Genomic DNA, 57671 nt, shown 5'->3' with positions numbered 1-57671 from the left:
TATGATTTAACAGAAGCTTTTTCTGAAGAAACAGCAGTCGAGTTTGGACGGTTGTATAAAAAAGAGGCAGCTTGGAGATTTCAGGCCGTAGGACAAGGATATAAAGCAGGGTTGCAGAGTTTTGTTGACAAGTATCATTCAGAGATTCAACAGCCAGAAAAACCTGCACAACGTACAGTAGAACTGCCTAGATTACCAGTTATTGAAGATAGCCACAAAAGTCAGAAAGCTATAGCATTAGACAAAAAGCTTCAGGAGAAAGCGCCGCACATTTTCAATCTCGCTAAGAAAGCAGATATCTCGCTCAAGAAAGCAAATCTAACAAATCACAATGCTCAAGTAGCGCTTTGCCTTGATATTTCTGGTTCCATGTCTTCGCTATACAGTTCAGGAAAAATTCAGCGTTTGGCAGAGAAGATTTTGGCTTTGGGATGTCGGTTTGATGACAACGCAGCGATCGACATATTTCTGTTTGGAGTCAACCCCCACAATCCCGGTGAAATGTCGATCGACAATTTCTCAAACTTCATCGACCATATACTGCAACAGTATCCTTTAGAAGGAGGTACTTACTACGGTAAAGTGATGAAGGAAATTAGAAACTTCTATTTTCCTGACGGTAGGGGTAGCAGGCGCAACGCAGGTATTAAAGCCGATCGACCTGTCTACGTGATGTTTGTGACTGATGGAGCCACTGCGGACGAATCGGAAACCAAGCAGCAGCTACAATGGTCGTCCTATGAGCCGATATTTTGGCAGTTTATGGCGATCGGTAAGTCGCAGAAAGATGTCAAAAGTAAGGGAGTTCGCGGGTGGTTAGCAAGAGCAGTAGCGAGCGATTTTAGCTTTTTAGAGCAGCTTGACCAAATGGGCGATCGCTACCTAGACAACGCCGATTTCTTCAGTTTAGAAGACCCGGAACATATTGCCGATGAGGAATTATACGATTTGTTGACAGCAGAATATCCGAATTGGGTAAAATCAGCACGAATCAAAAATCTCTTACCCTAGAAACAGCTTTTGCCGACAAACAAAATGCTAGCTTAGGGCAATCATTCAACTTCACCATAAACCTTACAAAATCACAAAACTATGGCTATCAACTTAACAAAAGGACAATCAATAGTTCTCAGCAAAAGCGAATACGACTTGTCCAGACTGACAATGGGTTTGGGCTGGGATGTGGCACAAACTAAAAAAGGTCTTTTCGGCCGAAGCAGCGGTGCAAATTTTGACTTAGATTCCTACGCTATGCTGTTGGGAGAAAATGGCAAAATAAAGAACTACAAAGAGGATGTAATTTATTACTCTCATTTGGAGTCAAAGGACAAAACAGTTGTTCACTCAGGCGACAATCTCACGGGCGAGGGAGAGGGAGACGACGAACAAATAGTGGTGAAACTGAGTTCTTTGCCAGGAGAATATCACAAAATTATTTTGGGCGTAAATATTTACGATGGAAAAGAGAGAAAACAGCATTTCGGCCTGGTAGAAAATGCTTTCGTGAGAGCTGTAGATGCCGCAGGCAAAGAAATCGCTCGCTATCGCTTGTCAAATGACCCATCTTATGAAGGAAAATTAAATATGTTGATGGGAGAAGTCTATCGAGAAGGCGGCGAGTGGAAGTTTAAGGCTTTGGGAAATCCTTTGGCTGAAGATATGAACGGTGTTGTCGGTTCGTTTATGCGGTGATATCAAATCTGTTAAATTCAGGCTTGTAGGGGCGGGTTCACCCAAAATACCTGTCAATAATTGACAATCTATATAAACCCGCCCCCTCCCAGCCCGCCATCAAAATGCACATTTTCCGTAGAATTGTAGGGGCGGGTTAACCAACAATATTAGCCAATAATTGACGATATAAATAAACCCGCCCCCCTCCAACGGTAAATCGCAATGCACATTTTCTGCATAATTGTAGGGGCGGGTTAACCAACAATATTAGCCAATAATTGACGATATAAATAAACCCGCCCCCCTCCAACGGTAAATCGCAATGCACATTTTCTGCATAATTGTAGGGGCGGGTTTCACCAAAATATTAGCCAATAATTGACGATATAAATAAACCCGCCCCCCTCCAACGGTAAATCGCAATGCACATTTTTAGTATTTGATCGAAGTCAAGGTTGATGTAGGTTATTTGTCGGGTGGGGGCGGGTTTATATAGATTGTTTGTGGGAATTAAATGTTATTCGTGAACCCGCCCCTACAAAAAATTACGAATCAATCTTTGACCGGCCGCATTGTCGGGAACATCACCGCATCGCGGATGCTTTGAGTATTAGTTAAAAGCATCACCAATCTGTCTACACCGATACCCATTCCCGCACAATTAGGCATTCCCAAAGATAAAGCTTGAATAAAGTCTTCATCCATTGGATGCGCTTCATCATCGCCCGCATTTTTCTGTGCTAACTGTTCCTCAAACCGCTTTCTTTGCTCTTTCGGATCGTTCAATTCTGAGAAGCCGTTCGAGTATTCTGTACCGTTGATAAATAGCTCGAAACGTTCTACAAATCCGGGCTTGCTGCGATGTCCTTTTGCTAAGGGACTGACTTCAACAGGGTAGTCGATAATGAATGTAGGTTGAATGAGTTTGGGAACAACTAATTTATCAAAAACTGCATACAGCACGTAGCCTAAACTCTGTTGTTCTAACTTAGACAGGTGCAATTCTAACTTGGTTGCAGAGTCGATCGCACTTTCCAAGTCCAAACTGTCAAAATCCAGCCCAAACTCGTCTCTGACAGCTTCTACCATCGTTTTCACTTGCCAGTGTTTGCCCTTGAAACCGGGATATTTTTCGCTGTAGTCGAACTTGCGTTCTAAACTAATCGTTTCCCCCTGATTTTCAATTTCCTTGACATCCCCAAATACCGCCGCCGCTGCGAAACATATCACGTCTTCGACTACTCCTAAAATGTCGAAAACATCAGCATAAGCTTGGTAAACTTCTAAAGAGGTAAACTCAGGATTGTGGGTGCTGTCAATGCCCTCATTCCTAAATGCTTTCCCTAGTTCAAAGACTCGCTCGAAACCGCCGCAAATTGCTCTTTTTAAGAATAATTCTGGAGCGACTCGCAAATACAAATCTACCTCTAAAGCATTGTGGTGAGTGATGAATGGCTTAGCAGCAGCACCGCCGTAAATAGCTTGCAGTGTTGGCGTTTCTATTTCGTAAAAATTGGCTTGCCAGAGATAGGAACGGATGCTTTGAACGATGCGGCTTCGCAGCATAAAACGGTTGAGCGCATCTTGGTTGCTTGCCAAATCCATTTCGCGGTGACGGCGGCAAACTTCGGGGTCGTTAATTCCATAATAAGAATCGGGAAATTGAATGGTAGCTTTTGATAAAAGCTTGAATTCCCTCACTAAAATAGAAAGTTCTCCCCTGGGGGTGCGGCAGCCGATACCTTCGACACCGACAAAATCGCCGACATCGAGCAATTTTTTAATTTGTTCAAAGCTCAAACCGACTTCGCCGGTGACGATTGCTTTCTCGATTTTGAGTTGAATTTTGTCTGTGGCGTCTTTTAAATCGATGAAACCAATTTTGCCGCTGTCTCGCTTGGAAGTGATGCGGCCAGCTAATCGCAGGGAAATTTCTTCGGGGTCACTTTGTCCGTTTTCGAGTTCTTTTCCCGGCTGACTAAATATTTCGCGAACTTGCTTGGCTGTGTGCGATCGCGCGTAGGATTCACTGGGATACGGTTCTATGCCTTGCGATCGCAGTTCGTCTACTTTTTGACTGCGGACTTCGGCTTCACTGAGAGTCATTAGTTATTGCCTGATTAAAATTACAAATATCTGACATCTTGCACTATTCTGGCGATCGTGCGATCGAGCGTTGCTCAAATCAACGCCCCACACGAAAATTCCTCTTTGTGGAACAGGCATCTTGCCTGTTCGCGATCGAGCTGCAAAATGTCAGAAACACCAAACTCTATCATAACTGGGTGGCTTTGAGAGCCAATTTGCCAAATAAATAAGTTACACCCTCTCGTACCCCGATCTCACAGATCCGCACTCGCCCCAGAAATATCTCCGATAAAAATTTACAATCGACTGCACAAAGCGACCGAAACATTAAAAAATTAAGTTGTCTGTCGATCGCAACAGGTGAGATGATATGTAGTGCAGCCTCACGGCAGTTCCACAGAAACTGAACAGCAGAAACGCGAGCGATCGAACTCGGCTCATCGCACCTCTGTCAGAATCGACCACACACACTCTCTCTTAACATATAAAAACCAGAATTATGGCTGTTGCAACCCAATCACTCGAAGAACTCTGCATCAACTCTATCCGCTTTTTGGCCATCGATGCGGTAGAAAAAGCAAAATCAGGACACCCGGGACTGCCGATGGGCGCTGCCCCTATGGCCTTCGTGCTGTGGGATCGGTTCATGCGGTTCAACCCCAAAAACCCCAAATGGTTTAACCGCGATCGCTTCGTCCTCTCCGCCGGCCACGGCTGTATGCTACAGTACGCCCTCATGTACTTGACCGGCTACGATAGCGTCACCCTCGACGACATCAAGCAATTTCGTCAGTGGGAATCCAAAACCCCCGGACACCCCGAAAACTTCGTCACCGAAGGCGTAGAAGTTACCACTGGCCCCCTGGGACAAGGAATTGCTAATGCCGTCGGTTTGGCAATGGCAGAAGCTCACCTCGCTGCTAAGTTTAACAAGCCCGACCATAAAATTGTTGACCACTACACCTATGTCATCATGGGTGACGGCTGCCACATGGAAGGCATTTCTGGCGAAGCTTGTTCTTTGGCCGGACACCTCGGACTCGGCAAATTAATTGCTTTGTACGATGACAATCACATTTCTATTGAAGGCGACACAAGCTTGGCCTTTACTGAAGATGTGGGCAAGCGTTTTGAAGCTTACAATTGGCACGTTATTACAGTAGACAATACCGCTCTAGACGAAGATACTAACCTAGAAGCAGTTCACAAAGCTATTGAAGAAGCCAAAAAAGTCACGGACAAACCGTCCATGATTAAAGTCCGCACAGTTATTGGTTACGGTTCTCCTAACAAGCGCAATTCTTACAGTTCTCACGGTGCTGCTTTGGGTACCGATGAAGTGAAAGCAACTCGTGATTTCTTGAAGTGGGAACACGCACCGTTTGAGATTCCTGATGATGCTTTGTCACACTTCCGCAAAGCAGTCGATCGCGGTGCTCAAGCTGAGCAAGAATGGCAGAAAGCTTTTGATGCTTATAAAGCAGCATATCCTGCAGAAGCAGCAGAATATGAGCGCACAGTGGCCGGCAAACTTCCTGAAGGTTGGGATAAAGTTTTGCCGACATACAAGGCAGAAGATAAAGCCGATTCGACTCGGAATCATTCTGGAAAATGTTTGAATGCTTTGGCAGGTGTGTTACCTGAATTGATCGGCGGTTCCGCTGACTTGGCATCTTCTAACATGACTTTGCTTAAGGGTGAAAAAGACTTCCAAAAAGGTCAGTACGAAGGACGTAACCTGCGCTTTGGTGTGCGGGAACACGGCATGGGTGCGATCGCCAACGGTATGCTTTTGCACGGCGGTTTAATTCCTTACTGCGCCACTTTCTTGGTATTTGCTGACTATATGCGGGGAGCAATTCGCCTCTCTGCACTCTCGGAAGCTGGAGTTATTTACGTAATGACTCACGACTCCGTAGCCTTGGGCGAAGACGGCCCAACTCACCAACCCGTGGAAACCATCGCTTCTCTGCGCGTAATTCCCGATTTGTTGGTAATGCGCCCTGCGGATGGTAACGAAACATCCGGCGCTTACAAAGTGGCCGTTGAAAGCCGCACTCGCCCAACTTTAATGGCTTTGTCGCGCCAAAATCTGCCCAACTTGGCCGGAAGTTCGATCGAAGGAACAGCCAAAGGCGCTTACATTTTGTCCGACGACGGCGGCACTCCCGACATCATTTTAATCGGCACCGGCGGCGAAACCTACCTCTGCGTTGATGCCGCTGAAAAATTGCGCGCCGCAGGTAATAAAGTGCGCGTAGTTTCGATGCCTTGCTGGGAATTGTTCGACTTACAAGATGCCGCTTACCGCGAATCTGTACTGCCGAAAGCTGTTACTAAGCGGTTGGCCGTTGAAGCAGGTTCTAGCTTCGGCTGGGGACGTTATTTGGGTTCTGAAGGCGATAGCCTCAGTATTGACAGATTCGGTGCTTCTGCACCGGGCCCGGTTGCTTTAGAAAAGTTTGGCTACACCGTTGATAATGTGGTAGCTAAGGCTCAGGCGCTGTTGGGCTAATAGCAGCAGCATAATTTTTGGTGGGGCGGGCTTCGGGCTCGCCCCATTTTTTATAGCAGAAGGAAGAAGTTCGGCAACGGATTCGCTTCCTTCCGATGTAACGGATGGATGGAAGAAGGCTTTAGTTATTTAGAAGATAAGGAAGAAGGAAGGAAAAGCTAAAATCTAAAATCTAAAATCGGCATCTAGGGTTTCACTTCGTCATACCTCACATCTTGCACCATTGTCAGGAACAGGCTTTTCTGCCTGTTCCACAAGAAAATTCATCTCTTGTGGAACAGGCAGAAAAGCCTGTTCATAAAAGGATTGAGAATGGTGCAACATATGAGTTATACCCAACCTAGAGCTCGCTACAGCTCGCGAATCATTGAGAATTGCTATATTAAGACTTACGGAAGAAAAACCAGTTTCTACCACTATATTCGGTTTGGCAACGAGATTTTTATGAAGAAACCGGGTTTTTAGCCCCCCGTGCCTCCATAACTGTATATTTCAGAGAGTTAAGATAAGTTATAAGTTATTGCCTTAAATTACTCCTTCCCCATTTGCCATTCCGTTTATGATTTGGAATTTTTTAAATCACCTGTTATTCACGGGAAATTATATTCCTCAAGGCTACTGTTACCTTTGGCCGCCAGAGCTAGTCGCACTCCACATAGTGTCAGACTCTATCATTGCCCTGGCTTACTATTCAATACCCCTCTCGCTAATTTATTATTTTATCTTTCAGCGAAAAGACTTGCCCTTTCGCAATATCTTTTGGCTGTTTGCAGCCTTTATTATCTCCGGCGGCACTACTCATGTGATGGAAGTTTGGACGCTTTGGCATCCTGTTTATTGGGTTTCTGGGATTCTAAAAATTATTACCGCCGCGATTTCTGGTTACACCGCTTTTGCATTAATTCCTTTCGTTCCCCAAGCCTTAACTCTCCTGAGTCCAACTCAATTAGGGATGATCGATTCAATACTGCAAAAAGAAATAATTGAACGCCGAGAAACGGAAGCTCGCTATCAAACTTTAACTGAAGCTTCGCCGGTGGGAATATTTTATGCAGATGCTGGAGGAGACTGCTTGTATGTCAACGAACGCTGGTGTCAAATTTCGGGAATAACTTGTGATGAAGCTTTGGGCAAAGGGTGGTTGCAAGGCATTCATCCAGACGATCGCGATCGGGTTTGTTCTGAATGGTATAGCGCCGCGCAGGAGAAATTGCCGTTTAAATCTGAGTACCGCTTTCAAGGCATTAATCACCCTCAAATCAGTTGGGTATTCGGTCAATCTGTCGGTCAAATCGGAGAAAATGGGGAGGTTAAAAGTTATGTGTGTACTATTACTGATATTACAGAACGCAAGCAGATAGAAGAGGAAAATCGACGGCTCAATGAAACTCTGGAGCATCGAGTTTCTGAGCGCACTGCTCAAATCGAAATTTCTAACCACCAATTGCAAAAAGAAATAGCTTACCGCGAAAAAATTGCTCTCACTTTGTTGGAATTGACGCAACTGCAAAATGCTATTCTTAATAGCGCTAACTACACAATTATTTCTACCGATTCCGACGGTACAATTAAAACATTTAATCGGGCGGCAGAGCAACTTTTAGGTTATTCGCTAGAAGAAGTAGTGGGGAAAGTCACCATAGCAATAATTCACGAGCCTCTGGAGGTCGCTCAAAGAGCTGAAGTTCTTTCTCAAGAATTGGGAGTTAAAATAGAGCCGGGAATTCAAGTATTATTTACCTTGCCGTGCCGGGAAATCGCGGACGAAAATGAGTGGACTTATATTCGCAAAGATGGTTCGCGGTTTCCGGTACTGCTGTCGGTGACGGCCTTATTTGATAGTAGCGGAAATATTAACGGTTTTTTGGGTATTGGTCAGGATATTAGCGATCGCAAACAAGCAGAAAAAGAGCTGCGTGACCTCACAAATGCCATGCAAAATACCGTGGAAGGCATTTCGCTGCTTGATATTGAGGGACGCTACGTGAAGGTTAACCGAGCTTACGCTCATAAATGCGGTTACGAACCGGAACAAATGCTTGGCATGGAATGGCAGCTTACCGTACATCCGGGCGATGTTGAGATGATGCTCTCAGCTTATCAGGAAATGTTAATTTCTGGGAAAGTAGAAGTTGAAGCTAGAGGAGTCCGAAAAAATCGCTCGTTTTTTTATAAGCAATTAACGATGGTAAAATCTTGCGACGCACAAGGGATATTTAACGGCCACCACTGTTTTATGAAAGATATCACTGAGCGCAAACTAACTGAAACAGCTTTGCAGGAAAGCGAATTTAAGTACAGGCAAATAGTTGAATTAGCAGAAGAAGGTATTTGGGTAATTGACAGAAATGGTCTCACGAATTACGTAAACCACGCAATGGCGCGTATGCTAGGTTATAGTGAATTAGAAATGTTCGGTCGCCCACTTTTTGAGTTCATGGACAAATCGGAAAAAGAAAAAGCTCTCGATCATATCGAGCGACGGAAGCAAGGTATTGGCGATCAACACGAATTTAAATTCAAAAGCAAGGACGGCAAAGATATTTGGACTCATATGTCTACCAGTCCAGTCATGGACTCCCAGGATAATCTGCTGTCTTGTTGCGCCTTGGTTTACAACATTACAAGCCGCAAAGAAGCAGAGCAGCAAATGCTGCAACTGACAGAAGATTTGAAGCGTTCCAACGAGGAATTAGAACAATTTGCTTATGTGGCTTCCCACGATTTGCAAGAACCGCTCCGAGCCGTTACCAGTTACACTCAATTGCTTGCCCAGCGCTATCAAGGAAATTTGGACGATCGCGCAGATAAGTATATTCATTATATTGTCGATGGCGCCACCAGAATGCAGCAGTTAATTAACGATTTGTTGGCGTATTCGCGCCTGGGAACGAGGGGTCAGGAGTTTGAGCAGGCGGACTGCAACGCTGTGGTTAAGCAAACTATGTGCAATTTGCAAATTGCGATCGCCGAAACAAAAGCTGTAATCACCTGCGACGCGATGCCAACCGTGATGGCGGATGAATTTCAACTGGTGCAATTATTCCAAAATTTGGTCGCCAACAGCATCAAATTTTGTCGCCAAGATATCCCGTTGATTCATATCGCTGCCTGCAGGCAAGAGAGTGAATGGGTGTTCAGTGTCCGCGATAACGGCATTGGCATCGATCCGCAGTATGCCGATCGCATTTTCATCATTTTTCAACGCCTGCACGGACGCCGCCAATATTCCGGTACTGGTATAGGTTTGGCGATGTGCAAGCGCATTGTTGAACGCCACGGCGGTCGCATCTGGGTGGAATCCCAAGAGGGAAAAGGAGCGACTTTTTACTTCACTATTCCTATAATTAGTACCTGAAGCCTCAAAATTCAATTTTGTTTTTATACTTTAAAGGATACGCCAGTTATGAGCGATCGAAGCACTGTTAGACCTATAGAAATTCTGCTGATTGAGGATTCTCCCAGCGATGCGGATTTGGCAAGAGAAGTCCTCAGTCAGGGTAAAATATTGAATAACTTGCATTTTGTGGAGGATGGAGTCGAAGCAATCAAGTTTTTGCGCCAAAAAGAGCCCTATCTCAGGGTACCTCGTCCTGATTTGATTTTGCTCGATTTGCATCTGCCGAAAAAAAGCGGTATTGAAGTGCTAGAAGAAATTAAAACTGACCCCAACTTAAAATTAATTCCTGTAGTAATTCTCAGCACTTCAGCAGCGCCGGAAGATATTTTTAAGTCATACTCCCTCCACGCCAACTGTTACATAACAAAACCGGTAGACTTCATAGAATTTACTAAAGTAGTCAGGTTAATTGAGGAATTCTGGCTGGCCGTCGTCAAACTTCCTCTAAATTAAACGAACAGATGCTTCGCTTATGAGCGCTCTAATTTTTTTTAACCTATGGAAATTATGCTGGTGGATGATTTGCTCAGCGAGGCTGAATGGGGTTTATAAAAGCTGGCTACCAGCCAATTTTTAACAATTTGCCTAAGAGTAGGAAATATGGTATTAGCAATAAAATTTTTGAATAAAGAAGGCTTTTCTGTTCGGGTTTGCGTCCCGATTTAATTCTGCTGGACTTAATTTTGTATAAAAAAACGGTTGGTAAATATTGATATAAATTAATTCAGCACTCAAGTTAAAAATGATTCCGGTGGTAATTATGACAAAATCCATAGCCGATGAAGAGATTCTCAAGTCTTATGCCCTGTCAGCCCGGTGCTACATCACTAAGCCTATCGATTTTAGTCAAGTCGCTAAGCTGGTGAGATGGATTGAGGATTGGTGGCTGGTGGTGGTGACAGTTCCCAAATAATAATTTTCAAGTTGAAAATGGCAAGGGAAAGCAAAAAAGTTTAACCTAAGATTGGTAGAGTAAAAATTTTACAGTCAAAAACGTCTAAGCTATGTGGATTAAGATTCTGTTAGTAGAAGACAATCCTGCTGATGCTGATTTACTTGCAGAACTGTTAGAAGTATCTGTGGGCGTCGAGTGGGAACTGGTGTCTGTTGAGTTCCTGCATGAGGCGATCGCACAATTGTGTAAACAACCCTTTGATGTCGTTTTGCTCGACCTTTCTTTGCCCGACAGCCGCGGTTTGGAAACCCTAACTCGCCTGCGAGAAGTTGCTCCTGATGTGCCAATGGTGGTAATGACAGGCTTGGACGATGAGGCGATCGCCCTAGAAGCAGTTCGCTTGGGAGCTCAAGACTATATTGTTAAAGGTCAAATTACTACTCAATTATTAGTGCGGACGATCCGCTACGCGATCGAACGATCTCAAACATTTCAAATGCTGCGGGAAAGCGAGCGCCGCTTTCGGGCGATTTTTGACTCGTCGTTTCAGCTAACCAAGCTGCTGACTCCGCAAGGAATTGTGCTGGAAGTCAACGAGACAGCCCTCGATTTTGCCGGATTGCGATCGGAAGGTATTGTGGGCCGCCCAATTTGGGAAATGGCGATTTGGGCCCAGTCGCCACAGGTTTCCGAACAATTGCAATTCGCGATCGGCAAAGCAAGTCGGGGCGAGTTTTTCCGCAGCGAAATCGACTTATTAGGCAAAAGCGGCCAAATTATGACAGTTGATTTCTCACTGAAACCTGTTAAAAATGAAACAGGACAAGTTTTGCTGCTGATTGCCGAAGCCCGTGACATTAGCGATCGCAAACGAGCAGAAGCGGAAATTCTCAAAGCCCTCGCACGAGAAAAGGAACTTTCACAACTGCGAGCTAAATTTGTCACAATGGTTTCCCACGAGTTCCGCACACCTTTGACAACCATCCAATTTTCCGCTGGATTGCTGCAAGATTACAGTTCTCAGTGGCCCCAAGATAAAAAATCTACTCATTTTGTGCGGATTCAATTAGCAATTAAACGCATGACAGAGTTATTAGAAGATATCCTCGTAATTGGCAAAATCGAAGCCAATACCTTGCAGTTTCAACCGGTTTCCTTAAACCTCGAAAAATTTTGCCGTCAACTGGTAGAAGAGCAGCAGCTCAACGACAGCAACCAACACCCGATCGCCTTTCAATATGAAGGCGGCAACTGCGATGCTCAAATGGATGAAAAACTGCTGCAGCAAATCTTGGGAAATGTCCTCTCAAATGCCATCAAATATTCCCCCGTCGGCAGTACAGTTTCCTTGCACCTCAACTGTCAAAACAACGAAGCTGTGTTCCAAGTTCAAGACCGGGGCATCGGCATTCCCCAAGCCGATCGAGAGCGGATATTAGAAACTTTTTACCGAGCTCCAAATGTCGGCACTATTTCGGGAACAGGTCTCGGTTTAGCAATTGTGAAGAGGGCTGTGGAACTTCACGGCGGCCAACTCGCGATCGAGAGTCAAGAAGGAAAAGGCACAACTTTCACTATTACCTTGCCTTTAATTTACACCCCCAGTCAATAACAACTGAATTATTAACTATACATATCCGCAATTTAACGATTAATTAAGCCCCTAACAAACAAACTTATCAAGTATCTGAACCCAGAATTTTTACGAAAAACTACTAACTACAAGGAGCTAGCACCGTGGCTAAGATTTTGGTAATAGAAGACGAAGAAGCGATTAGAGAGAATATTTTAGAGTTGCTGGAAGCCGAGAATTTTGAAGGAATAGGAGCGAGTAATGGCCAAGTCGGCATCAAATTGGCGATCGAAAAAATCCCCGACTTAATTTTGTGCGACATGATGATGCCGGAAGTAGACGGTCACGGCGTCATCAAAGCTTTGCGCTCCGAACCATTGACTGCCACAATTCCGTTTATTTTCCTCACAGCCAAAGCCGATAAAGTTGACATTCGCACGGGCATGGAACTGGGAGCTGACGATTACATTACTAAGCCCTGTACGCCCCAAGAACTGCTAAAAGCCATTGCTATTAGACTTGAAAAACAAAAAACAATTAGCCGACAATCTCAAAAGACGCTAGACGAATTACGCACTAATATTAGTATGTCGCTGCCCCACGAATTGCGGACTCCTTTGAATGCAATTCTGGGCTTTTCTGAGCTAATTCTGTCAGAATATCAGGTCTTAGAGGAATCAGATATCTTAGAGATGATCGGTCAAATTCAAACTTCCGGTCATCGCTTGTATCGGCTGATTCAGAACTTTTTGCTGTATGCAGAACTGGAGATAGCAGCCACCAATCCCGAACTGCTAAAGGAGATGCGAAACAGCGAATTTAGCTGTGTAAAATCTTTGCTGAGTCAAAAAGCGCGGCAGCAAGCAAAACACGCGAATAGAACAGACGATTTACAATTGAACTTGCAAGATTCATCGGTAGCCATTGATTCTGTGAGGCTCGCAAAAATAGTTGAAGAATTATTGGACAATGCCTTCAAATTTTCTTTAGAAGGAACGCCTGTTTTATTAAGCACTTTCGTCGAAAATCAGACTTTTATTCTGTCTGTTAAAGACCAAGGCCGCGGTATGACTACCGATCAGATTGCACAGCTAGAAGCTTACAGGCAGTTCGATCGCAGACTTTACCAACAAGCAGGTTTGGGATTGGGTCTGGCCATCGTTCAACGCCTTGTAGAATTGCACGGAGGAGAATTTAAAATAGAAAGTTTTCCGCAGCAAGAAACCATAGTTTGCGTTTCCCTGCCTGTCTAAACCATTTTAGATTTTAGATTTTAGATTTTAGAATTGGGGATGATTTACTAGATCAGGGTTGGGATATTCCCTACAGTTGCATTATTTTGGGAAAATCCTATCAACAATATAGCAACCGTGGCCGATGATTGGGAAGTTTTTAATCGCACTTTCCCCATGCGATCGATTGCTTCTTCCTTCTGCTATTATGCAGGAGCGATCGCGCCTTTCAGACACCGCTGCATATAAATTTGAGCTACCTTATCATTAGGGTTGATTTCTAAGCAGGCCGAAAACAATCTTATAGCTTCGCCACACCTATCACTATTGTAGAGTACCAAAGCTTGCTCAAAGATTGTCTTTGTCTCTAACTTTTTCTGTCGTAACTCTGGCGGATCGGCCGCAAATACTTCATAAAGTGTTACCATTCGGGATTTGCCTTTAACTGTTACGCGATCGATCAACCTCAAATCATAAATATTGTTTAACTGTATAAAAGTATTGTGAGTAATTAACATCGAAACTTCATACTCTTTCGTTAAAGTTTCCACGCGGGAGGCTAAGTTTACCGCATCGCTAATCACCGTGCTGTCCATCCGACTTTGGCCGCCCACCGTGCCTAACATCAAAGAACCTGTATTGATGCCAATGCCAATTTGCAGCGGCGGGCCATCGACCTGATTACGACTAATATTATATTCGTTAAGCTCTTCTAGCATTGCAATTCCAGCTTTCACAGCATCGTCCGCACTGCCATCAAACAGCGCCATAATCGCATCGCCAATGTATTTGTCAATAAAACCAAAATTGTCAGTAATTGCCGGTTCCATCCGGGACAAATAACCATTAATAAATTTAAAATTTTCTTCGGGATTCATCCTTTCCGAAAGAGAAGTGAAATCGCGGATATCTGAAAACAGCACCGACATTTCTTTCTGTACCTGATCGCCTAATTTGACTTCCAGAATACTTTCATATCCCAGAAAGTGGAGAAATTGGTGCGGCACAAACCGCCCGTAAGCATCTGTTAATTTTTCTTCCGCTGCTAAAGCTTTTTGCAACTCGTCTGTGAATTGGCGGCGCTCGGTTTCTACCTCTAGACGTTCCGTGATGTCTTGAAAAGCCGCGATGGCGTAAACTATGTTTTTCCGTTCGTCGTAGATTGGAGTCGCCCAAACCTCGATCGGCACAATCCGATCCGATCCATGAACTTCTAGATCGTCCATACGCACAAATTCTCCCCGCAACGCCCGAACAATCGGTTGGCTATCCCTGGGATACAATTGATTAGTTCCAGCGTCGTAAAAATGATAAGCTTCAGGAAATTGCTCAGTACCCCCATCAAAAATTAAACCTTGGGCTAGTATCCTTTCGCCCCAAGAATTCATGTAAAAAGGTTTACCCTTACCATCCACAACAAATATTCCTACTGGCATCGCTTCCAGGAATTGAGTCAATCGGCTTTCGTTTTCTGACAGTGCCTCATTTAACTTTTCTTCGGCTGCCAAAGCTTTTTCTAAATCATTAGTAAACCTAATTCGTTCCACTTCTACCTGTCTTTGCAAACTAATATCCTTAGCAAAACCCTGATAGTAAAGCACTTCACCGTTAGCATCATAAACTGTGCGCGCATACTCAGAAATCCAGATAATGCTGCCATCTCGACAGTAAACCTGAGACTCAAACTCACACAGAGTACCGTGCTGTTTCATCAGCCCCAAAAACTCTTGACGGCGGTTCGGTTCCACGTACAATTGCTGCTGAATATCATTAATACTTTCTATCAATTCTGACGCAGAATCGTAGCCGTAAATTTCCGCCAGAGCAGGATTCGCACTGATAAAATGTCCGTCCGGCGTCGTCTGAAAAATACCTTCTAGAGCATTTTCAAATATCCCGCGATACTTCTCTTCAGCTTGAATTAGCGCCGCTTCAGCTTCCTTGCGTTCACTTATGTCACTAAAAGCAATAATCGCATAGGAAATGTCTCCTGTAGAATCATAAATTGGAGTTGCCCAACTCTCTACAGGAATAATTTTATTAGCTGTACGAATTTCTACACCCTCAGTCCGCACATTTTCGCCCCTAAGCGCCCGCATAATTGGCAATTCTTCCACAGGGCATCTCTGATTAGTCCCGGTTTTATAGAATTGATAAATAGCTGCTTTTTGCTCTGAATTAATATGTGGCACAGTGCCTTTGCCAAATACATCCCGCGCTTTCTGGTTAGCGTAGAAAGATTGCCCGTTTGCATCAAGTACACACACGCCCAATGGCATAGCTTCTAAATATTGCGTCAAGCGACTTTCGTTTTCATGGAGTTTGGCAATCAGCATCGCCTGCTTGCGGTTTAATTTTACCAACTCCTGATTCATTTCCTGCAGTTCTCTTTGTTTTTCCGCTAATTGTTTATCTTGAAAATATCTATATATTGCCTCAGTGACCGTTAATTTTAAGTCATCACATTGCCAAGGTTTAGGTATATATCGGTACAATTTAGCATAGTTAATAGCATTGGCTACCGCATCCAAATCGGCCTGGCCCGTCAGCATGATTTTGAGACAGTTCGGCGAGATAGCATGAACGCTCCTTAATAGTTCGTCTCCTTTCATGCTAGGCATGATATGATCCGAAATAACCAAAGGAACTTCATACTGTTCTGCTAAAAGTTCTGACAGCAACTCTAAAGCTTCTTCGCCACTTTGGGCCGTTTCAATTAAATATTTATCTTCAAAGGCTTTTAGGAGGTCTATTTCCAGACTATCGAGTATAGTCTGCTCATCATCCACACAAATAATGACTGGTTTTTTCATAAATTTGCTAGACCAGACTTAATCGCTTCAATTAATTCTTGATTCTGCCAAGGTTTTTCTATGAAAGCATGAAGATTAGCTTGATTTTTTGTGCGTTCGATTGCTTCTTTGTCGGCTTGTCCTGTCAGCATCACTGTCACAATTTGCGGATATTTTTGGTGGATTTTAATCAGCAACTCATCTCCTTTCATTCCGGGCATCAACCAATCAGAGACAATTACTAAAATATTAACCTCAGCTTCACAGAGCTCTTCAATAATTTCCAGGGCCTCGGCAGCACTTTCAGCAAATTCGCAAAGATATTTACCGTTAAATGCCTGTTGCAGTTCAATTTCCAGACTTTCCAACACTCCTACTTCATCGTCCACACACAAAATTGCTGATTTAGACATCGCTAGTTTCCTTCTTTAGTGGGGTAGGGTGAACCCCCATGGGCAGTACACCGTTTTCCAAATTCTACATTCTGCGCGGGTAGACTGCAAATTTTCGCCCCCGACTTCAGCATCCGGCGCTTTAGCTACTCAGTTAAATTAATCGGCAAACACACGGTAAATACTGTTTTACCGGGCCTCGACTCCACATCAATTTTACCTTGATGTTTTTCAATTATTTTTTTGACAATATCCAGTCCCAATCCGCTGCCTTCTCCCGCAGGTTTGGTGGTAAAAAAAGGCTCAAAAATTTTCGGAATAATCTCTGGTTGAATCCCCTTACCGCTGTCAATAATTTTTACCAAGAGGCTGGTATCTTGTTGTAGCGCGTCAATTGTTAAAGTCCCTTGATTGTCCATCGCTTGTAAGGAATTGTGAATTAAATTTGTCCAAACTTGATTGAGTTCATCAGGATAACATAGTACCACAGGCAATTTATCTTGATAGTTTCTGAACACTTCCACACCCTGCTTGATTTGGTTTTGGTAAAGAGTTAATACAGTTTCAATTCCATCCGTAATATTCACTTGTATTTTTTCCCCATTTACATCGTAACGCGCATAATTTTTCAGGGCAAAGACAACTTTGGCAGCGCGTTCAGTAGCGGTAGCGATGGTTCGGGCGCTTCTGTGAATGCTAGCAAAGTCGTAGGCTGTTTTTATAATATTTTCGCTGTCAGGATCTTTGAGCAACGACAAGAATTCTTGCAAATTTCCTTGCAATCCGATATTGACTAAAATGCTAGCAAGGCTGTCAGCATTGTCAAGACCTTCCGACTCTAGTTGCTGCTTCACTCCTTTTTTCAATACCCGTTTTTCTCGAGTAGATAAAGAGTAATTTTGTTGACTAGAACTGTACATCAAACGCAAGAAATCTTGCTGGCGTTCAGCAGACAGTTCTTTAAAAAAAACTGGCAAGCTTTCGAGATTGTTATCCAAAAAGCTGGTAATATTTCCAATAGACGACCGAATCGCTCCCAACGGCGTATTGATTTCGTGAGCAATGCCCGCAATCAGTTGCCCTAATGCAGCCATTTTTTCCGATTGCACTAATTGATTCTGAGTAGCTTGCAGTTGGTCTAAAGTAACTGTAAGTTCATTGTTTTTCTGTTGGAGTTTTTTTCGCAACTGGCACATTGCTAAATGGGTTTCTACCCTCACTAGAACCTCTTCCACCTGAAAGGGCTTAGTAATATAATCTACCCCGCCCACAGCAAAGGCTTTGACCTTGTCAAGTACGTCATTAATCGCGCTAATAAAAATTACCGGGATTTCGCAAGTTCGTTCATCAGCTTTGATCTTTTCGCAAACTTCATACCCATTCATTTCGGGCATCATAATATCCAGCAAAATCAAATCTGGAGGCATACCTTTGGCTGCCGAAAGCGCTAACTCACCGCTAGGTACCGGGCGAACTTTATAGCCCTTGCTGTTCAAAATTCCGGCTAGCAGCCGCAAATTAGCTGGGGTATCGTCAACTACTAAAATATTACCGCGATCGGTGCTAGGAATGTCGTTATTCATGTGATCTTGCTTGAGATATTAATTTTAAAAGTTTGTCGTACTCAAAATTTTCTATACAATTTGCGATCGCGCCTGCCGTTACTGCATCCTTTAAGCGAATTTGCTCTATCAAAGTATCAATTAAATCCATATCTGCATTCTGTATTGCTAGCTTTAAATCAGCTACCAGTGAATCAGGCAATTTTACGAAATCAGTCGCACTCATAGCGCGATCGCCCTCTTTGATTGCCGATAAATCACTTTGAGCCGGATCTTCATAAATATAGCGCACTCCGATATGTTTGTGCATAGCATCAAAAATATCGGGTTCCCGGAAAGGCTTCCTCATAAAAGCATCGCAACCCGCCGATAAAATAACTGCCCGTTCTTCCTCCAAAACGCTGGCTGTCAGCGCAATAATCGCAGTAGCTTGACCTTTAATAGTACCTTTAATGTATTGCGTAGCTTCGTAGCCGTCCATCACAGGCATTCTCATGTCCATCCAAATGAGATGCGGTTCCCAACTATCCCAAATCTCAATAGCTTCTTGACCGTTATTCGCTTCTTTTAGTTCAAAACCCAGAGGAGAGAGGATTTTAATTAACAATTGGCGATTGAGCGGTTTATCGTCTACTATCAAAATTCGATAGGTGTGTTGGTTGGGAACCAGGCCTATAACATTCCTGATCGGCTTTGGGCGTTCAATATCAGCCGCATCGACAGCAATAACTTGAATATCGAACTGAAAATTCGTTCCCTTACCAACAGCAGAACTGACGCTCATTTCACCGCCCATTAATTCCACAAATTTGCGACTGATGGGCAATCCCAAGCCAGTACCTTCTTGCGAATCTTTGCCTGTCTTGGTTTGCACGAAAGGTTCAAAAATATCGTCTAATTCATTGGTAGCAATACCGGGACCAGTATCCTCGACTTCAAAATGAAGGAAGAAGGAAGAGGTAGAAGCTGCATCGTCATTTGGGGTTGCAATGATTTGGTTGTTCGACTGACTGATTTGAGATATTTTAAGACCATTTATGGCGAAAAAATTTGTAGGTTTTGATACTGCAAAATCAGAAAAAATTCCCCCTTGTGCCTGCTGATTTCGGCCTAATGACTGCTTGCCAACTCTTACCGCTACACAGCCTGCCTCGGTAAACTTAAGAGAATTATTGAGCAGATTAATTAAGATTTGCCGCAACTTTAACTCGTCAGTTTTTATATATTGTGGCACATCGGGACTGCAGTCAAAAATCAACTGCAAGTGCTTGTCATCTGCTTTGAGTTGAAACATATCTTCCACGTCGTTTAGCAGGCGATAGAGGTCGAATTTTTGGGGATTGAGGGTGGTGCGCCCCGATTCAATTTTAGATAAATCCAGCACGTTATTAATCAGGGTAAGGAGGTGTTCTCCGCTGCTGCTAATTATGCTAATATTTTCTTGATGCTCTGGGGAGAGAGTTTGGCTGCGAGTCATCAGTTGGGAAAAACCGAGAATTGCATTGAGAGGCGATCGCAATTCGTGACTCATATTAGCAAGAAAGGTACTTTTAGCTTGATTCGCTACTTCCGCTTTGTCTTTAGCTATAGCCAATTCTGCCGTCCGCTCTTGCACTCGCTGTTCTAAAGTTTCAAAAGATTGTTGCAATTGTTGAGCCATGCTGTTAAATGACTTAGCTAATTCCCCCAATTCGTCGGAGCGTTCGCTTTCTACTGTTTTATCCCATTCACCTTTAGCAATATTTTGGGCTGCTGTATTTAAGCGCCAAATAGGATTTGTCACCCAGCGAGAAGTCAGAATGCCGATAACTAAAGCTACTCCTAAAGCTGCTAAACATAGCCAAATAGTAGTCTGGGTATTAGCATCTATTTCTTTGGTAAAATCTGATTCGGGAACAACTACCACAATCAGCCAGTCTAAACCTTTGCCATCTTGGAACGGTAGAACTTTTACAAATTGTCGCTTGTTCTCTATTTCAAAATTAAAGAGATAGGAAGTTTTTATTTGCTTTAATTCCTGAAAACGAACTGCTACATATTTAGCTGTAGCTTGAGTCGAGTGGTCAACACTCTCTTCTGCTTTGAACAGTTCTTTCTTATTATTATTGATGCGAAATGGTTGTTCGGCAGTTGAAGTTGCCAGTAAAGTACCATTCTTTTCCATAATAAATGCTTGCCCGGATTTGCCAATTTTGAGACTGTTTAAAAAACTCCCAATATGGTCTAGACGCAAGGCGCTAATTAATACTCCTTGTAGCTGATTGTTCTCGTATACAGGTTGGAGCGCACTGAGTATTAAGGTTGGTTCTAGAAACGAAATATAAACGGAACTCCAAGTTGGTTGTTCGAGATGAGCCGCATTTTTGTACGAAGGATGTTCGCGGATGTCAAAGTTTTTGACAACTGTTGCTAGGGTAGTGCGATCGCCTGTATCATTAGTATGGTAAGAATAAAAATCAAAACCAGTAGATTTGCCTGATAAATTAATCATTAGAGAGCCATTTGACAGTTTCTCTCCGGTTCGATAGTCTCCATTCTTGTTGCCAATGGAGGTAAAATTGATATATGGATATAATTGTACTTGGCGCCAAAGATATTTCTCCCAAGCGGATAAGTTGTCCATATTTAACAACCCGAGTTTGACAGCATCCAGCTTGGTTTGATTGATTTGATGGGGAGTTGTTAGGTAAACTTGCAGGTTTTGCTCGACCCGCAAACTCACCTCGCTCATTAACTGACTGGCAAGGTTATTAACTGCTTTTTGTCCGTTTCTAAAAGACAGATATCCTACGAGTCCCACGGCTCCCACGATTTGCAATACAAATGGAACTATGAGAACAGTTCGCAGCGATAATTTGTCTAAAATTTTAGAAACCATAAGATTGAGGGGTTTGGTGAACTTAGTCTAGAACCGTATTTGCACAACCTGTCTTAACTGCAGCACCATTTATTTACTGCCGATTAGCTAGGGGAATTGATGCGGGCTATTTTAGCTGTGGTAGATGCTCGACCCCGATCGCTTGTGAACCTAATGTTTGGTCGATTAAAGTCTATTATTTTACCCATTGTCGTATTATTGTTACCATTTAGGTAAAAGTTGCCGTCTCTGGCTGCGAGAATGGCCTGATACCCGATCGCGCGGGCGAGTTTAACCCGCATGGGTCAAGCGGTTTGGAGGCCGGCCAGGAAATTTGCGATCGGCACTCGCCATTTTCCGCAAGACGTGTTATACTTCAGAAAGTCGAGGGCACGTAGCTCAGTGGATAGAGCATCAGGTTCCGGTCCTGAGGGTCGGGGGTTCAAATCCCTCCGTGCTCACTTTGTATGTCGTTTGCGGAGTAAGGGTTTCAGGTTAATTGTATTACCGATAGTCCTATTTTCCGCTCAAATTTCGCTCCCATCTGTTCCAAGTATCTCCAAAACCACCTCCATATCTGCCAAGTTTGCGCCGGACTTTTTGCGCCGCGCTTTCAACTGGTTGAGCAAGTCGGCTGGCTCTGGAAAATCTGCGACGGTCGGAGCGGAGTTTTCCAATAGCTCCGTGCTCATGTAGATTTATAGAATGACTGATTTTGATAGACCGGGGACAAATTTTTGTCCTCGGCCTCAATTATTGTGATTTAAGCGTCAGTGTCAAAAATTGAATCGCCACTGTACTCGCAGGTCGCGGACTGATTGCGCCCCTGTTGCTTGGCACGGTAGAGTGAACGATCGGCAAGCGCAATCAAGTCAGCCGATGATAGTTCCGAAATCGGAATTAAGTTGGCGATACCCATACTAATAGTAACTACATCGCTCACATCAGAGGTTTTGTGAGGAATATGTAAAGCTTGAATAGCAGCGTGAATCCGTTGGGCCACCGAACTCGCTCCTTCAATATCTGTATTAGGCAAAATGATGGCAAATTCTTCTCCGCCGTAACGCGCCACTAAATCCGCCGGACGGTACACCACCTCTTGCACCGTCTGAGCAAGTTTGAACAGACAACTATCCCCCATTTGATGACCGTAGGAATCATTATAACGTTTGAAATAATCCACATCAAATAACAAAAGAGAAATAGGTTTTTTTTCCCGGTATAGCCGCTGCCATTCATGTTCTAAGCGGTCATTAAAACAGCGACGATTAGCAATTTGAGTCAACCCATCAATATTTACCACTTGTTCTAAGAGATGAGTAGCGCGCGCTAGTTCTTCGTTAGAGAGTGCCAGTTGTTGATTAATTTCTCTCATCCGCGCTTGAGCCTGCTGCCTTTCTGCCAATTCCTTCTGCAATTTCTGAAAAATATCCGCTTGTTTAATGGCGATCGCTAACTGATTAGCAATCTGTTTAACAAGGTCAACTTCAAATTCTTCCCATTGCCGAGGAGCAGAACATTGATGAATACATAACAACCCCCACAAATCTTGTCCATTGAGCAACGGCGCAACTAAATTAGCCCGAACCGGAAATTGTTTCCAAAGAGCGCGGTAACAGTGTTGAAGGTCAATATTATTGATATTTTCTACTATCTGCGTTCTCCATTCTTGATATGAATCAGGATATTGTTCACCACAACAATGGTCGTTAAATTGATTTTTGCTTACCAATTTACATCCTTCGCCTACGGATTCTGAAACAAACTCACCATATCCAAATTTACTATCAGGATCGAACTTAAATATGCCGACGCGCTCGGCATCAAGAAACAAGCGAATATCCTGCGAAGCAATCTCAAAAATTGTAGACAAATCAAGAGATTGACGGATGTGTTGAGTAATTTCTTGAAGTAATATCGCCTTGTCGTACTGTTTCCGCAGAGCGATTTCTGCTTGCTTTTGGGCGAGAATAGCTGCCTCTGCTGCTTTTTTTGCTTTAATAATTTCACCTTCGTATAGGATACGCTGGCGGATACAGATCAAGATGCAATTGTTGACGAAGCTTCCTCCTTTCTCCCGACGCACAGCGTTGATCAGCATCGGTATATCACTACCCTCCTTTGACCTTAATGAGAAGTAAATTTCCTCTACTTTACCATGGAGCTTCAACAGGGGGAAGAAATGGGTTTGATAGAAAATCCGGCTGGCCATTGGCAGAATGAATTCCATCTTCTGTCCCCGCAGTTCATCGGTTTCGTATCCGAGTAATTGCAGTAATGTGGCGTTGACCATTACGATCGTACCATCGTCAGCAAACGAGAGGAATCCACAGGGTGACGTGTTGAGTAGCTCGTCTATCTGGTAGGTCATGTTTGCCATACAAATCAGGTAGTATGAGGTACACTCACATACTCCTTAATCATCTCGATCGTCTCTTGTGGATGACTCAGGTGCGGGCAATGTCCCGTAGCTTTCATCACCCGTAGCGTACTTTTAGGTAGGTGGCGGTGGAGGTAATCCCCTACCTGGGTGGGAGCAATCACATCATCAGCGCATTGCAATATCAGTGTAGGTACTGATGCCTTGGGTAAATCACTGCGATTGTCAGAGTAAAAAGTTACCTCGGCAAAGCGACTTGCAATCACCGGATCCGTAGAGCAAAAACTTGTCTCAAGTTCCTCCGTTAACTCAGGACGATCCTCATTCTGCATCACCATTGGCGCCAGAAAGCTTGCCCAACCAATGTAATTTTTCTCCATGATATCGAGGAGATCCTCAATATCTTTGCGCTCAAACCCTCCGTAATAATTTGGTAAATCATTGATGTAGCAAGGTGAAGGCCCTACGAAAATCAGGCGATTAAAGTAATTAGGAGCTTGAATTGAGGACAGAAGGCCGATCATACTGCTGACAGAATGACCGACAAAAATTACATCCCTCAAGGCTAATTGTTCACAGATATCGAGGACATCCTGAACATAGCCATTGAGGTCGCTGTACCGTTCATAACTGTAGGCACTAATATCAGACTGTCCCGAACCTACATAATCAAATAGGATAATTTTGTAATCCTTCTCGAAGGCCTGTGTTACGAAACGCCACATATTTTGATCGCACCCAAATCCATGAGCAAACATCATCGTCTGGGTGCCTTGTCCTAAGACTTTTATATTATTCCGTAAGAAAATTTTTTTAGTCATTTGAGCGAGACGAGCATTAAATTAATTATAAGACTTTTGCGCGCTTTCATGAGGGACGATTGCTGATCCCACATAGTGGTAGACAACAATTCAGGATGTCGGATTAATTGAATGGCAACCTCAGCAATGGCAGGCTTCCTCAACATATAACGCTGCCCGATTTCCTAGGCGATCGCTTGTAACGATTCCCATTTCGCTGGGGCTTCCATTCCTTCAGCAATTATGCTGAGATTTAACCCCTCTGGGATTACAACTATGGGTTTTTGAATTCCGCGATCGCTCGGATCGCTGGCTAAATCGCGGACAAATGAGCGAGCAATTTTGAGCGACTTCACCGGAAAATTTTTCAGGTTGTTAAAAGCAGAATAGCCAGTCGCAAAATCCTCGACATAAATCCCCATACCATGCTTTGATAATTTGCTCAAAACATGGTATGTAATGTCAACATTAAGCATCATTACAGTTTCCGTAATCTGTAGCTATAGATATTTCGGCTTCATCTCGGTGCGCTCAAGGATGCGATCGCTCTTAGCGATTAAAGTCGGCTGGGTGAGTTGACGTGCCGACAGATTCACCGCGATATTAGGAAGAATTAGTCCTGCTGCTAGCCACTGCTGATATTGCCCACAAGCTTGCTCTAAAACCCATTTGCTCTTCGGGCAAAATCAATCTAGTTTTTTCGGCGAGGGGAATACATCGATGGCGATGAATCCAACCTACTTCAGGAGAATGCCCTCCTCCTACTATAACTTTAACACCAGCAAGGCTACCTGTTTGCAAATCGAGTAGAGACAGGATTTTATGATTTTTGAGATGTCATTGAAATATACAATTTATAGAAACAACAGCTTACCCCTAGATTTTTACCACAACCAATTTAGTGGGATTACTATAGCAAAAGGGGGTGATGAAGAAGGCAATAAAAGCTCCTATTTCAGCAATTAAGAACCTGCCAAATATTGTCGCGGTTGCTATAAATGTTCACAAAATCCTCAAATTAAAAAAGTTGGGTTTCCTAGCTCAACCCAACCTACTTTTAACAACGAATTACTGCTAACTCTCAAATATCCTCGTCGTCTTGACCTTGCACACCCTGGAGAATCCGCGATAGCTCACTCTTCTCATTAATCGTAATCCGAGTCGGAGAACCGCTGATAATCCGTTCGTAACCACGGAACGAATCTTTAATTTGTGGGCCTCTTTCAGTAATTGTGTATTCCCGGATTCCTTTGTCGTGCCACGAACCGCGCATCTTAAACACATTAATTGCCCGCGACATTTCTCCTCGAATCTCTACATACTGCAGCATAATAATTGTGTCAGTAATCGTAGAAATATGGGAGTCGGTAATCGAATTAGAACCCATAAACTGGTCGCTTGTATTCGTAAAAAAGCCAGTGATTTCTTCCTGCTTCGCAAAACCTGTCACTCCGATCACAAATTGCCTGAAAGCATTATTGCTGACACCCCTAGCTAAAGCCGACAGCGAGTCTATAGCAATTCTAGAAGGTTTGAACTCCGCAATTTCTGATTTAATAGTCTGCAAGTGGTCTTCCAAACCAGCAGATTCCGGGTAAGTACACAGCAGCTTCAGCATTCCTTTCTGTTCCATTTCCTCAAAATCAATGCCCCAAGAATAAGCATTGCGGAACAACTGAGCTCGCGACTCTTCATAGGCAAACAGCAGCGCCCGATTGCCGTTCATACAAGCATTCTGCAAGAACTTGCTCACCAACAGCGTTTTGCCGGTTCCCGTTGCACCCGTAGCCAAAATAATCGAGTCTTTGAAGAAGCCGCCACCGCACATCTCGTCGAGAGTTTTATCGCCCGAAGAAACCCGCACGTTGGAAGACTTTTGAGTTAATCGCATCGCCCCTAATGGGAAAATATTAATTCCGTCATTAGTCATAGTAAAAGGATATTCGCCCTTCATATGAGTTGTACCGCGCAACTTCAAAATTTCGATGGTGCGGCGGCGGCGTTCTCCTTCCAATACGTTGCGAACAATCACCACATTATCCGACACAAACTCTTCCACTCCAAACCGAGCCACCGGGCCGTATTCTTCCACCCGTTCCGTCGTCATAACTGTAGTTGCTCCGACTTGTTTGAGGCGCGCAACTAAGCGAAAAATTTCTCGGCGCACCACCGATGCAGCATCGTACTGCTGAAATACGGCGGTAACAGAATCTATTGAAACCCGCTTGGCTTTGTACTTGCGAATGGCGTACTGAATTCGCTCGATTAAGGCTGATAAATCAAAATTTCCTACGATATCTTGACCTTCTGGATCGGGGGAAGCGTCCAAAATAAATAGCTTGCCTTCCTCGATTAACTGTGCTAGATCCCAACCGAAACTGCAAGCATTTTTAATAATATCTGTCGGAGATTCTTCAAAAGTTACGAACACTCCAGCTTCGTCAAAATGGGTAATTCCATTATAGAGAAATTGTACGGCAAATAAAGTTTTTCCCGTTCCTGATGTGCCACTGACTAGGGTGGTTCGGCCGATGGGCATTCCGCCGTGACTGATGTCATCGAAACCCTCAATCATCGTGCGAATTTTTTCAACTCCTGCCGTTACCAATCCTTCTCGTTTAACCGTTTGACTAATTTCATTCATGTCGATTTTTGTCAACTCTCAGTATTCTTTAGTTGTCACTCATTAACCGCGGATCGTGAGTCTTTGTACCCAGCTTTTAGTTTTGGCTCTTGCTCAATAACTAATGACTGCTGAATGCTGACTAATGACCCCGCCCAAAAACCGATACCGTGCCACGTACTCCTGTCGTGGAAAGATAGAAATTTTAGACTTTTGTTCAACCTCCCAGATTCATCTGTGGAGTAAATCTAAAATCTAAAATCGTTCGACGATCGCGCGACTCGACGCTTCGACGCTCGCGCTCGCCGAACGTTTGACGCCAAACCGAAGTCTCAAATCTAAAATCGACTGACTCTTACCTGATTATCTTATGAATTCAGGTCTTCTTCGCGAAGTTCTTCATAGAGCAAATCTAATCCTATCAGAACTTTCTCACGATCGGACAAATCGCCAATAATTTTTCGCACCGGCGGCGGCAGGATTTTGGCCAGCGTCGGGGTTGCCAATATTTTGTCCTCTTCTGCTAGCTGAGGGTTTTTGAGAACATCTATGACTTTCAGCGCGTAGACACCTTGAAATTCTTGTTCTAGGATGTCCTTTAGGGTTTTCAAAGCTCGCACTGAGTTGGGAGTATTCCCCGCAACGTATAGCTTCAGAACGTAGGTTTTCTTCAGAGGACTCATGAACTTTTTTAAATGTTGAGTATTAGTTGTCAGATGTTAGTTGTAGTTGTTATTTGTCTTAAATCCGCTGTTCTTTGTTATTTTATAATAATTTCAGCCTCACGCTCGATCGGCAGTTGGTCGGCTCCTTTATTTTTTGTTAGATTCTACCTTCTACCTTTTGTTTCTTCAATTATGCCAAATCCCTGCTACATTCTACCTTGAGATGTCTCTTTCGGAATCGATCGCCGATACATCTCGCACATATGAGCGATCGCGTCAATCAGGGTCAAACGGTAATCTAGCAATATTTCCTCGCTGCGCCCTTCTAATTTTAGCTGTTTAGCAAACTCGTCCATCAATTCCATGTGAATTTCTACAATTTGAGTCACGGGAACGTCAGCAAAAAAAGCCAAATTCACAAATTCATCTATTTGATTGTTGACGGCAGCATCTTGAGAAAAGTAATTCAAAACGATGTCGCGATAACTTGACTTGAGTTGCTCCAAAAACTTTTGCTTTTCGGGGGCCGACAGATTTTTCAAAAAAATCTGAGAATTTCTTTTATAATACACACCTAAGTATCCTAATCGCTCCCGTAATTTTTCCGCCAGTCGCCGCTGCTGTCGGCTGAGCAAACTTTGAGCAGTCAATTGGGCTGTCGCATCGACGGTTACGGATTGGTAATTGACAGGAACCGGAGTTGAAAGTTTCAGAAATTGTGCGATCGCCCGATCGATAGCGGCAGCTATGGATCTCGATCGAGCGATTGCCAGTTGCACCTCAGCAGGGTGATAAAAAAAAGCACAGCTTTCGTCTTGACTCTGGTTGGCGGTACTGGCTGCGGCCTCAAAACCATCTGAATATGGTGCTTCGGGCTTGCCATCTACCTGCGCGTGAGGCGAAAAAATCACAGCAGGCAAAAAGAGCGATCGTTCTTGCAGCTTCCCCAGAAGCGATCGCAGATCCCCATCCACCTCCAAAACCAAACAATCAAGGTGATAATTGTGTTTAAGGAACCCCAAAAGCTCCACTGCCGACTTAATGTGCGTTAAAGTATAGCGTTCGCCTCTCAAAAGCTCGATCGCAGAGGCTGCAATTTCCTCAGAGCGGACAAAAATACCGATAGACAGTTGAGGAAGCAAAGCTGTAGGTGCACCACCTAAGTTGCCTGAAAGTGCTGGATCGCTCAGAGTTGATATCTCCTTTACAAAAAACTTAACATTTTAACAATCATCTCAACATTTATTTTAACCAATCTTAACCGCAAAATAAGTGATGCGCTTCTACCAGAGGAAGAATCAAAGTGTACTCCGTGGTTTTTGTGTCAAGCACCCTGAGCGTGATTTCTGCAATTAAGCTTAAGCCTTAAAATAATTGCTAGTCGCCTCAAATCAGGCGTAGGCATCGAACTCCCCGGTCTCGGTGCGGATAACGAGCCTGATAGCGAACTGATATAAAACAAATAAGATACAGAAATTCGCAGCTACATTGAGCATCAAAAATATTACTGCTCTCGCGAGCAGACTTTCAGGTTTGTTATGCCACTCACCACCCCCAGTCTCAAAAATTTTATCGAGCCAGTGCCGCTGTGCCTCCAAACGAGTGCGCTAGAATCGCTGCAGTCAATTTTCAGCTCCTGTAACTGCGATCGAGTCGCAGTAGTCAACGAACAGTTACAGCCGCTGGGATTAGTGTACCTCCGCAGCCTTTGGGCTTGGGGAGCCGATCGCACAAACGACGGGCCGCAACCTTTGTCAGAAAGCTCGATCGCGATCGAACCAGTCAGAGCATTACCCGCCACTATGAGCGTCAGGGAATTCTGGGAGTACCTGCAAACAGAAGAACAGAACACCCCAGCCCAGCCAAACCGCCAAACCGCCGGCATTTCATCAAACAACCCGATCGCCGTCACAGATGCCAGCGGTCAATTTTTAGGAATGCTAGACAGCCTGAGCCTGCTGCAATTCGCCGCACTCAACAGCAGCTCGCTCTGCAGCCTCACAGAGCAGGAAACAGCCGTCAAAGAAATCGAATTAAAACCGGTTTCCGAAGCCATCGCCACGGCCCTAGGCGCTCAAGTACGCTTTTTAGAAGCAGGATTGAAACCTTCGGAAAACCTCAACTCCCTAGTTGAACTGTTGGAAAAACTGCCCCTGCCCCTGAGATTGCAAACCCCAACCGCACAAATAGTCAGTCAAAACGCAGCGTGGCGGATTTTGCTGGGAGCAGGCCCAGAACCAGTTCCCGAACCAGCAGCAAATTTGGGTAAACACTCGCCCCGCAAACCAAGCAATTTAACAAGCGAATACAAGAGCGTGCAGTTTGAGGCCATCACCAAAGACTGCAGGAGCCTAGTAGGAGCAACTAGAGCGGGCGATTCCCTGCGGGATAGCTTCGCCGCGCGTGATTCAACCGCAGCCACCAGTTGCCCGCTGCCCCTGTACGCCGCCGCCTCCCCCTCAACATTAACCGCTCCAGCTTGGTGTCCCATGGCCGGCAAACCAGACACCTACATTTGCGAGTGCCCCGTACAAAAAGGTCAAGAACGGATCTGGCAATTTGTCAAACAGCCACTCTCAGACAAGCTAATTTTAGTAATGGGACAAGATGTCACCGAAGAACATTTAGTCGCCAAAGAACTAGCAGCGAAAAACGCAGATTTAATCCACCTCAACCGACTAAAAGACGAATTTTTATCCTGCATCAGCCACGAACTAAAAACCCCCCTCACCGCCGTCCTCGGTTTGTCCAGCCTCCTCAAAGATAAATTGATCGGAGAACTCAACGATCGCCAAACACGCTACGCCAAACTAATCCATAAAAGCGGGCGGCATTTGATGACAATAGTTAACGACATTTTAGACTTGACCCGGATGGAAACCGGGCAGCTAGAACTAATTCCCGAAGCAGTGGAAATAGCATCAACCTGCCAAAGAGCCTTTGAACAAGCAAAACAACTGCAACAGCAAGAAGAAAAAAACCCTCCCGCCCCCAGCAAAACGGACGGTACAGCCAACGCAGAACCATCCGCCCAAATAGAATTTACACTCGAAATAGAACCGGGACTGAGCCAATTAATTGCCGACGAACTGCGACTGCGGCAAATGCTAGTTAACCTCCTTTCCAACGCCCTAAAATTCACAGAAATCGGTGGCAAAATCGGATTGAAAGTAAATGTTTGGGAAGGCTGGATCGCATTCACAGTTTGGGACACTGGCATCGGCATCCCCGCCGACAAACAGCACCTAATCTTTCAGAAATTTCAACAGCTAGAAAGCCCCCTCACCCGCCGCTTTCAAGGAACCGGACTGGGACTGGTACTGACTCAACGCCTAGCTCGGCTCCACGGCGGAGACGTTTCGTTTATTTCCTCAGAAAACCAAGGCTCTCAATTTACCCTGCTGCTGCCACCAACTCCTCCGGGAAACAGCAGCGAAGAAGTCCCGGCACCGGGAGCCGCTGAGGAAGAATTATTAAAACCCCAATATCAGATTCCGATCGCCAATTCTCGCTCTCGTTTAGTATTAATAGTCGAAGCAGTTCCCAAATATATCGAAGATTTAACCAACGTCATCTCAGGTTTGGGCTACCAAGTAATAGTGGCCCGTTCCGGCACCGAAGCGCTGGAAAAAGCCCGCAGGTTTAGTCCCGAAGCGATTTTCCTCAACCCGCTGCTGCCCCTGCTGTCGGGTTGGGACGTGCTGACGCTGCTCAAGAGTGACCCGGATACCCGATCGATTCCGGCGATCGTCACGGCCACCAGAGGCGAAAAAGAACGGGCCAGTGTCAACAGGGCCGAAGGCTTTTTGAGCTTGCCGGTGGAAGAACCCGCTTTGCGGCGGCTGCTGGCAGACTTGATCGGCCACAGTAATGCTAGTAGCGCCAAAGTAAGGAGTTCTTTAACCGTGTTGTGGCTCAGCCCGCAAAACAGTTCGTCTCAAGGTTCCGCTTTACTGCTCAACCCCAACTACTGCCGGGTTTTAGAAGCAGACGACCTCGGCCAAGCAGAACTCGTGGCCCGAATTTGGCGGCCCGATGCGATCGTCTTAGACGGTACAAGTCAACTGCAAAACCCCTTAGCTTTTATCGAACAGTTAAGTCGGTCTCGAAATTTGGGTTCTCTCCCCTTGGTGACTTTAGACTCCCGAACTACGCAACTGGCAAATCAAGTCAAAGGATTGTCCGTATTTCCCTGTTTAGCCACTAGCAGTCCCGACGACGGTGAAACTTCACCAACCGGGTTAATGCCAAGTGCTTTGTGGCAAGTAATTCAAGTTGCTGCGGGCATGAGTTGGAAGCCCAGCATTTTATTTGCCGACATTTCGACTTTACCGGATTTGCACTCCTCTTCTGGGGGGAAGCCGACGGGAGAATTGGAACATGGCGATCGATCGACCGCGGCCGAGATTCCCCTCCCCAATTCCCAGTTTTCTACTCCCAACTTTCAAGCTTTGATTCAGTACGTCCAAACCGCAGGATTTCGAGGGTCGATCGCTCCCTGCTGGACAGAAGTTTTGCAGCAGTTGCAATATCAAAGCGTTGACTTAGTTTTGCTGTGCTTGCGAGATGCCCCCTCAGAATCCCCCGCTATGTTGCAGGCGCTATCGAACCTGCGGCAAATGGCAGTAAAACTGCCAATTTTAGTCTGGGATTATCGATCGGCTGTAAATTCGGAATCCGAGGCGATCGACTTTCTACTGGAAGAAGTATCTGCCAAAATTTTGCCTTCTTCCCTATCGGCAGCACAATTGTTAGACAAAATTCAACAAGCTTTATTAACTCACTAAAATTTTTGAAAATGAAGGATTTACCAGGTTTAGATTGAATAATTTACTCCTTTATAACCAGTAAAAACAAAAGAGTATTTAGGACAAAAAAAAGGATTTTTTAAGTTTTAAAATATAAACCGCGAAGCGTTATTTATTGACTCATTTAAGTTGCTAATAACTCATAATTGTGCCTATTTGTAGTGAGGTAATCAGTCGTGTCTAAAACAGTGAATAAAAACGACAATCCAGAATGTAAACATAATTTGAGAAGTATTTAAATGAAAACCAAAAAGTGTTGCGAGTCAAGAAGCAATATCAAAACTCAAAAATATGAGTTATTATAGGCGATCGAGAAACCCTTATATTTTTTTCTGGGGCTGTACAGTGCCTAATCGCATTCCTTTAATATCTCTGCTACTCGCACTCGGTTTGGGGGCAATGCCCGAGCCTGCTGTTGCACAGGCACTCCTGCCTTACACCCTGCAAATCGACTCGGCCCAACTCGAACAAACGGCATTGAGCCTTGCAGAAGAAGCCGTCCAGCTAGCCAGACTCCAGCAGTACCAACTAGCGGTACCCAGAGCCGAACTCGCCACACAGTTAGCCCCCAAAAATGCTCAAACTTGGACTTTGTTAGGTAGCTTGTACCTTCAAGTCGAGCAGTTTGACAAAGGCATTGAAGCTTTGGGACAAGCTCAATCTCTGTCGCCCGAAAATCCATCAATTAAATTTGTCTTGGGAGAAGCTCACTTTCGGAAAGCGAACTACGAGAAAGCAGCCGAATATTTGCAAGCAGGATTAAAACTCAAACCAGACACTCCAGGTGCATTATTTGATTTAGGCAATGCTTTTTATAAGCTGAAGCGGTTCGATCAGGCGATCGCCCAATACGAAAAAGCCTTTGCTTTAGAAAAAAATCTTTGGCCTGCTGTCAACAATATCGGATTAGTCAAATACGAAATGGGGGATGTTGATAGCGCCATCAAACGCTGGCAAGAAGCGATCGCGATCGACGACAAAGCAGCCGAAGCAATGCTAGCTCTAGCAGTAGCATTCTACACCAAAGGTGACAAAGAAAAAGGCTTAGCGATGGGAGAAGCAGCTCTGAAACTAGACCAACGCTATGCTACCGTAGAATATCTCAAAGAAAACCTCTGGGGCGATCGTTTAATCGCAGATACCCAAAAGTTGCTAGCCACTCCTGAAATCAAAGCAGCACTGACTAAAATTCAAGACGCCCCACCCCCTCCCCAACTGTCGCCTTAATTGTAGTTAAGTTTGTAGTGAGGACTTAAGTCCTCAAAGCCTTTTTTAACTGAGCACCAACTATCTTATTCACGACTAAGACCAAAAAATAGTTGAATACGTTATGGGTAGGGGTAAGGTGCGCGCACAGCGCACCCTACAGATAGAGTTGGTGCGTAAGTTCTATTATTGCCACGAAGCAATTGCTGTCTTCAATTCTCCAATCTAAAATCTAAAATCTAAAATCTAAAATCCCATGACCCCCCTAAGCTGGAAAGAACTAGAAGCCCTCACAGACTTTGAGGTCGATCGCACAAACGGCCCCACCAACGCTCAATCCCGCTTGCGCCTCTTCGGTAAAACCGAATCCGATGTGCGAGTCACCCTGTACCGCGATAACCATGCTTGGTGTCCCTACTGCCAAAAAATCTGGTTGTGGCTGGAAGAAAAAGAAATCCCCTACCGTATTGACAAAGTTACAATGTTCTGCTATGGGGAAAAGGAAAGCTGGTACAAGCGGAAAGTGCCTTCGGGAATGCTACCGGCGATCGAACTAGACGGCCGCATCATCACCGAAAGCGATGACATCTTAATCGCCCTCGAACGAGTCTATGGCCCCTTGGGTTTGGGCATGGAAAACCCCGCAGTCATACCCATGCGGCGGTTAGAGCGACTGCTGTTTAGGGCCTGGTGCTCTTGGCTGTGCTACCCAGCAAGTTCAGCCAAAGTAGAACAGCACAACCGCAACCAATTTATCAGCGTCGTCACCCAGGTAGAAGCAGCCTTGGCTAGCACTCCGGGGCCTTATTTCCTCGATGAATTTGGCACTGCGGATGTCATCTTTACGCCCTACGTCGAACGGATGAATGCCAGTCTTTACTACTACAAAGGCTACTCGATGCGGGAAGAAAACCCGCGCTTTGCTGACTGGTTTGCGGCGATGGAAACCCGCCCTACCTATCGCGGCACTCAGAGCGATTTTCACACCCACGTCCACGATTTACCGCCTCAGATGGGCGGCTGTTATGAAAACGGCGAACCTCAGATGCTACTCAATAAAGCCCGCGTGGATAATGGGCCTTGGGCTGGACTCCCGGATGTGATGTATCCAGAACCGGAAACCTCTCGCGCTGAAGCACTCCATCGCGTCATTAAGCACCAGCGCAACATCGTTCGAGTCAATCCTGCTGATGACAACTTATTTGATGAGGCTTTGCGTTGTGCTTTAACTTTGATGATGACTGGCGAAGTTTGTACGCCGCCGCCTGGTTCTGATTCGGCTTTGCGGTATTTGCGCGATCGGGTGAATGTGCCCCGTGATATGTCGATCTACGCGGCCAAGCGATTGAGGGAAGCGTTGGAGGAAACGGCGGCTTTGGTGGGTGATGGCCAAGGTTCTCCGATTCTGCTGAAGCATCGGCGAGATCAAGATCCGGCTAATTTTGTGTAGGATTCTAGGGCGATCGCGTGTTAAATTAACTTTTGGTAGCATGGTTAGTGATTACTTTTGCCAGCGCGATCGCATCCAAACACAAGATAATAGAGTCAATTTTGTTTGAGAATACGATTATTGAAGATGTATTTTTGGGTAACAGTTGGCGGTCTATTCAAATGCTTCTCTTAACACTGTTTGCATCAGGTCTTCTGCTAATTGTTTTCGGTGTTTGATTTGTGATTCTAGTTCGTCTATTATTTTCATTAAATAATCAACTTTTTCCACTATTGCTTTTTGTTCTGCAAGGGGTGGAAGGGGAATAAGCATATTTCGACATTGTGCTAGTGAAATATTATCTTGACCAACAACTCCTAATGTTTGTATTTTCTTGATTTCTGAACCTTCATTTAAAAAAATATATATGTATTGATTAACAGATTTTTTCATACAGCGAAAAATTGCTAGTGCTTGATTAATATTCCATTCTTCAAAATCATCTGGTACAAGAGCTATTTTTCCAAGAGGTGGACCAACAATATTCATAAGTACATCACCAGGATATACTTTTGATCGGCTTAATCTTTGATGCGTAGTTTTTTCAATAAATTGTGGTTTGTAATAAAAATCTATTTTTTGATTTACAATATTATAAACTTTTAGATATGGTATTTCACCGCCATCTTTAAATTCGCTGCTACTAGGAGTTGTTCCTTTTGTGATAAAATCGCATATTTCCCCTAAACGACACCAAACCCAACTATCAGGTAAAGAAAACGGGATTTCATCGGGTGAAATTTCGGGGATAGGTTTTTCTTTTTTGAGTTTTCCATCAGCTATTAATTGTTCTTTTTCCGCTTTGATTTTGGCGAGGAGTGCGGCTGCATCGGTGTCTGGATTCCCTTTTTGGATTGGGTTTTGTTTACGCCATTCTGCTGTTAATTGACCAGAAATAGCTTCTTGTAAAATCGCCTGTTTTAGTTGATCAATATATTTTTCTTGATTAAATAATTCCTCGTTAAAATTATTTATTAATTGGGTTGTTTGTCCATTTAAAAATAATATTGTTGATTGTTCATCAATCAAAGGAATAAATAAGTCATGATTAAGAAAAATCTGTTCATTCAAATATTTTCTATGAGTAATACCACTACTTGCTCTTTCACAAAGATCGTAGAAAGCAGGAGAATTTGTATATTTGTTAATCCATTCTACTGTGGTTAAAGAATGATTTATATCATAAGCCCAAAAATTACCTGTTATTATTGCACCATCAACATCATCTCCCGCAATTCCAAAAGCACCATATCGAGCATCAATTTTAGACATCAAAAATTGTCCAGATTTCAGGATAAATTGTTTTTTTGTTCCAATTTTCTTCCCAATTTCTTTGTCTCTTAAAGATACTCCTTGATGTTTAGTTCTAATAGTTACACGCTTGTATTCTTTTTGATCTTCTATTTCAATTGGTATTTTTGAGCGAATTAAGAGATCGCTGATTTTTACTTTTTGCCATTTACTCATGAAAAATACCTTCCTTTAATAAATCTAAAATTCTATCACTTTCCTTTAAAGAATTATGCAACATATCCAACAACTCAACCGAACTATAACCCCTTTCAACCTCCGCAACATGGGGATTTTTCACATCTATATTAAAACCATTTTTCTCTAAATCCTCAAAACTTACCCGCCATGCTTGCTCATTTTCCTCTCGCTTATGCCACCATTGTTTTAAAGACTGAAACTCATTTTTATTAATCGGTTTCGTCTTAGAATACGCCTTCACACCTGACGGTAATTGATGTTCCCAATACCAGATTTCCTGAGTCGGTTTACCTTTGGTAAAAAATAACAAATTTGTCGCCACAGACGCATAAGGTTGAAATACCGAATTAGGTAAACGGACAATAGTATGCAGATTACAAGACTCTAATAAATGCTGACGAATCCGCGCCTTTACCCCATCCCCCGTTAACGATCCATCAGGTAAAACAATAGCAGCCCGTCCGCCATCATGCAAATACCGCACCATCAACAATAAAAACAAATCTGCGCTTTCTGTAGTACGATAACTCATCGGAAAATTATCCTGTACCCCATCAGTCACCGAAGCCCCAAAAGGTGGATTTGCTAATATGACATCAACCCGATCTTTATCACCAATAGAAGTATATTCCCGATTTAAACTATCAGTATATTCAATATTGGGAATTTCAATTTCATGCAGAAATAAATTTGTCACGGCTAACATAAAGGGTAAAGGCTTAAATTCCATCCCCTTAATCGTTTTTTCTAATGTTACTAAATCCCGTACATCATCCAAGCCTTGCAAACGTAAATGATTAATCGCACAGGTCAAAAAACCACCCGTACCACAAGCAGGATCGAGTACAAATTCTCCTAACTGGGGATTAACCATTTCTGTCATAAATTCAGTTAAAGCGCGAGGCGTGTAAAACTCCCCATAAGCGCCCGCAGTCTGAAGTTCCCGCAAAATAGTTTCGTAAATATCACCGAATAAATGACGATCTTCCGAACTTTCAAAATCAATTTCATTGAGACTATTCAACACCTGACGAATAATAGTCCCATTTTTCATGTAATTATTCGTACCCTCAAAAATCTCTCGGACAATCATCGCCCGTTTATTCCCGGTGCTAATATCAAGGGATCTCAAAGTGGGAAACAATTCTTGATCGATAAAATTCCGTAATTCATCCCCCGTCATTCCTTCCTTATCCGCCGCCCAATTACACCAGCGCAACCTTTCAGGAATCGGGGAAACAAAATCATCCCTAAGCAATTCTAACTCTGAATCACTAGCATCAAGAATTTTGAGAAATAGTAACCAGCCCAACTGTTCGATCCGTTGTCCATCGCCAGACACCCCCGGATCTCTCCGCATAAAATTACGCAGACTTTTAATATTACCGCCCAGATTTTTCATGCTGCTACTTGATACAATTCAGACATCAATTCCCGCAAAGCTGAAACATATTGAGGTTTACCCCCAAATCGTTTGACGATCTCCCCTGGAGATCCAAATTGCTTGAGTGGTTCTAATTTTAGCACAGCAATGTCTTCAATATTTTCGATCCCATCCGTAGCATATTTTTCTAAAAGAGCCTCTAACACCGCTCGCGCCTGTGACTCATACTTAGTAAAATAATCTCGTTTTTTGACATTTTCTGCCCGTTCCCTGCGAGTTAAAGGGGGACGATCCCAAGCAATATGACAAATCAAATCGAATAAGTCCAAATCTTTTTTAATATCCCTCTGTAAATTCTCAACAATAATATCATGTTCTCGCAGTTCTGCAATCAAAGCACTTTTTTTATCCGCTTCATTCCAACGGGCTAAAAATTCATCTAAACTGCTAAATTCTCGCAGCAAGTTCTGTTTAGTATAATCTTTTAAACTCGTTGTCACCAAATCCCCATTATCATTGAGATATTGAATCCGCTCATTTAAGATTGTTACATCTACCCCAGCAATATAAACTTTACCCTGTTTTTCTGTAGTAATTTCACCAGCAAAAATAATTGTCGGTTTTAGATTTTCAGGAAGATCATTATTTTGATCAAAATTAACTATTTCGCCCGTCTCCTGATCAATAATTTCACCTGTCAGATCACCGATAATATTCTCTGGTGTGAATTCCTCATCATCCCGTATTTCCTTAATCATCACCGGATCACCATCAAAAGCTCGATCCGAAAACAGATCCGTAACATTTCTAAAATCCATAATAGTGAAAAATCGCTTATCAAACTGTTCATTAATTCTTGTTCCACGTCCAATAATTTGTTTAAATTCGGTCATAGAACGAATATTAGAATCCAGTACAATTAATTTACAGGTTTGAGCATCAACCCCCGTCGTCATTAACTTAGAAGTTGTCGCAATCACCGGATAACGTTCTTCTGGATTAATAAAGTTATCTAATTCCAGTTTGCCTTCCTTATCTTCTCCAGTAATTCGCATTACATATTTATAATTTTCCCTGACTAAATCTCCTGCTTCATTGGTGATCGCTTGTCGCATTCTCTCCGCGTGTTCTACATCGACACAAAAAATAATAGTCTTTGAGTAAACATCTGTTTGTCGCAAAAAATCCATCACTCTTTTAGCAACAGCTTGTGTCCTTTCATCAATGACTAAATTCCGGTCAAAATCCTTGGAATTATAAATCCGATCCTCGACTAAATCCCCTGATTTATCTAGCTTACTCGCTTCGGGGCGATATCCTTCTAAATCAACATTTAAACCGACTCGAATCACCTTATAGGGTGCGAGAAAACCATCATCAATTCCTTGTTTGAGAGAATAAGTATAAATCGGATCGGCAAAATATTCAATATTAGAAACTTCCTTAGTTTCCTTTGGAGTTGCCGTTAATCCGATTTGAGTTGCCGAACTAAAATACTCTAAAATCTCTCGCCATTTACTATCATCAGCAGCGCTACCTCGATGACATTCATCAACTATAACTAAATCAAAAAAATCGCGGCTAAATTCTCGATAAGCATCAGCATCTTCATCATCATAATTAACCAAACCCTGATACAAGGATAAATAGATTTCAAACGCGGTGTCAATTACTTTCTTTTTAATTACTGTCATTTTATTTTTAAAATACTTAAAATCACCCCGTTTGGTTTGACTAATTAAAGAGGTGCGATCGGCTAAAAATAAAATTCGTTTTTTGATGCCATTTTTCCATAGCCGATAAATAATCTGGAAAGCCGTGTAAGTCTTACCCGAACCAGTTGCCATCACCAATAGTAAACGATTCTGACCTTTGGCGATCGCTTCTACAGTCCGATTAATCGCGATCTGCTGATAATAGCGCGGCTGGCGACCTTGAGAATCAAAAAAGTAATCAAAGCTGGCTATTTCTTCCGCTTCAGACGTTTCAATCTGCTTAAATTTCTTGTATTTTTGCCAAATCTCATCAGGACTCGGAAAATTATCAAGGCTTAATTCTCGCTCAATCAAACTAGAAAAGCCAGATTTATCATGCTCTAAAAAACCATCCCCATTAGAACTAAAAGCGACAGGTAAATCTAAAATATCTGCATAGTTTAAAGCCTGCTGCATACCAGCACCAAGAGGATAAATATTTTTTTTAGCTTCAATAACAGCAATCGGTATATTCGGTTTATAATAAAGAATGTAATCAGCCTTTTTAGCCTTACCCCTTTGGGTTAGATTCCCTTTAACATAAATTCGACCATCAGTAAAATAAACCTGTTCTCGGACTTGCTTGCTAATATCCCACCCCGCTAGAACTAAAGCAGGTAAAATATACTGTGTACAAATATCCTGTTCTGAAAGCTCTCGTTTATTAGTCATCTTTTATGTCACCGATTTTAACTATAGGAGGAAGATTTTCTACTGCTTGAAAAGGATTTAATACCAATAAATCCAAATCACCCGTAACAATTACATTGGCATTACCACTAACAGCCAACTCTAAAAACTTATTAGCATTGTCACCTCCCTGGCAACCGCCACCAAGACAGTAAGGACGTTCTAGATCGCTCAAACAATTGCCTGGAATTGCATTTTCACATCGACTTCTTCGTTCTTCCTTCTGCTATAAATCCACTCAGAATGTTAATCACGCTAATTTGTCTAGTTTTTTATGAGCGGTAAAAAGTTAAGCTTTTAAGCTTAACTTTTTACGGACTGATATCTAAGCAACCTCTACAAACACACCGCTTCGAGCAAACTCCTCTTCTTCAGGACTAAAGACTGGAGCTCGATCGACAAGGTCAGGGTCAAAGTAATATGTCTCTTGTAGGAATTGTCCGGTGACGATCGCCTCCTCCAACTCCTTGATGTAATCTTGGGCAACTAAGCAGGCCTCCTTGATGCCTTCCTCATCCCTCTTATCCAGCAGCTTTTGCAAAGTTGCTCTCACACCTGTCAGTCGTGCCGCGGGCTTGAGCATACCGTAGAGGCGGTACATCCGATCGGTGGCAATGCTAATGTGTTTGAGGGCTTTGGCTCGTGCTAGCTCAGAGTCAATGCTGGGCCAATAACGAGTGGTGTAGAATGCTTTCTCATCCTTGTGATACCACTCCTCCGATCGCGCAATTGATGAGGAGACAGTATTGTGCAGCTTCCAGAAGAATAAGCGCAGGGAAGCGCCATCTACTACCGTGGACAGCTTCGCCTCCATTGATACCTCAAAGTCATTCAGACGCGGGTCGCGCCCAAGCACAAGGTACTCTACAGGGTACATTTCCACCTCTTTATTCTGCACCACGTAGGCGTTGAGGTGGTGGCGGCAGTAGGGGCAGGGATACATAGTGGCAAACAGCTTGAAGAAGTCCTTGAAGATTGCCACCAGAGTTTTTTGCTGTTGGGGGGTTTTGGTAGAGACGATTTCAGCCGTAGTGTGGAAGAAACGCCACACCGCAGGGCCAATATAGTAAGGGAAGCTGACGCGCATTTGTGAATTCTTTATTTCACTGCGATCGATATACACGTCGATGAACGATACGTATTGCGAGAGTTCGCCAGACTCGCGCCCAAACTCCAAGCGTTCGCGCCGTTTCTGTACCCCATTCAGGTAGTTGTGCGTCAAGCGCCATGCCTGTTTGAGCATTAGCTTCTGTTTTGGAGCGCATTTGGGAAAGCTTTCTACAACATCCGCCCCATAGCGCCCAAATTCCCCTGACGTTTTAGTCGCTTCGTACCACTGGTTTAAAGCCACTTCGTCAGGAACCGTATTGAAGGGGATGTCTGCTGCTGTGCTGACGCTGAAAGCAGCCAACAGCTTCGGCATAAAGTCTTCATACCAATAGGCGACTGGCATCATCGCACCATCAATTTCCTCTGAGGCATCCGAGAGGATGACTCGGTTCCACTTCTTCAGGTACTCTTTTGGATCTCCTTCAGATTTGGCTGGTGGCGGTGCCATTTCCTCACTCAGTTCCATTTTTCTCAATCGGTTGAGTTCGTTGATGGCAAGCACACCCTCGGCGATGTCACGCAAGTTGAGACTCTTCTTCTTGATGGTGATGGCAAACTCGACTCCCGCGGCAAACTTTTCCTTGGCAGTTGCAGACTTACCCCGCGCCTCCAACATGGCTTTTTGTTCTGCCAACATTTCGGGAGTTTTTTCTATAGTCTTCCAGTTTTTGATGCGATCTTGTAGTCGGGCATATTCATCTTCGAGCGATTTAACTACTGCATCCAATAAAGGGTTGCACGCCGACTCTACTACACATAATCCTTTATAAAGCCCGATCGCACATCTGACAAATTGCACAAAATCAACGATTCTGTATGGCAAGTTTCTCACGCGCAGGTGAGTCTCGTGGTTGGCGGAAAAACTCTCGCGGAAGCTGCGGTAGGCTGCTCCCTGGATCAGACGAAACAAACCAATCTGCATCTGCAAGCGGGACGTACCGCGCTTGTTCTCAGCTTGTGGGTGTTGCGCGAGTAGTTCTTTTAGGCGCGCTATTTCTGGATTGCTATCAGTGGGTGCTTCTTCTAGATTAGGTTCAATAGTGGCAGAAGCTGCCTCATTGATAGCAGTTGCTGTAGTTGCGATCGCAGCCGCTGTACTGTCTGAAATCTCGGTTGTCTGTGTGCTGACAACCGGAACCGGCGAGTCTTGATATCCTGTTGTGAGCTCTGACTCATCCGGTACCAGTTTGCAGAATTCCTTAAAGTCTATTGAGGCATCGCCGTCATGATCTACCTCTTTGATGATCTCATCGAGCTCTTGCTCTGTCAGCCCAAACTGGCTCATCACACCCTGCAGCTCGTTTTTAGTGATTTGACCGCTACCGTTTTCATCAAATACACTAAATGCCATTTTGAGACGACTCTGGCGATCGCCCTGCTGGGACACCATCAGCATTTTGAATTCATCAAAATCGATACTGCCAGACAAGTCTACGTCCACTTCTTTGATCATGTCGCGCAGCTCGGTTTCGTTAGGACTCTGGCCTAGCGATCGCATCACTTGACCCAGTTCTTCTGATGAAATAGCACCGCTCCCGTCCGCGTCAAATACTTTAAAAGCTTCCCATAACTTTGCCACATCTTCTTCAGTCATGGCTTTTTTTTCAAGCTGCACAGAGGTCATAACTAAATCTTCCCTGATTTTTTTATTGGCTGTCTATTGATTAAGCTGTTCGGCATTTAAAAGACGATAGTAGGGTGCGTCAGTACAGAAGTGTTTCCCAAGTCCTGTAAGTGTTCACTCCTGACGCACCATACAAGCCTCGTTAGTGCTTTAAATGCTCCACAGCTTACGACCAATATACTTTAATTCCTGATGAGTTACGCAACGGTCTTGTCAAATCCAAGGGTGTTGCCGATATCTCCCACTTTGGCTTGTGACAGTATATCTATCAGATTGATATTACTCCCAGTAATTTTCCCAATCATCCTTAAAAACTTCCTGTAATCTCTGCATATACGCATCAGTCTTAATCTTCACCATCCACAGATTATTAGCATTGCTGCCTCCCTTGCACACAACACCTTCATCTACACCGTATTTTCCGTGGCGAATATCATCCATAAACTTTCCCGTCAGTTTGCCGCGATAAATCACTCGCGCAATATTTAATTTACCAAAATCCTGAATAAACCGATCGGGAATAACCATACCGCGATCGGTTTCCACATCAAAAAGTACCAGTTGTTTGCGATCGTCCTTTTGGTGCATGCCCGCAAACGAGCTAGCACCAAAAAACTCTGTAAGGAATGAGAATTAAATAACTTCCACAATGAAAGTGGGATGGGCGTCCCGCCCGTCCACTCATGACGGGCGGGACGCCCATCCCACAATAACAATTAAAATTGTAAGTTATTTAATTCGCGCTCCTAAACACCGTAATTTCAGCCGAGTGATACTGTTCGTTCTCTCGAAAAATAAACTCTAAGGGACTAGCAAACTCTCTTTTAAATATTTCAGGTGCTGCTTCTAAACCTGGATGTGCAGCAATAAATTCTGCAATTCCCATCTCATCCAAATCAAATCTACTGCGGCGCGTACCAAAAGCATACCAACCAAGTTCAACTTCCCAAAACCAATGCAAATTAGTGCCATCGTACTTCTCAAAAGCTACACATTGTTCGTTAGGGCAATTTTTACTATCGGGAATTTTGGGATAGGCAAGTTGAACTCGTGTCATATAGAGGAAGGAAGTTCGGCAACGGATTGTGTAACTGATGTAACGGATGTAACTGATGTAACGGATGTAACGGATGTCAGTCCGAGGGAAGAAGGAAGAAGGAAGAAGGAAAGGTTTTTTAACAGTTTTACCCCTTCCTCTTCACTTCTAAAAATCTTGCAATTGAGCAGTTTGAACGGCTACTTCTTTAATCTGGGCACCACGGCGCACCTTCAGTTTGAGAATTTGACCGATTTGGCTGTTTTCCACCAAATTTTGCAACTGTTCCGCCTCAGTCACTCCTTCACCGTCAATTTGAACTATCACATCCCCTTTGCGAATCCCTGCTTTCTCCGCAGGGGTGTTGGGCACAACTCGCATCACTAAAACTCCGTTAACTTCCGGGACAATCAAAGGAGCATTGGGGTCAGAATTATTCTCTCTGGCCATTTCAGGAGTCAAAGCAATCATCTGAATCCCCAAAAACGGATGGCTGACTTGTTCTCCCTTGGCTAACTGCGCGTAGATGGCCTTGGCTTTGTCGATCGGAATCGCAAACCCAATACCCATTGCATCGGCTCGAATCGCCGTGTTGATGCCAATCACTTCTCCTCTGCTGTTTAACAGCGGGCCACCGGAATTGCCGGGATTGATGGCCGCGTCGGTTTGAATGAAATCGAGCCGCTTGTCGGGAATGCCGACGGCTGCACTGGATCGTTTGAGGGTGCTGATAATGCCCAAGGTGACGGTGTTGTCAAATCCCAGGGGGTTGCCCACGGCGATCGCCCAATCTCCTACTTTCACCGCGTCGGAATCTCCCAAGGTGGCCGTCGGCAGGTTTAATTGCTTGGTATTAATTTTGACAACTGCCAAATCTGTTATTTCGTCAGTACCTTGGACTTCTCCTGGAAATGTTCTGCCGTCGTTTAAGGTGACAGTGACTCGATCGGCTTTGTCAACTACGTGAGCGTTGGTTAAAACAATCCCGCTTTTGTCAATAATGAAGCCGGAACCTTGACCGCGTAAGCGTTCTTGTCTGGGGGTCAAGCTGCGTAAATCTTCTCCCAAAAATCTGCGGAAGAAGGGGTCTTCCATTAAGGGATCGATGTTGCGACTGACAGTGCGCTCGGTATCAATACGAACAACTGCTGGCCCGACTCGATCGACTGCAGCAGTCACAAAACTGCCGGTATCCCCTGGGAGTTCAGGACTCCGCAGCGCTAACAGTTGCGGATTCGCGGCGGTGGCTAGGAAACTCTGGAAGTGTAAGTTGGGCGGATTTGTGAACGTCGCGGCGGTAGCGGGTGCAGGATTGATTGCTAACGCACTCAGGGCGATCGTCATTGCTAAAATTAGGGCCAACCAACGATCACCGGTTCGAGGTGCGGGCCGAAAAAACTTAAATAGTCGCATAGCGTCAATCTTTGTTAGTCTGGGTTAGTCTGGTAAGGGTGTGCGATCGTGCGGACTCAATAATCTGTCACTATGAAGATCCTAAATATATTTTGACAGTTACAATACATGAGTCACGAGCCCGCACCAACTCACCCTATTCTGAATTCTAACTTTAAAAAATTCCCTAGTAATACCAGTTTCAAAAAAAGAATGCAACTCTAGGCCCGTGGGCCCAACCATTACCAAATCACTCATTCCCAATCTAAAATCTAAAATCTAAAATCTAAAATGGTATAACCCCAATGATTCTATCTGATACTTCTACTGACAAATCCTTGCCCTCAAATTCCCACCACCACCATCACGACGATAAATCAGTCCACCCTCACCATCACGATGAAGAATCGAGGCGGCGGCTGGTAAATCGCTTGTCTCGGATTGAGGGACACGTCCGCGGCATTAAAACAATGGTGCAAGAAAACCGTCCCTGTCCCGAAGTTCTGGTGCAAGTTGCTGCGGTTCGAGGCGCGCTCGATCGCGTAGCGAGAATCATTCTTGACGAACACTTAACTGAGTGCATCGCCAGAGCCGCGAAAGAAGGCAATATCGATACGGAAATCGAAGAGTTGAAAGCCGCTTTGGATCGGTTTTTGCCTTAGCCGCTGCCAATTTTTACATCCATATAACAAAACCTGCAAGTTAGACAAAACTTGCAAGTTATTCTTTCTGGCTAATTTTTTAAGCATCTTTCACAAACGCGGGAAAAGCATCAAATTTTCTCCCCTTCACCCCCATTGCCACAACATATAATTTATATGCTTCGCAGTTTAGGAGAGCGAGTTTTGTTAAAAAAGAATTAGTCCGGTTTGTCGTGATGACGCAACTCCTCAAGATATTCAAAAGCTGACGGTTAACCATTAGATAATCGGTGCTTAATCCGACGTGGTATGAACTGTCTAGACTTTCGTCAGCTTGGCTTTTAGGTGATATCTGACTGTTGCATAAACTGCTTTATAGGAAGCCTCAATGCTGTATTCCTGCTGCAACCACTCTTGAATTTCTCCATAGCTTTTAAAGCCTTTCTGGGGGTCGCTGAGGCGCATTGCCAAACTAGCGCGGGCAAGAGGTGGAATGGCCGGCTTACGGCCACCGCTGTGCTTTGTTTCGAGGAGTCCTTCGAGTCCGTCAGATCGGTACTTTCTCAGCCACCGCTGCACTGTAATTCGATTTACCCCGATCGTCATTGCCAATTCTTTAACTGTCTTAACATGACAAATTTTGAACAGGTAAAGTGCTTGAATTTTTTGAAAGCCACTTGCTGTTTTTTGTTCAGTTAACAGGTTTTTTAGCTCTTCACTTGTCTCTGTGATGCTAAGTTTACATACTCCAGCCATATCAATTACCTCACGATTCGCGTTCTACAATACCTTTGTTTGACAAGGGAGCAAAAGCTGCTCCTATCCTAAATGCTGACCTTTTGTTTGCCCTGAAGCAATACAAAAGCGATCGTACTCATTCAACTTTTTCCTTCCTGGATGCACTCAGACGATCAGAAACCTGATTATTTTAACCTGGAGCAAGGTTGCAACGATTTTTTTGGTAAAACACCCTGTTTCTGGGTCAGTTTTGTATTTGATGGACAAGCGTCATTGCTAATACTGATAGCCGTTAACCGATCGACTGTAACATTAGCGGCAATAGGTGACTCTTAAGGAATACCATTTATTCTTTTATTGTTAAACATCAATCATGGTTTTCCTGGTATTTATTGGTATTTTTTGCGAACGTATGGGCGATTTTCAGTCATTAGGTGCTAGCAAACAAGCGAATGTCTGTACACCAGCGATCGCATTTTTATACAGACATTCCCCTCGTCCCCGAAGTGCATTTTTGGCTTTCGCAGTGCGAAAAATCCTTAGATATCAGCACTCTCATCGGTCAGAGCGGGTAGGGCCGAGTGACGTTGCAACCTACTTTCACAGCAAGCGGGCTACTATCCGTGAAACTACTGGCTTTATCGCCAATTGAGTAAAACACGACGAGGGTGGCATTGTCAATTTCTCAGCATTACAGTATAAGTATCGGCTATTTTTGCCCGTCTGCTGTGATCGAAAGCGGAACCTCTATGTGATACTACTAACATTGTTTTGTGATTTAGGTCACACAAGCACTCAGTAAGCTCAACTAGCCACAAAAAGTTATGAGTTCGATCGGACTTTCCACCTAAAACCTTATAGATTCAGGGAAGTTTCACCCTAGGTGTGAATATTTCAGAATCTAAAATTGCAGAACATCCGGTGTAACCAGCTTGCTGACAGTATTCTTCATTTAAAAGGTGTAGAGAAGCCACAATGAACGTTGACGAACTGCTCAAGCTATATGCAATAGGAGAAAGAAATTTTAGTGGGGTCTACCTGCACGAGGTCTACCTCTACGAAGCAGAATTGATTGGAGCCAATCTGTATGAAGCCGACCTGATTGGAGCCAATCTCAGCAAAGCCAAACTCAACAGAGTCAACTTTGGCAAAGCCAATTTGTGCAAGATTAATTTGAGCAAAGCAGACTTAGGTGGAGCAGACCTCACAGAAGCACTTTTACTTGAAGCTAACCTGAATCGAGCTGAGTTGATGGGAGCAAATCTCAGTAAAGCAGACTTGAGCGGAGCTTCTCTGATCCAAGCAACTTTAATTGGAGCGAATATATCTCGGGCAACACTCAGCCGTGCAGACTTGCACGGAGTAAATTTTTACGGAGTAAACTTGCGTAGGGCGGTGCTCACAGAATGCGATTTAATTGGCGCAAACTTGAGTAAAGTAGACCTTAGCGGAGCCGACTTAATGGGGGCGAGTCTAATTAGGGCCGACTTGACTGAAGCGATTTTAAGTGCGTCCGACTTAAGCGGAGCAAACCTGTTGGGAGCAAACCTTACAAAAGTCAACCTGAGCGGAGTATATCTTAAGGGTACAACGATGCCCGACGGCACGATTCACGACTAATTTATTGGTTAATTTTTATGGTTGCCGAGAACAGCGGCTAAAGGGTAATGAGTAATTCATTACCCTAATTTATTGGCAGCGAAATCTTTATTTGACCGAAAGCATCCATGATACCCGCCACGTGATTCATCCGTCCAGAAATAAAAAACCTGTATCCGAGAAACTTGCCGAACGTATTTCTCTCGCGCAAGTCAATGCTTCAATTCTAAAATCTAAAATCTAAAATCTAAAATCTAAAATCGATTGACACTCAGGTAAGGCCGAGAACTTCAATCTAGGCTGCTGATGGCGCTCAGAACTCCTACATACGGCAAGTCAAAAGATTTGTTGGGTGAACTTGTGTTATGGTGATTTTCAATTGCTTCGATAAAAGCTATTTTAGATTTAATATTTTGGATTTGGGACGGTTAAAATGAAACTCAGAATCCTCGCTGCTGCAACGCTGCTGAGCGCGATCGCCCCGATCGCTCCTGCACCCGCCGAGAACATCCAACACACGCAACAATTACTAGCCACCCGACAGTGCCCCAACTGCGACCTCAGCAGTGCTGGCTTGGTTTTAGCCAATTTAACAGGAGCCAATCTCAAAGGTGCTGACTTGAGGTTGGCTAACCTCAGTCGAGCCAACCTCGCGGGGGCTGACCTCAGCGGTGCCAACCTCAGCGGCACTAGCCTGTTTGGCGTCAACCTGACAGGGGCAAACCTCAGCGGTGCGAACCTCAGCGGTGCTGACTTGAGAAGTGCCTATCTCAGCGACGCCAATTTGCTCAACGCCAATTTAACTAACGCGCAACTGCTCGGAGTTAGAGGAATGCCAACCAATATTGGCACCGCTGAAGACTTCTATCGGTTGGGAGTGCTGGAAGCTCAAGCAGGAAACTACAGAAACGCCATTGATTATTACAATCAAGCCCTGAATCTGAAATCGGATTTAGCAGCAGTTTATTTTGCACGCAGTATGTCTCGCGCTGACTTGGGAGAGTTCGCCGGTGCGGCTCAAGACGCTGCAATAGCAAACAAACTCTTTGCAGATCAAGGAAATCCCCAAGGTGAGGAGTTGTCAAAGCAGTTAGGCGAAGCCATTGTGGCACGCCAAAAGCCAACGGAACCCCGCACTTCCAGCCGCGGCGACTTTATGAGTCTTCTGGGGTCGATCGGTTCTGTTCTGGTGAAGCTAATCTTGCCTTAAAGACTTGTGAACGGCCTGCTCCAACGACTTTTCATGCTGCGCCAACCCAAGCGATGTAGAGCGTTTCTTACACCCATCTGGCTTTACTAAACCCCTAATGTCTGTAAGGCAGGTATACTTAGCCTAGTCTCAATATATGTGTCTAGGCTAGTTTCACTATTTAAGGACAGAATATGAATAGATTTGAAAATATATCCGTAAGGGGTTTTCGGCGTCTTCAAAATATTGAGCTTGAGATGAGAAATCTCATCGTCATGATTGGTGCAAACGGAGCAGGAAAAACTTCTTTTTTAGATGTCCTTTCAATACTAGCCGCTTCAGCAATTGGAAATTTACAGAATTTATTACAACTTAAAGGCGGCTTGAATGAAATTTTGACAAGAGGTAAAGTACAAGAACTTGAAATTGAAATTTCACTGCAAGTGCCAAAGGAACAACCTTTGAAGTACAGCTTAACATTGTCACCTAAAGGTTTATCTTATGAAGTTAGAGACGAATCTTTAACACAGCAGAGAAATCCCAACAGAGCTGAACCATTCAAGTATATTGAATCACAAGGTTTGGATATTAAATATTCTCAAGAAGAAAGCAGAGGATTTGTTAGACCGAGTTGGGAGCATAATCCTCTTGAAACATCCCTTTCTCAAGTTCCTAAAATGTATCGCGAACCAGAGAACCTGAGAAAGAGCCTTGCTTCTTGCACATATTATGGAGCACTCGATGTTTCCGAGAAAAGTCCAATCCGTCTACCTCAAGCAATGCGCCCTGCAAAGTTGCCTGGAGCAAGCGGTGAAAACCTCGTTTCCTGTCTTTATGACCTTCGGGAAACCGATCGTGACCGTTTTGAAATGGTTGAAAATATCATTTCTGCTGCCTTTCCAGATTTCGAGCGATTAAACTTTCCTCCGGTTGCCGCAGGAACTATGTCTATGACTTGGACAGATAGAAATTTTTCTGAGCCTTTCTATGTCCATGAGCTATCAGAAGGAACGCTGCGTTTCCTCTGGTTGGTTGCGCTGCTGCAAAGTCAAACTTTAACAACTATTACGTTGTTAGATGAACCCGAAGTTAGCCTACACCCGGAACTCTTAAGACACTTAGTTTATCTAATGAGAGAAGCTTCAAAACACACTCAACTGATAGTTGCCACACACTCAGATAGACTCATCAGATTTCTCGATCCAAGCGAGGTTTTGGTCTGCGATTTGGAAGAAGGGGAGGCAAAAATGAGGTGGGGTGACACTTTTAACCTGAATAAATGGTTAGAAGATTATACTCTTGACCAGCTTTGGGAAATGAATGTGATGGGTGGCCGTCCATGAGAATTGCTATTTTGGTTGAAGGTGCTACTGAAGTGGCATTTAAAGAGAAGCTTCGTAAGTTTCTCCAAAGTCGTTTAGAGCAAGCAAAAAATGCCCAGACTCGACTTTAAACCCCAACATGGTGGAATTCCCAAGGAAAAGAAACTCAAGGTTATTGTTGAAAATTTCCTCGATAATGATGGCTATGATGCTGTAATTGCACTTACAGACGTTTATACGGGAAAGCCGGACTTTAAAGATGCCAATGATGCTAAAGAGAAAATGATGACATGGGTAGATAAAAACCCAAACTTCTATCCTCACACAGCATTACATGATTTTGAAGCATGGCTTCTTCCCTACTGGACAACTATCCAGAAGCGAGCGAAACACAACCGTTCTGCTCCTAGCGGTTTGCCTGAAACCGTGAATCACCAAAAGCCACCTTCCTATTGGATTAAGGAAATTTTTAGCTTGGGACAATGCAAAAGAGACTATAACAAAGTGATTGATGGAAAGGCTATTTTGGAAAAAAACGATTTGATGATTGCGATTCAAGCTTGTCCAGAGCTAAAAGCTTTTGTGAATCGAATTATCTCTCTCTGCGATGAAGAGAAAATAATTTCTTGACGTAAAACGCGATCGCTGTTAATTACCCGAATTCTCAAAGAAGCCGGGTATCTGGGTGTTCAGTTTTTTTAGGTTGTTCTACTTAATTCAGCGGAATCTCGATCCAGAATTCTGTACCATGACCGGGTACAGAAACACATTTAAGTACGCCTTGGTGTTTCTCAACAACAATTTGGTAACTGATAGACAGTCCTAAACCCGTGCCGCGACCGACCGGTTTAGTAGTAAAAAAGGGATTAAATATGTGAGAGATTAACTCTTTGGGGATGCCGTGACCATTGTCGGCAATGCAAATTCCTACCATTTTTTCATTGATTAATTCAGTGCGAATCCGAATGCAAGGAGATGGAAAATTAGGAATCAAACACTCGGTGGTGGCCTTTATATCTCCTGACTCGATAGGCAGTATTTGGGAGCTTAAATGCGTCGCGGCTGCATTTGCTGCTTTAAAGGGAAGATTCATAACTCCCTCTTTTTTTCTCAGTTCTAGGGCGTCGAGGGAATTACCGATCAGATTCATAAATACCTGATTGAGCGAGCTGGCATAGCATTCAACTAAGGGCAACTTGCCATATTCTTTAATGATTTCTACGGTGTTGTGCTCAGAATTGGCTTTGATCCGGTGCTGCAAAATCAACAGGGTACTGTCGATGCCCTCGTGAATGTCAACGGCTTTTTTCTCGGCTTGATCGATCCTGGAAAAATTACGCAAAGATACCACTAACTGGCGAATGCGCTCAACTCCGACTGTCATGGAACCCAAAATTTTTGGCAAATCTTCGGCAAGAAATTCGATGTCTATTGCTTCGGAGCACTCGCTAATTTCTGGGTTGGGATTGGGGTAGTGCTGGCGGTAGAGTTCCACCAAGCAGAGTAAATCTTTGGTGTATTCGCTGGCGTGGGACAGATTACCGTAGATAAAGTTAACGGGGTTATTGATTTCGTGGGCGACTCCGGCCAGGAGTTGTCCGAGACTGGACATTTTTTCGGTTTGAATCAGTTGGGCTTGGGTATTGTGCAATTCTGTGAGGGTTTTAGCTAGCTGTTCGGCTTTTAATCGATCGGCAGTTGCTGCATTGAGACTTTCTTGATAAAGTTCTGCTTGGTGAATGGCGATCGCAGCTTGAGCCGCTAAATGTTGCACCAATTCCTGTTCTGCTGTTTGCCAAACTCTCGGCCCCGAACACTCATGGGCAATCAGCAACCCCCACAATTGGGAATCTTTGCCCATCATGGGTACAATTAAACTTGCTCTCACCTGCAACTCTTCCAAAAATTCGCGGTGACAGGGTGTTAAATCCTCAGTATAAATATCATTAATTGCTCGCACCCGTCCGGCTCGATAAAAGCAGTCTGAGCCTTCGGGAAAGCATCCTTGTGGAGATGTGATACCTAAAATTGACCGCCACTCGCCGCAAACAGCTTCGACAACTACCTCGCCCTGTTTGTCGGCCGCAAATTGGTAGATTACCGTGCGATCGGTATCCAACAAAACTCTGACTTCTCGCACAATAGTTTGCAGTATGATTTTTAAATCTAAGGTGCTGCGAATCTGGTCTCTAACTCGCGTCAATACTTTGGCAAAGTCCAAGGATTTTTGCAATTGGGCGGTGCGTTCTTGAACTTGGCGCTCCAAGTTGGCATTCAGAGTTTGCACTTCTTTATAAAGAACGTACTGCCCAATTGCCGAACAAAATTGGCTGCCTATAGCTAAAGCTTGCTCAATTTCTTCGTACTTCCACTCTGGCGACTGACCTTTTTTTATTTCTCGCCAAAGTTCAAATGATTGTCGGGGAAGGGTTTGTGCAGCGCTGGTGTCAAAGCGCCCCGCCCACATTTTTTCGGTATCTATTGCATTGCGAAAAATGGTCAAACAGCCAACTACTTGTTGTTTGTAGTGGAGGGGAATTACCAACAAACCCCGAATTTTAGTAGATTGGAAAGCGGGAACTAAAACTCTAAATAGAGGTTCTTTGTATAAGTCGGTAATTATCAAAACTGGGAATTGAGAATTAGTAAAAATTGGAAATTTGGGAAATTCTTCGGTATTTTTGAATCCTTTGGTTAGCCATTCCTGCCAGAGGGCATGAGCTTCGATCGCCTTAACTTTTTCCCAGTTGGGAAGTGTCGGTTGTTCTCCTGTGGTGAACAGTTCAAAGGTAGCATCACTGTGGGCCGGGGCAATTGGCAATCCTCCTTCTATCTTGGGAGGGGATAATTTTTCACCGTTGATTTTCGGCTGGTTGAGATAGAGTCTGCCACCGCTGCCACCCAAAGCGGTGACGGTGGCTTCTAAACCCTGTTGCAGTTGAATGTTGACGTGACCGTACAACAGGGCTGCTATGCGGCTCACGGTAGCTTCGCGGGCCGCTTGAGAGCGGGTTTGCTGGAGGAGGAGGGCGTGGGCGATAGCGCTAGACAATTGATCCGATACGAGCTGAACTACTTCTAAATCTGCTGGTGAAATATTGAGGGGCGCACAGTGGTGAGACACTAAAAGTCCCCACAGTTCGATGTGAATTTTTTGATTATTTCCTGGCTCGTATCGAGTCAGACACGTCGCGGCTTGGCAGATATCTGTTTTGCTGTTTTCCGAGACGATCCGGCGGTGCACTATCGGCACGACTAAGGATGATTGCACTCCCATTGCGATCAGGTAAGCGGTGTGGCAAGGATCGAGCGATCGGTAGTGCATCTCCTCTTTTATTAAGGGTTGACCGGTGTCTGCTGCATCGAGGGGACTCAGGACGATCGTCCCTGAGTTAACATCTATTATTGTCCGCTGGCGCAAAGTGAGATACATCTCCCTGGCGCTGGCGGGAATGTCGTCTGCTGGAAAGTGCAGTCCTTTCAAGGAAGGGAGATGGTTGTTATTAAGTGACTCAGCAACAACTTCTCCACTGCCGTCGGCACTAAACCTGTAAATCATAATGCGATCTGTTTTCAAAAAAGACCGCACTTCTGCTACCGTACTGGTTAAAATATCTTCTAATTCTAGAGATTGGCGAATGCGTTCTGTTATCCGCCGTATCAAAACTTCTCTGTCTAGTTTATAATGTAATTCTTGCGTATTTTCTCTGAGTTGCATAAATCTCCTTTTGTACTTATACAATGATAATAAGAAGTTTTGATGTGCTCTTGGAGCGTTGAAACTCAAATGCCTCACCCTGAGTTTTTGACTCAACCGATCTGTACAATTAATCCGTCGCGCACTTGTCAGAGACGACGGTGTATCGCCTCTGGTGGGCTGGGGTAAGTAAAATCTGCGATCGCGCCAGTTTAATCCTTGCCTTCAACAGGCAGAGCGACTTAAGCAAATAATAATTATTATTTTAATGCTCTTATAAATTTCTCGCAATCTTACACTCTCACTAGGAGAATTCTTCATTGTTAGGATAACTTGACATTTGTTGTAGAACTTCATATAATGATAATTAACGAAAGAATTTGAGTTTCTATCAGCGCCCTTGGTGCTGACTAATTTCTTGGCGCACGCTCATCAGAATTTTACCCAAATGATTTTGACCGGTTCGGTCGCAGCCACACCCCCAGTAGTAATCCGTTGGCGAATCCTCTACAATTACTCGATCCCCTGTGGCAAGAAGAATCGCTTGAATGTCTGTATGAGTGAGAAACTTAGTTAAAACTGCTTCGCGCATAATGGGAATTTTCACGGCTTCCCAATCAGCGCGAATCCGGTGGTTGGGATCGCGACCTAATTTAGCGGCTTCTTGAGGAGTTGCTACGGCTTGAATCGCCGCCACTAATCTTTGATCGGTGCTGACAAATTTTTGGGCTTGATAGTAATGTTCCACCGTCAACCAATATTGACCGTGCAGAGAAATGTCGTGTAGTGAAAAATTAGAAAAGCAGCCATAAGGCTCCTCTACTTTATAAAAATAAATTATCATTTGATTTTAGATTTTAGATTTTAGATTTTAGATTTTAAATTTTACAGGATTTACGCAAAATCCAATTATCTAGGGTGCTTAGGGGCGCACCTTACCGCTATTGGGAATGAGGAATTGAGAATAAGGAATTGGGATTTAAGAAGATTCTCTCTTTTTTCTTCCCTCAAAATCCATGCGTTAAATCCGTTGCTGAACTTCCTTCGTTCTAAAACGGCATCAGCTTTTTAAGAGCGCGGTTAGCGATATCGGCCTAACGCAGTTCGCCACACAAAATTTTGCTCATCAACTGAGTAGTCATCGGCAATTTGACGCCCGCTCTGTAAGCAGCTCCTGTAAACTGATAGAATGCTCTAGCCAAGCGACTGGCCCAAATCAGATGAGTGTTCCATTCTTGGGCGATCGATTGAGTGTAAGGCTCCTTAGCGTCGTCGGCACATCCAAGAGCTCGATCGAGCGCCTCAGCAGCCTTAAATCCACTAAAAATGGCAGGACGAATTCCTTCACCGGACAACTGGTAATGGGTGATTGGTCAATGGGGCAGGAGGAATGGGTAAGTTAATGAGTGTGAAATCTTGAGTTTTTAACTCACAACTCACAAATGATTAAGCGTCTGCTCGTTGTTCGCGGCCGGCTCTGAACAATCTCAAAACTCTTCCTATTCCCCATGCCCAATTTCCCATTCCCTAAACAGTCGTGATATCTTTCTCTTTGGCTGCCAGAACTTCTTCTATTTTGGCAACGTACTTGTCCGTCAGCTTTTGAATTTTATCTTGCAAGTCGCGGGATTCATCTTTAGAGATATCGCTGCTTTTTTCCTGCTTGCGAATCGAGTCAACGGCATCGCGGCGGATATTGCGAATTGCAACTTTACCTTCTTCAGCAAACTTACTGGCCATTTTGACAAATTCTTGGCGTCTGTCGCTTGTCAGCGGCGGAATGTTCAAGCGAATAACTGAACCGTCGTTGTTGGGAACGAGTCCTACATCGGACAGGGAAATTGCTTTTTCGATCGAGGTCAGCGCTGTACGATCGAACGGTTGAATGGTGATCGTAGTCGCATCCGGGGTGCCGATATTGGCAAGGGATTTGATCGGAGTTGGAGAGCCGTAGTAGTCTACCATGACTCGATCGAGGAGGGAGGCGTTGGCCCGTCCCGTCCGAATAGTATTAAAAGACCGTTGAGTAGCCTCAACTGCCTTTTGCATATGATCTTCTGCTTCAGCTAACTTCACAAAAACCTCCGACAAGAGTTCCAATAGATTCTCCCATTACAGCTCGGTAGATGTTGCCCGACACCGAGAGGTCAAATACCATAATAGGAATATTATTTTCTTTGCAAAGGGCGATCGCCGTACTGTCCATCACCCGCAAATCTTGATTCAAGACGTGGGCATAGGTGAGGGTTTGATACCTGCGCGCGTTGGGGTTGAGGTGGGGGTCGGAATCGTACACCCCATCTACCTTAGTAGCTTTAAAAATCACCTCTGCATCAATTTCAGCCGCCCGCAAAGCGGCTGTAGTATCAGTAGTAAAAAAAGGGTTGCCAGAACCGGCACCAAAAATCACTACTCGTTTTTTTTCTAGGTGGCGAATCGCCCGCCGCCGGATGTAGGGTTCAGCTACTTCTTGCATGGCGATCGCCGATTGCACCCGCGTTGGCACTCCTGCTTGTTCCAGGGCATCCTGCAAAGTGATAGCATTCATCACCGTAGCAATCATGCCCACATAATCAGCAGTTGCCCGATCCATCCCTGCCGAAGCAGCTTTCACCCCGCGAAAAATGTTGCCGCCACCGACAACAATCGCGATTTGAATGCCTTGGGACACGACTTTGGCCACTTCTTGGGCGATCGACTGAACGACTATCGGATCGATGCCGTAGCCCAAGCTGCCCATCAGCGCTTCACCGCTGAGCTTCAGCAAAACTCGCTGATATACCATCCCCATGCCGCCACTATTTTTTTACTCTTTTTGCCTCCACCATAAGATAGCAGTATGGGTGCATTTTGAACATCAATTGCCCGGAACAGGCATCCTGCTTGTGCTGCCAGAGAATTTGTTTGTGGCTTCGGCTGCGCCGGTGAACAGGCAAGATGCCTGTTCCACAACCGGATTGATTTTTTCTCAGTGAATGCGCCGGTGAACAGGCAAGATGCCTGTTCCACAACCGGATTGATTTTTTCTCAGTGAATGCGCCGGTGAACAGGCA

General features: G+C 44.2%; 45 protein-coding genes and 1 tRNA gene (1 of these 46 cut by a window edge). 18 read left to right on the top strand and 28 right to left on the bottom strand.

What is annotated here, in order from left to right; all coding sequences use genetic code 11:
- Positions 1–1011 carry the 3' portion of a TerD family protein gene (locus QT973_RS12740; protein ID WP_333233160.1) on the top strand. The gene continues 444 nt to the left of window position 1, outside the view, so only the last 1011 of its 1455 coding nucleotides appear in the window; its start codon lies beyond the left edge, outside the window; the stop codon is at positions 1009–1011.
- Between the two features lie 81 nt (positions 1012–1092).
- Entirely contained in the window at positions 1093–1692 is a 600-nt protein-coding gene (locus QT973_RS12735; protein WP_333056778.1) for a TerD family protein, read from the top strand.
- A gap of 534 nt (positions 1693–2226) precedes the next feature.
- Here the strand turns inward: QT973_RS12735 and lysS are convergent.
- Positions 2227–3780: a lysine--tRNA ligase gene (gene lysS, locus QT973_RS12730; RefSeq protein ID WP_333269937.1), complete on the bottom strand. Its 1554-nt coding sequence runs from the start codon at positions 3778–3780 to the stop codon at positions 2227–2229.
- 481 nt (positions 3781–4261) lie between these two features.
- Between lysS and tkt the strand changes: the two genes are divergently transcribed.
- From tkt to QT973_RS12700, 6 genes are all read left to right on the top strand, one after another.
- On the top strand, positions 4262–6277 hold the full coding sequence (gene tkt / locus QT973_RS12725; protein WP_333056780.1) for a transketolase: 2016 nt from the start codon (positions 4262–4264) through the stop codon (positions 6275–6277).
- Positions 6278–6836: 559 nt separating this feature from the next.
- Positions 6837–9635 (top strand): PAS domain S-box protein, encoded by a 2799-nt coding sequence (locus QT973_RS12720; RefSeq protein WP_333056781.1) that lies wholly within the window; start codon positions 6837–6839, stop codon positions 9633–9635.
- Positions 9636–9683: 48 nt separating this feature from the next.
- Entirely contained in the window at positions 9684–10130 is a 447-nt protein-coding gene (locus QT973_RS12715) for a response regulator (protein ID WP_333056782.1), read from the top strand.
- Between the two features lie 307 nt (positions 10131–10437).
- Positions 10438–10590: a hypothetical protein gene (locus QT973_RS12710; RefSeq protein ID WP_333056783.1), complete on the top strand. Its 153-nt coding sequence runs from the start codon at positions 10438–10440 to the stop codon at positions 10588–10590.
- A gap of 91 nt (positions 10591–10681) precedes the next feature.
- A complete protein-coding gene (locus QT973_RS12705; protein ID WP_333209123.1) occupies positions 10682–12184 on the top strand; it encodes an ATP-binding protein in 1503 nt (500 codons plus the stop codon).
- Positions 12185–12309: 125 nt separating this feature from the next.
- The gene (locus QT973_RS12700) at positions 12310–13398 is read left to right on the top strand and encodes a response regulator (RefSeq protein ID WP_333391451.1); all 1089 of its coding nucleotides are present in this window, start codon (positions 12310–12312) and stop codon (positions 13396–13398) included.
- Between the two features lie 185 nt (positions 13399–13583).
- Here QT973_RS12700 and QT973_RS12695 read toward each other — a convergent pair whose 3' ends face one another.
- The 5 genes from QT973_RS12695 to QT973_RS12675 all read right to left on the bottom strand — a co-directional run bounded on the left by QT973_RS12695 (position 13584) and on the right by QT973_RS12675 (position 21282).
- Positions 13584–16190: a PAS domain S-box protein gene (locus QT973_RS12695; RefSeq protein ID WP_333209126.1), complete on the bottom strand. Its 2607-nt coding sequence runs from the start codon at positions 16188–16190 to the stop codon at positions 13584–13586.
- On the bottom strand, positions 16187–16582 hold the full coding sequence (locus tag QT973_RS12690) for a response regulator (RefSeq protein ID WP_333056787.1): 396 nt from the start codon (positions 16580–16582) through the stop codon (positions 16187–16189). Before QT973_RS12690 ends, QT973_RS12695 begins: the two co-directional genes overlap by 4 nt.
- A 125-nt stretch (positions 16583–16707) precedes the next feature.
- Entirely contained in the window at positions 16708–18144 is a 1437-nt protein-coding gene (locus QT973_RS12685) for a response regulator (protein WP_333209128.1), read from the bottom strand.
- Positions 18137–21001: an ATP-binding protein gene (locus tag QT973_RS12680; RefSeq protein ID WP_333056789.1), complete on the bottom strand. Its 2865-nt coding sequence runs from the start codon at positions 20999–21001 to the stop codon at positions 18137–18139. Before QT973_RS12680 ends, QT973_RS12685 begins: the two co-directional genes overlap by 8 nt.
- 83 nt (positions 21002–21084) lie before the next feature.
- Positions 21085–21282 (bottom strand): hypothetical protein, encoded by a 198-nt coding sequence (locus tag QT973_RS12675; protein ID WP_333056790.1) that lies wholly within the window; start codon positions 21280–21282, stop codon positions 21085–21087.
- An 86-nt stretch (positions 21283–21368) separates the two neighbouring features.
- Between QT973_RS12675 and QT973_RS12670 the strand changes: the two genes are divergently transcribed.
- Positions 21369–21441 (top strand) — tRNA-Arg (locus tag QT973_RS12670).
- 66 nt (positions 21442–21507) lie between these two features.
- Here QT973_RS12670 and QT973_RS12665 read toward each other — a convergent pair.
- From QT973_RS12665 to QT973_RS12635, 7 genes are all read right to left on the bottom strand, one after another.
- Entirely contained in the window at positions 21508–21672 is a 165-nt protein-coding gene (locus QT973_RS12665; protein WP_333056791.1) for a hypothetical protein, read from the bottom strand.
- 71 nt (positions 21673–21743) lie between these two features.
- Positions 21744–23360, bottom strand: a complete 1617-nt coding sequence (locus tag QT973_RS12660; protein ID WP_333056792.1) for a diguanylate cyclase domain-containing protein — start codon at positions 23358–23360, stop codon at positions 21744–21746.
- A gap of 5 nt (positions 23361–23365) precedes the next feature.
- Positions 23366–24181, bottom strand: a complete 816-nt coding sequence (locus QT973_RS12655) for an alpha/beta hydrolase (RefSeq protein WP_333056793.1) — start codon at positions 24179–24181, stop codon at positions 23366–23368.
- A gap of 164 nt (positions 24182–24345) precedes the next feature.
- Positions 24346–24654, bottom strand: a complete 309-nt coding sequence (locus QT973_RS12650; RefSeq protein ID WP_333056820.1) for an EAL domain-containing protein — start codon at positions 24652–24654, stop codon at positions 24346–24348.
- 587 nt (positions 24655–25241) lie between these two features.
- Positions 25242–26804: a circadian clock protein KaiC gene (kaiC, locus tag QT973_RS12645; protein ID WP_333056794.1), complete on the bottom strand. Its 1563-nt coding sequence runs from the start codon at positions 26802–26804 to the stop codon at positions 25242–25244.
- Between the two features lie 347 nt (positions 26805–27151).
- Positions 27152–27466 (bottom strand): circadian clock protein KaiB, encoded by a 315-nt coding sequence (gene kaiB / locus QT973_RS12640; RefSeq protein WP_006632119.1) that lies wholly within the window; start codon positions 27464–27466, stop codon positions 27152–27154.
- Between the two features lie 188 nt (positions 27467–27654).
- The gene (locus QT973_RS12635; RefSeq protein ID WP_333056796.1) at positions 27655–28590 is read right to left on the bottom strand and encodes a circadian clock protein KaiA; all 936 of its coding nucleotides are present in this window, start codon (positions 28588–28590) and stop codon (positions 27655–27657) included.
- Positions 28591–28986: 396 nt separating this feature from the next.
- Between QT973_RS12635 and QT973_RS12630 the strand changes: the two genes are divergently transcribed.
- The 3 genes from QT973_RS12630 (at position 28987) to QT973_RS12620 (ending at position 34912) form a co-directional block, all read left to right on the top strand.
- The gene (locus tag QT973_RS12630) at positions 28987–32235 is read left to right on the top strand and encodes an ATP-binding protein (protein WP_333391449.1); all 3249 of its coding nucleotides are present in this window, start codon (positions 28987–28989) and stop codon (positions 32233–32235) included.
- A 366-nt stretch (positions 32236–32601) separates the two neighbouring features.
- Positions 32602–33483: a tetratricopeptide repeat protein gene (locus QT973_RS12625; protein WP_445300589.1), complete on the top strand. Its 882-nt coding sequence runs from the start codon at positions 32602–32604 to the stop codon at positions 33481–33483.
- Positions 33484–33718: 235 nt separating this feature from the next.
- Positions 33719–34912: a glutathione S-transferase family protein gene (locus tag QT973_RS12620; RefSeq protein WP_333391447.1), complete on the top strand. Its 1194-nt coding sequence runs from the start codon at positions 33719–33721 to the stop codon at positions 34910–34912.
- A 153-nt stretch (positions 34913–35065) separates the two neighbouring features.
- On the opposite strand, the gene QT973_RS12615 is transcribed toward QT973_RS12620, so the two are convergent.
- The 8 genes from QT973_RS12615 to QT973_RS12580 all read right to left on the bottom strand — a co-directional run bounded on the left by QT973_RS12615 (position 35066) and on the right by QT973_RS12580 (position 45453).
- Entirely contained in the window at positions 35066–36418 is a 1353-nt protein-coding gene (locus tag QT973_RS12615) for a restriction endonuclease subunit S (RefSeq protein WP_333391445.1), read from the bottom strand.
- Positions 36411–37844 carry a class I SAM-dependent DNA methyltransferase gene (locus tag QT973_RS12610; RefSeq protein WP_333391443.1) on the bottom strand — a complete coding sequence of 478 codons (1434 nt, stop codon included), beginning with the start codon at positions 37842–37844 and terminating at the stop codon, positions 36411–36413. The genes QT973_RS12615 and QT973_RS12610 overlap by 8 nt, the downstream gene beginning before the upstream one ends.
- On the bottom strand, positions 37841–40252 hold the full coding sequence (gene hsdR / locus QT973_RS12605) for an EcoAI/FtnUII family type I restriction enzme subunit R (RefSeq protein WP_333391441.1): 2412 nt from the start codon (positions 40250–40252) through the stop codon (positions 37841–37843). Before hsdR ends, QT973_RS12610 begins: the two co-directional genes overlap by 4 nt.
- Complete coding sequence (locus QT973_RS12600; RefSeq protein ID WP_333391439.1) at positions 40245–40445, bottom strand: hypothetical protein; 201 nt, start codon at positions 40443–40445, stop codon at positions 40245–40247. The genes hsdR and QT973_RS12600 overlap by 8 nt, the downstream gene beginning before the upstream one ends.
- Before the next feature lie 150 nt (positions 40446–40595).
- Positions 40596–42974: an EF-hand domain-containing protein gene (locus tag QT973_RS12595; protein WP_445305694.1), complete on the bottom strand. Its 2379-nt coding sequence runs from the start codon at positions 42972–42974 to the stop codon at positions 40596–40598.
- Positions 42975–43283: 309 nt separating this feature from the next.
- Entirely contained in the window at positions 43284–43592 is a 309-nt protein-coding gene (locus QT973_RS12590; RefSeq protein WP_333374730.1) for a hypothetical protein, read from the bottom strand.
- A gap of 145 nt (positions 43593–43737) precedes the next feature.
- Positions 43738–44061 carry a hypothetical protein gene (locus tag QT973_RS12585; RefSeq protein ID WP_333374732.1) on the bottom strand — a complete coding sequence of 108 codons (324 nt, stop codon included), beginning with the start codon at positions 44059–44061 and terminating at the stop codon, positions 43738–43740.
- Positions 44062–44208: 147 nt separating this feature from the next.
- Positions 44209–45453 (bottom strand): HhoA/HhoB/HtrA family serine endopeptidase, encoded by a 1245-nt coding sequence (locus QT973_RS12580; RefSeq protein ID WP_333391437.1) that lies wholly within the window; start codon positions 45451–45453, stop codon positions 44209–44211.
- Between the two features lie 284 nt (positions 45454–45737).
- Between QT973_RS12580 and QT973_RS12575 the strand changes: the two genes are divergently transcribed.
- Positions 45738–46094, top strand: a complete 357-nt coding sequence (locus QT973_RS12575) for a metal-sensitive transcriptional regulator (protein ID WP_333056814.1) — start codon at positions 45738–45740, stop codon at positions 46092–46094.
- Between the two features lie 297 nt (positions 46095–46391).
- On the opposite strand, the gene QT973_RS12570 is transcribed toward QT973_RS12575, so the two are convergent.
- On the bottom strand, positions 46392–46829 hold the full coding sequence (locus QT973_RS12570) for a helix-turn-helix domain-containing protein (protein ID WP_333056815.1): 438 nt from the start codon (positions 46827–46829) through the stop codon (positions 46392–46394).
- A 434-nt stretch (positions 46830–47263) separates the two neighbouring features.
- Here QT973_RS12570 and QT973_RS12565 point away from each other — a divergent pair, with 434 nt between their 5' ends.
- From QT973_RS12565 to QT973_RS12545, 5 genes are all read left to right on the top strand, one after another.
- On the top strand, positions 47264–47386 hold the full coding sequence (locus tag QT973_RS12565) for a hypothetical protein (protein ID WP_333056816.1): 123 nt from the start codon (positions 47264–47266) through the stop codon (positions 47384–47386).
- Between the two features lie 400 nt (positions 47387–47786).
- Complete coding sequence (locus QT973_RS12560) at positions 47787–48431, top strand: pentapeptide repeat-containing protein (protein ID WP_333056817.1); 645 nt, start codon at positions 47787–47789, stop codon at positions 48429–48431.
- A 412-nt stretch (positions 48432–48843) separates the two neighbouring features.
- Positions 48844–49620, top strand: a complete 777-nt coding sequence (locus QT973_RS12555; RefSeq protein ID WP_333209155.1) for a pentapeptide repeat-containing protein — start codon at positions 48844–48846, stop codon at positions 49618–49620.
- A 173-nt stretch (positions 49621–49793) separates the two neighbouring features.
- On the top strand, positions 49794–50942 hold the full coding sequence (locus QT973_RS12550) for an AAA family ATPase (RefSeq protein ID WP_333391435.1): 1149 nt from the start codon (positions 49794–49796) through the stop codon (positions 50940–50942).
- A 90-nt stretch (positions 50943–51032) separates the two neighbouring features.
- Positions 51033–51551, top strand: a complete 519-nt coding sequence (locus QT973_RS12545) for a DUF4276 family protein (protein ID WP_333233560.1) — start codon at positions 51033–51035, stop codon at positions 51549–51551.
- Between the two features lie 82 nt (positions 51552–51633).
- Here the strand turns inward: QT973_RS12545 and QT973_RS12540 are convergent, their stop codons facing one another.
- The 6 genes from QT973_RS12540 to QT973_RS12515 form a co-directional block, all read right to left on the bottom strand.
- Positions 51634–54639 (bottom strand): GAF domain-containing protein, encoded by a 3006-nt coding sequence (locus tag QT973_RS12540; RefSeq protein ID WP_333056543.1) that lies wholly within the window; start codon positions 54637–54639, stop codon positions 51634–51636.
- 370 nt (positions 54640–55009) lie between these two features.
- On the bottom strand, positions 55010–55462 hold the full coding sequence (locus QT973_RS12535; protein WP_333056541.1) for an NADAR family protein: 453 nt from the start codon (positions 55460–55462) through the stop codon (positions 55010–55012).
- Positions 55463–55712: 250 nt separating this feature from the next.
- Complete coding sequence (locus QT973_RS12530) at positions 55713–55973, bottom strand: hypothetical protein (protein WP_333056540.1); 261 nt, start codon at positions 55971–55973, stop codon at positions 55713–55715.
- A gap of 172 nt (positions 55974–56145) precedes the next feature.
- Positions 56146–56694 carry a ribosome recycling factor gene (gene frr, locus QT973_RS12525; protein WP_333056539.1) on the bottom strand — a complete coding sequence of 183 codons (549 nt, stop codon included), beginning with the start codon at positions 56692–56694 and terminating at the stop codon, positions 56146–56148.
- Positions 56681–57409, bottom strand: a complete 729-nt coding sequence (pyrH, locus tag QT973_RS12520; protein WP_333076369.1) for a UMP kinase — start codon at positions 57407–57409, stop codon at positions 56681–56683. Before pyrH ends, frr begins: the two co-directional genes overlap by 14 nt.
- A gap of 7 nt (positions 57410–57416) precedes the next feature.
- Positions 57417–57671: hypothetical protein (locus tag QT973_RS12515; RefSeq protein ID WP_333391433.1), on the bottom strand; the 255-nt coding region annotated here is incomplete at its 5' end.

This window comes from Microcoleus sp. Z1_A1 (assembly GCF_036700305.1).
Classification (GTDB): Bacteria; Cyanobacteriota; Cyanobacteriia; order Cyanobacteriales; family Microcoleaceae; genus Microcoleus.
The sequence above is the reverse complement of the archived record's forward strand: the minus strand, read 5'-3'. Positions and strand labels throughout refer to the sequence as shown.

Excerpts from the sequence above, each read along its gene's own strand:
- QT973_RS12590 (WP_333374730.1), bottom strand. The coding sequence starts at position 43,592 with ATGCACCAAAAGGACGATCGCAAACAACTGGTACTTTTTGATGTGGAA.
- QT973_RS12545 (WP_333233560.1), top strand. The coding sequence starts at position 51,033 with ATGCCCAGACTCGACTTTAAACCCCAACATGGTGGAATTCCCAAGGAA.
- QT973_RS12720 (WP_333056781.1), top strand. The coding sequence starts at position 6,837 with ATGATTTGGAATTTTTTAAATCACCTGTTATTCACGGGAAATTATATT.
- QT973_RS12575 (WP_333056814.1), top strand. The coding sequence starts at position 45,738 with ATGATTCTATCTGATACTTCTACTGACAAATCCTTGCCCTCAAATTCC.
- kaiB (WP_006632119.1), bottom strand. The coding sequence starts at position 27,466 with ATGAGTCCTCTGAAGAAAACCTACGTTCTGAAGCTATACGTTGCGGGG.
- QT973_RS12570 (WP_333056815.1), bottom strand. The coding sequence starts at position 46,829 with ATGGCTGGAGTATGTAAACTTAGCATCACAGAGACAAGTGAAGAGCTA.
- QT973_RS12660 (WP_333056792.1), bottom strand. The coding sequence starts at position 23,360 with ATGGCAAACATGACCTACCAGATAGACGAGCTACTCAACACGTCACCC.
- QT973_RS12710 (WP_333056783.1), top strand. The coding sequence starts at position 10,438 with ATGACAAAATCCATAGCCGATGAAGAGATTCTCAAGTCTTATGCCCTG.
- kaiC (WP_333056794.1), bottom strand. The coding sequence starts at position 26,804 with ATGAATGAAATTAGTCAAACGGTTAAACGAGAAGGATTGGTAACGGCA.
- QT973_RS12690 (WP_333056787.1), bottom strand. The coding sequence starts at position 16,582 with ATGTCTAAATCAGCAATTTTGTGTGTGGACGATGAAGTAGGAGTGTTG.
- QT973_RS12595 (WP_445305694.1), bottom strand. The coding sequence starts at position 42,974 with ATGACTGAAGAAGATGTGGCAAAGTTATGGGAAGCTTTTAAAGTATTT.
- pyrH (WP_333076369.1), bottom strand. The coding sequence starts at position 57,409 with ATGGGGATGGTATATCAGCGAGTTTTGCTGAAGCTCAGCGGTGAAGCG.
- QT973_RS12610 (WP_333391443.1), bottom strand. The coding sequence starts at position 37,844 with ATGAAAAATCTGGGCGGTAATATTAAAAGTCTGCGTAATTTTATGCGG.
- lysS (WP_333269937.1), bottom strand. The coding sequence starts at position 3,780 with ATGACTCTCAGTGAAGCCGAAGTCCGCAGTCAAAAAGTAGACGAACTG.
- hsdR (WP_333391441.1), bottom strand. The coding sequence starts at position 40,252 with ATGACTAATAAACGAGAGCTTTCAGAACAGGATATTTGTACACAGTAT.
- QT973_RS12705 (WP_333209123.1), top strand. The coding sequence starts at position 10,682 with ATGTGGATTAAGATTCTGTTAGTAGAAGACAATCCTGCTGATGCTGAT.
- tkt (WP_333056780.1), top strand. The coding sequence starts at position 4,262 with ATGGCTGTTGCAACCCAATCACTCGAAGAACTCTGCATCAACTCTATC.
- QT973_RS12555 (WP_333209155.1), top strand. The coding sequence starts at position 48,844 with ATGAAACTCAGAATCCTCGCTGCTGCAACGCTGCTGAGCGCGATCGCC.
- QT973_RS12565 (WP_333056816.1), top strand. The coding sequence starts at position 47,264 with ATGTCTGTACACCAGCGATCGCATTTTTATACAGACATTCCCCTCGTC.
- QT973_RS12535 (WP_333056541.1), bottom strand. The coding sequence starts at position 55,462 with ATGATAATTTATTTTTATAAAGTAGAGGAGCCTTATGGCTGCTTTTCT.
- QT973_RS12585 (WP_333374732.1), bottom strand. The coding sequence starts at position 44,061 with ATGACACGAGTTCAACTTGCCTATCCCAAAATTCCCGATAGTAAAAAT.
- QT973_RS12580 (WP_333391437.1), bottom strand. The coding sequence starts at position 45,453 with ATGCGACTATTTAAGTTTTTTCGGCCCGCACCTCGAACCGGTGATCGT.
- QT973_RS12540 (WP_333056543.1), bottom strand. The coding sequence starts at position 54,639 with ATGCAACTCAGAGAAAATACGCAAGAATTACATTATAAACTAGACAGA.
- QT973_RS12560 (WP_333056817.1), top strand. The coding sequence starts at position 47,787 with ATGAACGTTGACGAACTGCTCAAGCTATATGCAATAGGAGAAAGAAAT.
- QT973_RS12620 (WP_333391447.1), top strand. The coding sequence starts at position 33,719 with ATGACCCCCCTAAGCTGGAAAGAACTAGAAGCCCTCACAGACTTTGAG.
- QT973_RS12550 (WP_333391435.1), top strand. The coding sequence starts at position 49,794 with ATGAATAGATTTGAAAATATATCCGTAAGGGGTTTTCGGCGTCTTCAA.
- QT973_RS12665 (WP_333056791.1), bottom strand. The coding sequence starts at position 21,672 with ATGAGCACGGAGCTATTGGAAAACTCCGCTCCGACCGTCGCAGATTTT.
- QT973_RS12685 (WP_333209128.1), bottom strand. The coding sequence starts at position 18,144 with ATGAATAACGACATTCCTAGCACCGATCGCGGTAATATTTTAGTAGTT.
- QT973_RS12615 (WP_333391445.1), bottom strand. The coding sequence starts at position 36,418 with ATGAGTAAATGGCAAAAAGTAAAAATCAGCGATCTCTTAATTCGCTCA.
- QT973_RS12675 (WP_333056790.1), bottom strand. The coding sequence starts at position 21,282 with ATGCGGGTTAAACTCGCCCGCGCGATCGGGTATCAGGCCATTCTCGCA.
- QT973_RS12695 (WP_333209126.1), bottom strand. The coding sequence starts at position 16,190 with ATGAAAAAACCAGTCATTATTTGTGTGGATGATGAGCAGACTATACTC.
- QT973_RS12630 (WP_333391449.1), top strand. The coding sequence starts at position 28,987 with ATGCCACTCACCACCCCCAGTCTCAAAAATTTTATCGAGCCAGTGCCG.
- QT973_RS12655 (WP_333056793.1), bottom strand. The coding sequence starts at position 24,181 with ATGACTAAAAAAATTTTCTTACGGAATAATATAAAAGTCTTAGGACAA.
- QT973_RS12680 (WP_333056789.1), bottom strand. The coding sequence starts at position 21,001 with ATGGTTTCTAAAATTTTAGACAAATTATCGCTGCGAACTGTTCTCATA.
- QT973_RS12715 (WP_333056782.1), top strand. The coding sequence starts at position 9,684 with ATGAGCGATCGAAGCACTGTTAGACCTATAGAAATTCTGCTGATTGAG.
- QT973_RS12735 (WP_333056778.1), top strand. The coding sequence starts at position 1,093 with ATGGCTATCAACTTAACAAAAGGACAATCAATAGTTCTCAGCAAAAGC.